Here is a 57,103-nt window from a genome sequence, read left to right on the forward strand (position 1 = left end):
TGGGGGAGTGCGGCCATTGCACCGTATACCTGCCCCATCAGGTTAACATCGATGACGTGTTTAAATTCTTCTGGTGTAATATCATCGAAATTGGCAAACAGTCCAATCGCTGGGACGTGTACCCAAGTATCGAGTCTACCGTACACCTCTACAGTTTTATCAGCGATCGCCTTAACTTGCTCAAATTTTTCTACGTTGGCAACTACAGCAATTGCTTCACCACCACAGTCTGTAATCTCTTTCACCAATGACTCTAACCCTGATTGGCTACGGGCAGAAACAACAACCTTAGCCCCATGTTGAGCAAAGCGAATAGCAGCTTCTCGTCCAATCCCGCTAGCAGCTCCAACGACGGAAACAACCTGCTGATTAATTGGTTTCAGTTGCATACATATTACTCCTTTTAGTGAGTCTAAAGTTAGTTGTTATTGAGTAGTTAAAAACCAATTTTTCAGCATATACTAGGGAGCGCATCAATACTGCTGTTACAAATTTCATTCAGCAGTTAGCTTGAATATAAAAAAGTTCACAAATTCAATCTAAAGGTAATATTTTGTTAATTAATCTATCAAAAGAGGGGGATAAATCTAATTCTTACTTTACTTTAGAAGTAAGTTCAAAAATTAAAATTTATTCCCACAATTTGTGATTTATAACATATAAAATAATCGAGCATTTGCGTTGATTTGTCGAGGCTGGAGGCTTTATACGTAATTTTTTCTTCATACTACGTAGCGGCTTTAAACTCTCGCTAATTCTTCCTTATTTTTAGAACATAATCGCCAAGCATGGGGAGGTAAGCCGTGATGTTGGCGAAATTGCCGGGAGAAATGACAAACGTGTTGATAACCTAATAATCTGGAAATTTGCTCTACTGTTTCATCGCTATTTTGAAGTAAACGACGAGCTTCCGCCATCCGACGTTTGACAATCCAGTTATTGATAGTATCCCCTGTCTGTTTGGCTACGCGGTTAGTCAAATAAGCAGGGGAATAACCCACCGCAGCAGCTACATCACACAGAGTAATTCCTTGGTGAAAATAAGCTTCAATGAAGTCGAAAACTTCTTTTAACTGAGGAACGGCCGGAAAAATAGATGGAGAATCAGGAGGAGTTTTTTGTACAGCAGTGGGTGTAGAGGCTGGTTTTGCAGTTTTCTGAAGGAGATGATTACACCAGTTCTGCACAGAGGCTTGCTTGCGTAAACGGGTGGCGATCGCTTTGAGTAATTCGTCTAGAGTAGATGGTTTGGTAATATAATCATCAGCACCCAATTCCATACCCTTACGAACGTCTCCCCTCCTATCGCTAGCAGTCAGAAAAATGAAGGGAATACCTGCTGTTAAAGAGTCTTGGCGTAATATGCTGAGAACACCATAACCATCCATCTGAGGCATCATGATATCGCAAATAATTATATCTGGCAGATGTTTTTGTGCCTTTTGAACGCCCACCGCACCATTTTCAGCACCTATGACATCAAACCCTTCAATTTTCAGTCCCTTTAAGTAGAGATTGCGGGTAACTGTATCATCTTCAATGACCAGAATTGTATTTAATGATTCCTGCATTGTTTTTCCATAAATATAAGTTTGGTTCTTACCAATCTCTGCGTTCATAATTCAGCAGAGTCTATTTATTCCAACTGATAAACGTTAAGTTACAGAAATTTAACATTTATAACTTGGAGCAAATGAGGTTCTATATCTTGTGTGGCAGCACTACAGTAAATGTCGTACCTACGCCAACTTTACTTTCTACTGTAACCTGACCACCGTGTAAATCTACCAGAGTTTTCACAATCGATAACCCCAGTCCAGTCCCAGGAATATTATCAACATTATTGCCTCGGTAAAACGGTTCAAAAAGTCGTTTTTGGTCTAATGTGGAAATTCCAATTCCATCATCTTTAACCTGAAAAATTATTTTATCATTATTACCTAAAAGCCTCAGTTCTACCATACTCCCAAAGGGAGAATACTTAATTGCATTATCAAGCAAATTCTTGAGAATCGAATCTAATATATTTTTATCCATCCAAACTGTTAGATATTCAGTCTGGCTAATAAAATTAATATAATTAGGAAAATTTGCCATCTGCATTTGTGAAATTACATCTTTGCAAAACTCCACTAGTTCAAATCGACTAGGCTCAAATTTAAGTTTAGCTGCTTCTGTTTTAGCAAAGAGCAACATATCATCCAACATCTGGTTGAGTTGTTGAATAGATAATTGCACTTGATCGAGTAATGGTTGTATCGTCTCTTCTGTCTGTGCATTAAGATATCGCTTGAGCAAGCTATTGGAAAAAGAGACGATATTTAACGGATTACGGAATTGATGACACACCATAGAAAGGAAACTTGCTCTTAATTCACCGAGATGTTTTGCTTGGTCTAAAGCCTGAGTAAGCTCTGATTCTGCTTGTTTATAATCGGTAATATCAATAGCCGTAATCATTTCTACAGATTTACCTTGAAAATCTATCGTGCTATCCAGTATTGTGACTGCACAAGATAACCAACGCTCTGCACCATTTTTGGTTAAAATACTGATTTCTTGATACTCAAAGTTAGTGGAGGGAGCCGAATTACGTATCTGTCTACCTTTTCTATATTTGATGAGTCGCCGTATATCGAACCCATTGAGAAGTTCGGTTCTCGTGTAGCCTGTAAGTACCTCTACAGCAGGATTCACATAACAAAACTGTGTATCTTGAACTAGAAAAGTGCTAGCATCGCTAGTTTCCGCTAAAGCTCGAAACCTAGCTTCATTTAGTCTTAATGCTTCCTCTGTTTGCTTAGATTCAGTAATGTCCCAAATGCTCCAGACTCTACCAATTATTTTTTTTCCCAGCCACTGCGGTTGAGAATAGTGAGCAAAAACCCTACCGTCTTTCAATTCCAAAACATCATAACTCTCAGTATTAGACGTACTAGAAACTGCCCAAATAAGTCGATTAAATGTCTCAGGGTCTTTCATCTGGCTCTCAAAAAAAGCTTTACAGCGAGGGCATTTCTTAGACAATATTAGTTGCTGGGGTATCTTCCACATCTCAGCAAACTTTTGATTATAATTGAGAATATCGCCTTCAAAATTAATCGCCACAATGCCGATCGCAGTAGATTCGAGAGTCGAGCTAAGTAAAGATAGAGAAGTTTCTAAATAAACTTCTTTCTTCTTGAGTTCATAAACTTCTTGCTGCAATTTATTATTGGCATCCCTTAATTCATTAATCCACTTCTGCACGCTTAATTCTACGATTTCATGACTTTTTTCTCGCACAAAAACACAGCAAAATCGCCTCCCTTGCTCTTCTAAAAATGTCAAGGACATTTCTACTAAAAATATCCTTCCACTCTGAGAACGATATCTAGTTTTAAATGTACAGTTATCCTTGCATCTGATTTCATCCCAATCATGTAACGTAAAATCTATATCTATACTGTGCAGATTCATCGCTAATAACTGTTCACGAGAATATTCAGTCATACGACAAGTTGCATCATTGACATATAGAAACTGCCAATTGTCTCCCAAACAAAAGGATGCTTCTACGGCATTGTTGATCAGGTAATGGGCAAATTTAAACTCTAATTCTGACTGTATATTCATTACTTGCTGTAACTCCCAAAAAATCTCCTATTTTTACTTATTTCCATAAAAAAAATAAATTTTTGATTGAATTTGTCGTGAAATTAGCTATCTTTTATAGGATTTATACTTGACTTTTAATTTAAATATAGAATTCCTCTATAATGTGGTGATTTACACCTAGAAATGTACCAATAGTTTCTTTATATAATCAAAGTCTAATATATAACTTTTGTAGCCATAAAAACTTAATGATTTCTGTATTATTCATTTCTTTATAACCTATCAACCACGATCTGCTTATATGAGTAAATAAATTACTAAACTTACATATTCTTGTTTTTCCTCAACTTATAAGTCTTTACTCCTTAATTAATTCTCTTAATTATTCTTAAACTACTCACTCAGGAATCTAATATGGATGTATCAGTTCCTTCATCTGTCGTTAGAGATACATTAATGACCAGTATTTCTCAGCCTGTTTAAAAACCATCTATCAGAAGATATAGATTTGATTTTTATAGTGCTTACAAGCATTACTTACTCCGCAAGAGAGATGAACTCAATGGTCAGAATGACTTTGCCCATCAACAAAAGTTAGCTTTTCTTGTGGAGTTGTACGAACAACGAGTTCGATTTATATCAAAATAGACTGGCAATACTACGGTGAGTTCACAACAAACATTTGCGCTTGATGTTGATAAGTAATTAATTGTTTCATTAAAGTTAATGTGACATAACTTAACAAATAGCGCAAGATATCCACAATACTTGCTGGATTTTTGGAGCAAAGGATGGTTATTTACAGGAGTGCGAAAGAATTGGTAACTGTAATCAAAAGATTTTTCATTGCAAACAGTTATTGATTTCCCGTACTCTAGTCTCCATAAGTACCGATTTGTGTTTTAAAAAGTTTTTCTGCTGGGCAATTCAAGCTGCACTATAACCTCTACTACTGATTTGTCCCAACTTTGTCAACATTATATGCAACAAGTTTCTTAAGGTTAGATAGCTAAGTGTAGTCTAGAGAGCCTTGTGCAAGTTCTGGAATTAAGTGAAAGCAATGAGTCAAAAACATACTGATTCCGACTCCCAGATTATGACTGGTGATCTTTACCAAGAATTACCTACCAACGGCAGCCAATATGTAGAATCTTTGTCTCACGATTCCCGTGAGTTGAACGATATAGAAATTCAGCCGTTTTTCCCTAACCATTCCCACTCCGCACTGTCAGTGGCAGAGGCTATTGTTCTCATGCTGACTAAGTTGGGAGTGTCTAGCGCCTTTGGTGTCGCTGGGGGCGCTATGGCTAGCCTATGGAATGCCCTATCAAACAGCTCCATGCAAGTGCTAAACTTTCGCCATGAAGCGGGAGCCGCCTTTGCTGCGATTGAAGCACATTTTGCTAGTAATCACCCTACTGTAGTATTTACTACAGCCGGGCCAGGGATGACCAACGCTCTCACAGGCTTATTTGCTGCCCGTGGTGAAGGTGCCAAGGTGATTCTTTTGTCCGCTTGTACCTCAGCACCACAGCGTGGACGCTGGGCAATCCAAGAAACTAGCACTTACACCCTGCCTAGTGGGGGAATGTTTACCCCTGGTGCATTGTTCAACTACGCTATTACTATAGAGTCGGCAGCCCAATTGCCGCAGATTTTCCGCAAATTGGCTTTGGGTTTAGCTCAACCAGGTGGTTTTGTTGCTCACTTGAGTATTCCTACAGGTGTACAGACAAGTCTTGTTGAGGATATATCTTGGCCTCAGCTAGATGTAGCTGCTTATCGGGTGACTGCTCACAAAGATAAGATTGCCAAATCTGCAAAGTTATTATTCTCCGAACCTTTTGCCATCTGGGTGGGTTTTGGGGCGCGCAATGCTGCTAAAGAAATCCGCCTATTGGCAGAGAAAACAGGTGCAGCCGTTATCTGTTCACCCCGTGGTAAAGGGATATTTCCTGAAGACCATCCTCAGTTTGTGGGTGTCACAGGTTTGGGTGGTGACGCTTCTGTCATCACTTACATGGAAGAACAACCACCATCCCGTATCTTGGTGTTAGGAACCCGCTTAGGTGAACCGACTTCTTTCTGGAGTCCAACAATGGTTCCAGCAAAAGGTTTTGTCCATGTAGATATTGATCCGGAAGTTCCTGGTGTGGCTTATCCCTATGCCAATACCTTCTCGATTCAGTCTGACATTAAGACTTATTTACAGGAGCTTGGGCAACATTTCCCAGAAACTCCTCGTTTTAGTGTTGTGTCTTTACCTCGTCCCCAAATCGAAGCAATTGCTACCGGAGTGGGTGAGTCAGTACGTCCAGAAGTCCTGATGGCAGCAATTCAGAAGATTATTGTTGAAGGCAGTGATGCGATCGTTTTGGCGGAGTGTGGTAACTCATTTACTTGGTCAACTCATTATCTGCGATTCACTGAACCTAATCGTTACCGAGTCAGCACTGGAGTTGGCGCAATGGGTCATGCGGCGACAGGTGTTGTAGGCGCGGCCCAAGCGCGCAAGGGTACAGCTGTGGCGATTGTTGGCGATGGGGCAATGCTGATGAATAACGAAATCAACACAGCCGTAAAGTATAAAATTCCGGCAATTTGGATTGTCCTTAACGATGCTCGATACAATATGTGCTATCAAGGCATGAAAATATTGGGCTTAAAAGGTGCAGATGCAGAGATTCCCCCAACAAACTTTGTGATGGTTGCTCGTGGGATGGGTGCAGACGGTATTGTCGTGCAGAGAGAGTCTGATTTGGAGGCTGCTTTAAAAGAAGCGATCGCCTCACAAACTCCCTTTGTCGTCGATGTCATTATTGATGGCGATCGCCCCGCTCCTTCTGGCGCAAGAAATAAAAGCTTGGCAGCCCAAGGAGTGAAATTAAATGGTAATGGCAATGGTAAACCAACAACCACCAAACACGTGTCTTTTCCCTTGGTTTAATTGTATGTCTGGGATTATATCTGAGGCAATGACTTATGCTCTGTCGGAAACCATTGTTAAGAAATCTGGTATGAAAGGAAAGGTTTTCTCTTCATACCAATAACCAAAACAATGAAGTTAGAAATACAAAGCTTTATTGGACAAACATCTAAGCTTTTAATTTCTGAATAACTTAATTATACAGAGTAGCAAAATCGGACAAACTCTTCGTAAATATTCTTCACACTTCTCCAATTTTTCCAACTGATCAATTACCAGACTGTTGTTCTCCAGAAGAATAACATGAGCCAACTTTTATCTAGTTATAAATACCAATTCTCCAAAATTCAGCAATTCTGATTACGTTTGTTGCTTCTAATGTTGAATTGGTATTATTTCCCCTTCATCAATCCACAAACAAGATTGAGAAACCACAATGCAGCTATTTGAAACTGTTAGAGAAATGGGGCATGAGCAAGTACTCTACTGTCATGGAAAAAATCCAGACATCAGAGCAATTATTGCCATCCATGACACCACTTTAGGCCCAGCAATGGGAGCGACAAGGCTTTATCCTTATATCAATGAAGAAGCCGCTTTAAAAGATGCTCTGCGTTTGAGTCGTGGAATGACTTATAAAGCCGCCTGTGCTAACATCCCCGCCGGTGGAGGTAAGGCAGTTATTATTGCTAATCCCGCAGATAAAACCGACGAAATGTTGAGAGCTTATGGACGCTTTGTTGAAAGTCTCAAAGGACGTTTTATCACTGGACAAGATGTTAATATAACTCCCCACGATGTCCGCACAATTAAACAAGAAACTGACCATGTAGTTGGTGTGGAAGAAAAATCTGGTGGGCCTGCTCCCATCACAGCTTTAGGTGTATTTTTAGGTATTAAAGCTGCTGTAGAATTTCGTTGGCAAACCAAAAATCTTGCAGGCATGAAAGTAGCTGTTCAAGGCTTAGGCAATGTTGGCAAGAACCTTTGCAGACACTTGCATGAAAATGGAGTTGAACTGGTAATCACTGATATTAGCCCAGAAAAAACAGCAGAAATAAAACAGCTTTTTGGTGCTACAGTAGTAGAGCCGGAAGAAATTTATTCACAAAATGTAGATATATTCTCTCCCTGTGCTATGGGAGGAATTATCAACAGTCAAACAATTCCCCAAATACAAGCCAAAATTATTGCTGGTGCTGCCAATAACCAGTTAGATAATGAGCGTTTACATGGTCAAAGATTAGTAGAAAAAGATATTCTATACTGTCCTGATTATGTAATTAATGCTGGTGGCATCATCAACGTTTATAACGAAATGATTGGCTATGAAGAAGATAAAGCCTTTAAGCAAGTAAATAATATTTACGACACATTGCTAGCGATTTTTGATATTGCTCAACAGCAAAGCATTACTACTAATGATGCTTCAAAAAGGCTGGCGGATGAACGAATTATGAAGGTGAAAATCAGTAGAAATCAGCCAATTGCAGCTTAATACCGAACCATTAATTATTAATTTGAGGAGTGCATAGTGGAAAAAAATACATTTGCAACATCAGCGTATATTGCCACATCACCAGAAACAGCTTTCGAGTATCTTTGTAGTTTAAAAAACTTAGATGACTGGACATTATTTAGTCGAATGCAGGAAAAAATTGACGAAGATACTTGGCTAGGAACTGCATCTGGTTATCAAAGAAACCTATATTATCACGTTAAAAAACTCGAAAACCCTCTGTTTTATGGTATTGAGTGGCATTGCGGGTTTGAGTACAATAAATACTTCCAAGTTTATCCTGTACTACTATTTCCGCCCAACTATATCGAACCGGGAACAGACGAAGAAGGCGTTTACTTCCATTGGTTGAGCTTTGTTGACCCTGGGCGACAAACACCAATGATTATGCAAGGTATTCATACAGTACACACTTCTGAGTGTCGTTCTCTTAAAGCTAATTTAGAACGCAAAATTGGTCACACTACAGCAGCTAAGGGACGCTACTTTATTGATACCGATACTATCTATGTTGATGCTCCAGTTGAACTGGGCGTTGATTATTTAAACGAAGTTAAAAATATTGATGAATGGGCGCATTTAGTCAGACCTGTAGGTGAAGTTAGTGGTCAATCTGGTGAATTTGTAGACGAATATGATCAAAAAGTCAAAATTTCCGCACGGGTTCATAGTCTGAGCAAATATTACTTACTAGAACAAGAATATTTTTATCCAGAACACAACTTCTATCAGCGTTCTGTAGCTCTAATGATTCCCGCAGCTTATTCATTTGCAGACCCTGAAGCTTCAGGTTTTATCCTCCATCGGATTACCTTCTGGAAAAATGGTGAGCAATTTGCCCACGGCAAACTTCAGTTAGAAGATTTCGGTGCTGAGAGTATGAATATCAAACGTTTCTTGGAAGCTAAAGCTGGCAACTTCAAATCCTTTGACAGAGGTATGAGTTATGTACCAGTACATAAAACTCAACAGCAAGAATTGTCGTTAGTTAGGGGTGTAGGGGTATAGGGGTGTAAGGTGTGGATTATAAACTGAGTATTACTTTATTTACTTTTTGTGTTGCTGCTTTTTCAGGCATGAAAGCTGCGGAAGCTGCCTCTTTTTCTGTAGTGGCGGATGGTCTGAATAATGCCAGAGGTTTGAGCTTCGACCTTGATGGTGCGTTATATGTGACCGAAGCGGGAACGGGAGGTAATGGTGCTTGTATTCCTCCCATTACAGGTCAAGGTGGTTCTTTGTGCTATGGCGCAAGTGGAAATGTTTTGAAGATTGAGAATGGTGTGGCAACATCTGTACTCACTGGACTACCTTCCATCGCCCTAGCTGATGGTACGGGGGCGGGGGGAGTGCGAGATATCCAATTTGATGCAACAGGTAAACCTTATATTTTGCTGGGATATGGAGCTAATCCAAGCTTTCGTGACAATCTTGGCAATATAGATTTAGGGAAAATCATTGCTCCCAACTTTCAAACCAATTCATGGACGGCTGTTGCTGATTTAGCTAATTACGAGCTTGTCAATAACCCCGATGGGGGCGATATCAATAGTAATCCTTTGGGCTTTTTTATTGATGGTAATAACCTAATAGCTGTAGATGCAGGTGCAAACGACTTGCTAAGTGTGCAAACAGACGGCAGTAACTTGCAAGCGCTAGCTGTGTTTCCCCAAGAGATATTAACCAATCCAGTTTTCCCACCCTCCGGTACTCCATCCACCGAACCAGGACAAGTACCAACTCCGACAGAACCGCCGCCATCCCAATTACCTATTCAAGTAGTACCTTCTAGTGTGGTTAAAGGCCCCGATGGCGCTTACTACATCAGCCAATTTACTGGTTTTCCCTTTCCTGAAGCTGGAGCCAAAATCTATCGTGTTGATACTGATGGGACAACAACAATCTACGCAGATGGATTTACGCAGTTAACAGACTTGGAATTTGATAGTGCTGGTAATTTGTATGCCTTGCAGTACGCCAATCAATCAGCGTGGAAAGGTAACTTCGATGGTTCATTAATCAAGATAGCTACGGATGGGACTCGAACCACCATCCTGAGTGGTAATGGACTAGAGTCACCTAATGCTTTAGCGATCGCACCTAATGGAGAGATTTATATCACGAATCGGAGCGATCGCCCAGGACAAGGGCAAATTATTAGAGTTGAAAATTCCCAGTCGGTTCCTGAGCCTAACCCTACTTTAAGTTTGTTCCTACTCGGCGCTTTGGGCCTTGGTTGGCTGCGGAGGTCAAAAAGAGATGGACTTCTTGGCCAAAAGGTTTGAAATAGCGTTGTTTTTCTCCCATCTTCCCCTGGTTTTCTTTGTGCCATTCTCCTACTAGTCTGCCAAGAGAACTTTGCAAGGTTAATAGCAGCACAAACAATCTCTTTCTCCCCCTGCTTGCCCTAGCCTAGCAATTTTGAGTTGGTGAACTACTACACCAATCACCCAATCCAAACTATTAATTTTTCCGCCAATTACTAACTCTCATTCTTAATCAAGTATGAAACTCAAGTCATTTGCTGTTACATCTATTACATTGTGTTTTGCGGCAATTTGTGGAACATCCTCTGCACAAGCTGCTAGCCTAACGACTATTGTCGATGGGATCAGTAATCTACGAGGTATTAGCTTTGGCCCTGATGGAACTCTTTATGCAGCCGAGCCAGGTATTGGAGGTAACGGGAATTGCCAGCCATCTCCCAGTACACTTTTTCAGCCTATCTGTGCCGGTAATAGTGGTTCACTGGTTAAAGTCTCACCAGATGGTACCAAACAACGGATATTTACTAACTTTCAATCAATAGCAGAACAACCCAGTGGCAACCAAGGAGCTGGTATTCAAGACCTGCAATTTGACTCTTTGGGAAATGCTTATCTTCTAACTGGGTTTGCTGGTTATCCAGGAAACCGTGATGCAGAAACCCTTGAGCTTGGTTCACAATACCCCATTCCAGAACAGCAACTTATTACTTTCCCACCATCCACACCCGATAAAGTCTTAAATACTCCCCTCTTAGCACAACTATATAAAGTTGACCTGAACACCGGATCTCTAGAAAGTATTTTCGACTTTGCTGAGTATGAGATCATCAATAATCCAGATGGTGGTGATGTAGTAACTAATCCCTACGATCTAACCGTTAATGGTGACACTGCTTATGTCGTTGACGGTGGTGGAAATGCGGCTTACAAAATTAAACTTGATGGAAGTGAATTCCAAGCAATTGGTATTCCCAAGGCTGTCATTAGTGCTTCAGAGTTACCACCCTTACCACCAGGGGTAGAACTACCACCAGGGCTAGTGGAATTCCTGCCCGGAGGACAAATAGCAGTACAATCTGTACCTACCGGAGGTACAGTTGGCCCTGATGGAGCTTTATACGTTGGCGAATACACAGGGTTTCCTTATCCAGAAGGGAAATCGCGGATTTTCCGCATTGATGAAGATGGGAGTCCAGAGGTTTTCTTGGATGGATTTACCCATATTACTGACCTAACCTTTGATGAGAATGGCAATTTGCTGGTTTTACAGTTTAGCGACACCTCTCAGTTAGAAGGTGATTTACGCTTCCTTCCTGGTTCTCTCATCCAAGTAAATCCGAATGGCGATCGCACAACATTGGTTGCCGCAGGTGAAGGGTTAGAATCAGCTGATGGAATTACTATTGGCCCTGATGGCAAAATTTATATTAGTAGGCGTGGTGTCGGCCCAGGATTAGGATCGGTTGTTCGGGTGGATATTCAAAGTGTTCCCGAACCTACAACTGTATTAGGTACATTAACAGCAGCTGCTCTAGGTGCAGCTTCTATGCGGAAGCGTAAATATAGCAAAGAGTTGGCTGTTGCCAGAACAAAATAAGCCAGGAGCAGGGGGAATAAACAAGTAGAACGAACAACAAAGGAAAGTTGACTTTCCTCATCCCCCTCATTTCTATTGAACACCTTTGTAAGTTTAACCGATTCAAAGTAAACTCTGGAGCTTAACTGTGATGGTATTTTTAAGAAAATTTTCAATACCGCTTATGGGTGCTGGATTAATGACACTAGCAACTGTAAGTGAAGCCAAAGCTGTAACTTTAAAATACGAAAGTAGCATTGGTAGACCTGCCACCTTTGTGGATGGTGATTTCCCAGGTGTCCCAGGAACCCTTGCGGTTCCCCAAGGAATAGGGGTACAAGATTCAACCAAAAATATTTTTGTCAGTAATGGTCGGGGTATTGACCGTGTAGATGTATTTGATAGCCAAGGTAACTTTTTAAGATCAATTGGTAGCACCGGCAGTGGCCCTGGACAATTTGATGAGCCAGCAGACCTGAGATTTAATCCCATCACAGGCGATTTACACGTTGGTGATGTTTTCAACAGCCGGATTAACGTTTTCGATGCCCAAGGTAATTTTAAGACCTCCTATGGTTCATTTAGTGGGCCTGTAGAGGGTAGATTATTCTTTGGCCCTGGAGGCATGGATTTCGATGCGGCTGGTAATTTGTATGCCACTGACTTCAGTGCAGATATCATCAAAGTATATAATCCCGAAGGAGTGCAAATTAGAACTATTGGCAGTCCGGGAAGTGGCGATGGACAATTTTCTGGGCCTGGGGGGTTAATTATCTCAGAAAATACTGGCAGAATTTACGTCAATGACCAATACAATGGTCGCGTTCAAGTTTTAGACCCAGAGGGTAAGTTCTTATTTGCCTTCGGTTCTACAGGCTCCGCACCCGGTCAGTTTAGGGAACCAATCGGTATTGATGTAGATGAGTACGAAAATCTTTATGTCGCGGATTCTCAAAATAGCCGTGTGCAAGTATTTGATAAAGATGGTAACTTCCTCACATCATTTGGAGAACCAACCCGCAATACTGCTGGTGAAGTTGTGCCACCTCCTACACCTCCAGCGCTTGGTGGAACTACTCCCTATGGTAGCCCTATTGACCTGACACCAGGAAAGTTTAACTGGAGTGCTGGCTTACATTACGATGATGGCAAAGTATATGTAGGCGATTTCTTCCAAGGTCGTGTTCAAGTGTTAGCAGTAGAAGGCAGAACTCAAGTACCTGAGCCTACTTCAATATTGGGTTTAGGTTTACTAGGATTAGGTTTTACTGCTACCAAATTGCGGAAAAACAGACACCGTAAACCAAGCATTAGTTTAGATAAGCGATTGTAAAAATCTGCTATCTAGTTCTGCCAATTTGGACTGTACTTCTCTGTGGTTTAAAAATTATTTAACCACAGAGACAAGCAAATAAATTCAAACATAAATTATGTCTGCTTTAATTAGTATAAAAACAACAAGTATTAGTAGCCTATTACGTTACTGGATATCACAAATAGTAGATAAAGAAACCATTACTTGGCTTGATGAAAAACAGGAACAAATTAAAAGTAGTGTCACTGGTCGAGAGTTTTTCATTACCTTTAGTATGGTGTCTCGTTATGTAGTTAAAGACCAACTACAATTAACTCCAGAAGATTTGAAAGCAGCCTCGACACTGCATACAGACTGGTTTCCTGGTCATTGGAGTGTGGAGCAGTCCGCCCGTACAATTCTGGTACTAGCTTTACCAAAAGATGATATAGAAAAATATTTATCCACTTTAGAACAAGTATTCACATCTGCGGATGTTGGTGAATTAGTCGCACTTTATCAGGCTTTACCTCTATTACCTTTTCCAGAACGATGGCAAAAACGAGCGGCTGAAGGTGTTCGCAGCAACATGACGGCAGTATTTAACGCTATAGCTTTACGCAATCCCTATCCGGCAAAGTATTTTGATAGTTTGGCATGGAATCAGATGGTTTTGAAAGCGCTGTTTGTGGGTAGTCCTTTGAATTTGATTCAAGGTTTAGATGCGCGTATGAACCAAGAATTAGCAAGAATGTTAGTTGATTATGCCCAGGAACGCTTGAGTGCAAAACGTTCTGTATCTGCCGAACTCTGGCGACTAGTTGAGCTTATCAATTGTCAATAATTATTAGTACTTATCTAGTCACTAATCCGCAAAATTCTTTAATTTTAAATTGATATCTATCCCTAATTATGAATAACAGCGTTATTACTAAAGATATGATGTTTATTGACCCCCATATTCACATGAGTTCCCGCACTACTGATGATTATGAAATGATGCGTCAGTCGGGAATTGTTGCAGTCATTGAACCTGCATTTTGGTTTGGACAACCCCGGACTAATGTTGGTTCCTTTCAAGATTATTTCAACAGCTTAGTGGGTTGGGAAAGATTTCGGGCTTCACAGTTTGGTATTAAACATTACTGCACAATTGGGCTAAACTCCAAAGAAGCCAACAACGAAGCCTTAGCCGAGCAAGTCATGGAACTATTACCTTTATACGCTTGCAAAGAAGGTGTAGTTGCTATTGGTGAAATTGGCTACGACGATATGACACCAGCCGAGGATAAATATTTTCGTCTCCAACTAGAACTGGCGAGAGAATTAGATATGTTGGTGATGATTCATACGCCACACCGCGATAAAAAAGCAGGTACAAGCCGCAGTATGGATATCTGCATCGAACACGGGTTGAAACCATCACAGGTGATTGTAGACCACAATAACGAAGAAACAGTCAAAGAAGTTTTAGACAGAGGCTTTTGGGCAGCATTTACCATTTACCCAAATACAAAAATGGGCAATGCTCGTATGGTAGAAATTGTCCGTCAATACGGGAGCAGCCGCATCATTGTAGATAGTAGCGCCGATTGGGGAGTCAGCGACCCCCTAGCTGTACCCAAAACCGCCCTACTCATGCTAGAGCGTGGTATTTCTCAAGCAGATGTGCAGAAAGTTTGTTATCAAAACGCCCTTACAGCCTATAGCCAAAGCGGTCAAATGCAGGAATCCGACTGGCTCAACCTCCCACCAATCGACCAAAGACAAAAATTCAGCGATAACTCCGTCCTCCGAGGACAAGAACCATTAGTAGAATCGCGTCATGAATACGCACTGATTGAATAATTCGTAATTCGTAATACTCGCCAAGGGCGAGAAGCAAGCTACGTAATTCGTAATTCAGAAACAAAAAAGCGTCAGACCAAACTCTCTCTCTTTTCCCTCTCTGCGCCACCCTTCGGGAACGCTTTCAGCGAACCGCGTCTCTGCGTGAGTAAAATCATGAACACCACCACCCTAAACACCAACCCCTTATGGGCATATCTGCAATTAATGCGACCTGCCAATATTATCACCGCCTGGGCAGATATTATGGCTGGCTTCGCTGCTTCCGGTTACTTTATCCAAATAGACTTAGTACAACTACTATGGTTACTACTAGCCACCACCGGCTTATATGGGGGCGGTATTGTCTTTAACGATGTTTTTGATACCGAACTAGATGCTAAAGAACGACCAGAAAGACCGATTCCCAGTGGTCGCGCATCCCGCACAGGGGCGATTTTACTAGGAACTATATTATTAATTGTCGGTGTTTTGGCTGCGGTGCAGGTTTCCTGGGTGAGTGGAGTATTAGCTTTGGCGATCGCCACATCCGCATTATTGTATGATGCTTTTGGGAAACACCAGCCAATTTTCGGCCCCATCAATATGGGATTTTGTCGAGGCGGTAACTTGTTGTTGGGGGTGAGTGTCGTCCCTGGTTTAATAGGTGATTACTGGTTTTTAGCTTTGATTCCCATAGTTTACATTGCTGCTATCACCGCCTTGAGTCGTGGTGAAGTGCATGGCGGAAAATTGAGTACAGGTATCACAGCATTGTTGTTGATAGTAGCAGTAATTTTTGGGCTTTTGGGTTTAGGATTGCTCACAAATTATCAAGTTTTCACCGCTTTACCATTCTTGTTATTGTTGGCTATCCGAGTATTAATTCCTTTTATCAAAGCTGCACGCCAACCAACACCAGAACAAATCAGGATTGCAGTGAAAGCAGGTGTGTTATCTTTGATTATTTTAGATACTACTCTAGCTGCTGGTTTTGCTGGTTTATCCTATGGGTTACTCGTTTTAATTCTTCTGCCAATTTCCATGATATTGTCCCAAATTTTTGCGGTGACTTAACTGTAATTCATGCACATTTAATAGATAAAAATTGGAGATTGAAAAAATGTCTTTGCAATCCCAACTTAACCTAGAGTTTACATCAATAAATCAGATTAAATTCCGCCGCATCACTATCATTGGTGGACGCGGGAGAATGGGTAAGTTATTCGCTGAACAACTTGCGGCTATTGGTCATCAAGTTAATGCTCTAGGACAACAAGATTGGGATGATGCAGAACAACTGTTAAGTCAAGCAGAATTAGTGATAATTTCTGTCCCTATTGAATATACTGTCGATGTCATCAAACGTGCAGCTAAATATCTGACTCCTAGTACAGCTTTGTGTGACATTACCAGTATTAAAATTCAGCCAACTCAAGCCATGTTGACACACCATAATGGTGCTGTAATGGGCTTACATCCAATGTTTGGGCCAAGTGTATCATCTTTTTCTGAACAAAAAGTAGTGGTGTGTCCTGGTCGTAATGATGACGAATTTCAATGGTTATTAGATTTGATAGAAAATCAAGGTGGTGAATTAATTACTAGCACGCCGGAAGAACATGACGAGATGATGGTGTTTATTCAAGCAACGCAACATTTTTATAGATTTAGTCTTGGTGTTTTCTTTGCTCAAGCAAATGTTGATATTGAGCGGAGTTTATTGATGTCGTCACCTAGTTATCGCCAGGAAATTGAAATTATTAAACGCTTGTTTCGTCAGAATCCTAGTTTGTGTGTTGATATTATGTTAGCTACCGAGGAAAGATGTCAGGCGATTAATGATTTAGCTGATACTTATGGTCGTTTGGCTAAGTTGGTGGTGAATAAAGATAGGGAAGCTTTAATTAAGGAGTTTGAGAAAAACAAGGTTATTTTTTCTGGTTAAGGGATGAGTTTTTAACGCAGAGGGGCGCTGAGGTTTAATGAGGGTTTTTAGGTTGGATGGGATTATATAAGGGGTGAAAATATGATACTTGATATTAGACAAAAAACTAAGTTTAATTTGCAATCTATTAGTCAAAGTTTTGTGGTGAGTTTTAACTATGAAATTTATTTTACTGATAGTTTGTTTAGTTTGAAGAATCCTACTTTAGCACAGGTAATTGCCGCCGATGGCGAAAAGAAACCAAAGAAAATAGTAGCGGTGGTAGATGCGGGATTATTGGAGTTCTGGCCAGATTTACTCCAGCAAATTACGAATTATACAAACTTTTACGCTGAGGTATTAACCCTGGCTGTTGAACCGATGCTTATTCCTGGTGGAGAAGCAGCGAAAAATGACCCCGATTTGTTAGCGCAAATTCATCAATTGGTGGAAGCGGCTGGGATATGTCGTCACTCTTACTTGTTGGGAATTGGTGGTGGTGCTGTGTTGGATTTAATCGGATATGCAGCCGCTACAGCGCACCGGGGAGTGAGACTGATTCGGATTCCCACGACTGTGTTAGCGCAGAACGATTCCGGTATCGGGGTGAAAAACGGTATCAACGCCTTTGGGAAGAAGAACTTTCTGGGTACATTCGCCCCACCTTACGCCGTAATTAATGATTCTGCATTCTTGAGTACATTATGCGATCGCGATTGGCGTTCTGGTATCGCGGAAGCCATAAAAGTTGCATTAATTAAAGATGCTAGTTTCTTTGATTTTATCTATGAACACGCTACAGCATTAGCTCTGAGGGACATGGACACTATGCAACAACTAATCTATCGTTGCGCCCAACTACACTTACAGCATATTGCCAAAGCTGGCGACCCTTTTGAAAAAGGTTCATCTCGTCCCTTAGATTTTGGACATTGGGCGGCGCATAAACTAGAACAACTGACAAACTATAGTCTAAGACATGGTGAAGCGGTAGCTATTGGTATCGCTTTAGATAGCACCTATTCTTATCTCCTGGGATGGCTTTCTCATTCCGAATGGCAACAAATATTAAATACATTAACAGGTTTAGGTTTTCAACTGTATATACCAGAATTAGCTGAGACATCATCTCTATTCCAAGGTTTAAAGGAATTTCGAGAACACTTAGGTGGGGAATTAACCTTGACTTTGTTGCAAGACATCGGGAAAGGAGTTGAAGTCCATGAAGCAGATTTGCCTTTGTATAAGCAAGCAATTTCTCTTGTATATGAGTTTGGGAAATAGTTGTAGACATCGGTAAAAGTGAGTCAAATACCTGAACGTCTTTCCCTTACACCCTGACACCCCTAAACCCCTACACCCATCGTCAACAAAGATGAAAATAGGAACTGATAATAAATTCCATTTAACCTACTGTACTAATATTCACCCTGGTGAAGAGTGGGAAAAGGTCTTTGCTAACCTCAAGGAGTATATTCCACCTTTGAAAGCCAGATTAGCGCCTGATAAATCTTTTGGGATTGGCTTGCGTTTAGCAGAGGTAGCAGCTAGGGAATTACTGCAAGGGAATACCTTGACTGAGTTTAAGTCATGGTTGAGCGCACAAGATTTATATGTATTTACCTTAAATGGCTTTCCTTATGGACAATTCCATTGGCAAGTAGTCAAAGACCAAGTTTATGCTCCAGATTGGTCACAGCCGGAACGCTTGGACTACACGTTGCAACTAACGCAAATTCTAGCAGAGTTATTACCATCTGGTATGGAAGGTAGTATTTCCACACTGCCGTTATCTTATAAACCTTGGTTTAAAGGGAATCAACTGGCTCAAGCGTCTGTCATGCTGAGTGCGAGTCAGCAGATAGCAGAGGTGGTAGAACAGATGGTACGCATCCGGCTGGAACAAGGAAAAATCCTGCACTTGGATTTAGAGCCGGAACCTGATGGATTGTTGGAAAATGCTACTGAAGTAGTTGATTACTTCCAAATGTATTTATTACCTGTTGCTGGCAATTATTTAACCAAACATTTGGGCATCACACAAGAGGCGGCGGAGAATTACATATTAGACCATGTGCGTGTGTGTTACGACACCTGCCATTTTGCGGTGGAGTATGAAGACCCCATTTCTGTGTTGCTACAATTTAAAGCTGCGGGAATTAAAATTGGTAAGATTCAAATTAGTGCAGCTTTGCAGGTAAACATCCCCACAGAAATAGAAAAGCGTCGTCTGCTGATAGAGAGATTAAATCCTTTTGCTGAGTCTACATATTTACATCAAGTCATTGGACGCACAAGCCACGACAGACTAATTCACTATCAAGACTTAGAAACTGCTTTACCAAACCTAGAAAACACCACAGATGAAGAGTGGCGAATACACTTTCACGTCCCCATTTTCATCCATGACTATCAACTATTGCAGTCAACTCAACATGACATTGTGAATGTATTAGATTTGCTGCAAACTCATCACTTCTGCAACCATCTCGAAATAGAAACCTACACTTGGGAAGTCCTACCCGATGAAATGAAACTAGATTTACCCGCCTCAATCCAACGTGAATATGATTGGGTAATGAACAAATTATTACTCAAACAACTAGTGGCTTTCCCTTAGCGTTACTTCGCGCCTTCCAGCCTGCGGCAAGCCGCAAAAGCGTCTACAGCGTTACTTTGCGTTTCAGATTTAGAAATTTCCATGCAAAAAACCGTCCTTCTCAACGTCGTAGGATTAACACCCGACCTCATAGGTGAACATACACCCTTTCTTTCACGCTGGCAATCTACAGGAAAAACCGTCACAATTGAACCTGTATTACCTGCTGTTACTTGTACAGCACAAGCAACCTACCTCACAGGTAAAGCACCTGATGAGCATGGAATTGTCGCCAACGGTTGGTATTTTCGTGATGAGTGTGAAGTTAAATTTTGGCGACAGTCTAACAAATTAATTCAAGCGCCAAAAGTATGGGAAACAGCCAAGGCCATAGACCCCGACTTTACCTGTGCCAATTTATTTTGGTGGTATAATATGTACTCCTCGGTGGATTATTCGGTGACTCCACGGCCGATGTATCCGGCTGATGGCAGAAAATTACCGGATATATATACTCAACCAGAAAACCTGCGATCGCGTCTACAAATTGACTTAGGTCAGTTTCCTCTGTTCAATTTCTGGGGGCCGAATACCTCAATTCGTTCCACACAATGGATTGCAGACTCAGCAAAATTTCTTGATGGACGTTGCGACCCCACGTTGACACTAGTTTATCTACCCCATCTCGACTACTGTTTACAAAAATATGGGACTGATATCACCAAAATAGCCAAGGATTTACAGGAAATTGACGCAATTTGTAGCGATTTAATTCAATTCTATGAAAATCGTGGCGCTCAAGTCATTGTTTTATCTGAATATGGGATTACCTCCGTCTCCCAACCCATCCATATCAACCGTGTCTTACGAGAAAATGGCTTACTCACAATCAGGGAAGAATTGGGACGGGAACTGCTAGATGCCGGCGCTAGTAAAGCTTTTGCTGTAGCCGACCATCAACTAGCTCATGTGTATGTCAATGATCCCTATTATATTCCCCAGGTGCGATCGCTCCTCGAAAACACAGATGGGATTGCCTATGTTTTAGATGAGACGCAAAAATCTCACTATCATCTCAACCATTCTCGCGCCGGAGAGTTAATCGTAGTATCTCAACCAGATGCTTGGTTTACTTATTATTACTGGCTTGATGACCGTCGCGCTCCCGATTTTGCCAGAACTGTAGATATTCACCGCAAGCCAGGATATGACCCTGTAGAATTGTTCCTCGACCCCAAAATCAAATTACCGCAAGTTAAAATCGCTGCCAAGCTTCTAAAGAAAAAACTCGGTTTCCGTTACTTGATGGATGTGATTCCTTTAGATGCTTCCCTTGTCAAAGGTTCTCATGGTTGTCTTCCTCCTTCTCCATCCCAGGGGCCGTTATTGATTACTCAACAATCTCACTTGTTGAATAGTCAGGCGATTGCTGCTACTGATGTTTACGAGTTAATCCTCAAACATCTAATGGTAAATAGTAATATAGCGATTCCTATATAAAGAATTTATCTCACGCAGAGACGCAGAGACGATGAGGAGTTAGAGATTAGAAATTAGTGTTCTCTTCATGAATATATCTTGCTTTGGTTAGATGCAGAAGAGGAATAATAAGTTATTCAGTGAATATGCTAATGAAATTGTATAAAAGCTAATAAATTGCCACTCCAATCTAAAGATATTTCATTTAAATAATGCTTGATATTTAATAGGCTAGAGCAAGAAATCATAAAGTATTTCCGCATTGCTGAATCATAAAATCTCAAACTCTTTATTCTCTCTGCGCCTTTGCGCCTACCGCAAGCGGAACGCCAAGGGCGAATGCGTGAGGCAAAAATAATCCCATCAGCAACGCCTTAATTCCATAAACTGGAAAAATAATTAATATTCTAGAGAGATGATTTATGATTGCCGATTCCCACAGCTACACAACTAATGGTAACGTGCGTGTCTCTCGCTCCATAACACCAGTGAAAATGGAGACGGCTTTAGAAGAAATTCTTTTCTACTTAAACTCGCAGCGTGGCGGCTTGCTTAATAGTAGTTATGAATATCCAGGGAGATATAAAAGATGGGCGATTGGATTTGTTAACCCACCTGTGGAATTATCCACAAGAGGAAATATTTTCACGTTGACAGCGTTAAACGAACGTGGATATATACTCTTACCAGTCATATTTGAGCGTTTATCAAAATCAGCACAACTTCAGGAAGTTACTCAAAATAATCATCAAATTACGGGTTTAGTTAAATCTACACAAGAATTCTTTGCTGAGGAAGAACGCAGTAAACAACCTTCTACATTTACCGTCATTCGAGAAATTCTCCATATATTCTCTAGTCAAGAAGACGAACATTTAGGTTTATATGGTGCATTTGGTTATGACTTAGTGTTCCAGTTTGAGCAAATTAACCAGCGATTAGAACGTCCCGAAAACCAACGAGATTTAGTTCTATATTTACCCGATGAACTGATAATTGTAGACTACTATCAACAACAAGCGTTTCGGATAGAATACGACTTTATCACGGCACATGGTAGCACTTATAATTTGCCTCGTACTGGTGAATCTATTGATTATCTAGGTCAGCATTTAACCCCTACTCAAAATGCTGACCATAAAATAGGTGAATATGCCAAACTAGTAGAATTCGCCCTCGATTATTTCCGGCGGGGTGATTTATTTGAAGTAGTTCCCAGTCAAAACTTTTTCACAGCTTGTGAAGCACCACCAAGTATACTATTTGAAACCTTAAAACAGATAAATCCTAGTCCTTACGGTTTTATTTTCAATCTTGGTGGCGAATACATTATTGGTGCATCACCAGAGATGTTTGTGCGGGTGGAAGGTAGGCGTATTGAAACCTGTCCTATTAGTGGAACTATTAGCCGGGGACATGATGCTATAGACGACGCTGTGCAGATTCGTCAGTTACTCAACTCCCACAAAGACGAGGCGGAGTTGACTATGTGTACTGATGTAGACCGCAATGATAAGTCTCGCATCTGTGAACCCGGTTCAGTTAAGGTGATTGGTCGTCGGCAAATTGAATTATATAGCCACTTAATTCATACGGTAGACCATGTAGAAGGTATTCTCCGACCAGAGTTTGATGCTTTAGATGCCTTCCTCAGTCATACTTGGGCTGTCACAGTTACAGGCGCACCCAAAAAGGCAGCAATTCAATTCATCGAACAGAACGAACGTAGCGTCAGACGTTGGTATGGTGGCGCGGTTGGGTATTTGAATTTCAACGGAAATTTAAATACAGGGTTAATTTTGCGGACAATCAGATTGCAAGATGCGATCGCCGAAGTGCGAGTTGGTGCTACTCTACTATATGACTCCATACCGCAAGCAGAAGAGCAAGAAACCATCACCAAAGCGGCGGCTGCGTTTGAAACTATTCGACGCGCTAAACAAACAGACCCGAAAATTGAAGAGTCTAGTATTAAAAAACTCAGTAAATATGTACCCGATGGACAATCAGGGAAACGCATCTTACTCATTGACCATGAAGACTCATTTGTTCACACCCTAGCTAACTACATCCGTTCCACAGGTGCAACTGTCACCACACTCCGTTATGGCTTCTCCGAGTCCCTATTCGACACAGAACGCCCAGACTTAGTAGTGTTATCTCCCGGCCCTGGTAGACCAAGTGAATTTAAAGTACAGGAAACCGTCGCCGCCTGTGTCCGTCGTCAAATACCTCTGTTTGGTGTGTGTTTGGGATTGCAAGGTATTGTGGAAGCTTTCGGTGGAGAGTTGGGAGTATTGAATTATCCCCAGCATGGCAAATCCTCACGCATTTTCGTCACAGCAACGGATTCTGTGATGTTCCAAGGCTTACCCGAATCTTTTACAGTTGGTAGATATCATTCATTGTTTGCACTACCGCAACGTTTACCAAAAGAACTGAAGGTGACAGCGATTTCTGATGATGAGGTGATTATGGCGATTGAACATCAGACATTACCCATAGCCGCCGTCCAGTTTCATCCAGAATCAATCATGACTTTAGCTGGAGAAGTTGGTTTAGCGATTATTAAAAATGTCGTGGGAAAATATACGCACAGTCAACAGTTAACAGTCATCAGTCAACCGTCAACAGTTTCTCTCTATGACTAATCAAATTCCCCCTCCGCGCCATATTTTGGAAGAGATTGTACTGCATAAGCAGCAAGAAATTTTACAATTGCAGCAAGAACAGCCTTTATCTGCTTTGCAACAGCAGTTAACTAGTGCGCCGCCTGTGCGAGATTTCTTGAAGGCTTTGCAAGAAAATTCTCACCAGCCTAGCTTAATTGCCGAGGTAAAAAAAGCTTCACCCAGTAAGGGGATGATTCGGGTGGATTTTGATCCAGGAGCGATCGCACAATCATACCAAAAAGGTGGTGCAGCTTGTCTATCTATCCTCACTGATGAAAAGTTCTTTCAAGGTGGTTTTGATAACCTGCGTTTGGTACGTCAGCAAGTCTCGTTACCCCTATTATGCAAAGAGTTTATCATTGACCCTTACCAAATATATCTCGCACGAACTGCGGGTGCAGATGCAGTCTTGTTGATTGCAGCTATCCTTGCAGATGAAGAACTCCAGCAATTTTTACAACTGATTCATGAGTTGGGGATGACTGCACTAGTGGAAGTCCATACTTTGAGTGAGTTGGATAGAGTTTTAAAGCTAAAAGATTTACGATTGTTGGGAATTAACAACCGCAACCTGGAAGATTTTACAGTTGATTTAAAGGTAACGCAGCAACTTTTAAGCCAGCGACAGCAAGAGATACAAAGCTTAGATATCACCGTTGTCAGCGAGTCGGGGATTTATACGCCTGCTGATTTATCCTTTGTCGCTGAAGTTGGGGCGCGTGCGGTGTTGGTGGGGGAGTCTTTGGTTAAGCAAACTGATGTTGAAGTGGCGACGAGTGCTTTGTTGAAGTAGAGATTTTTAAACGCAGAGGGACGCGAAGGACGGCGCGGAGGTACGCAGAGTGTTTTAAAGAGTCATTAGTCATTAGTCAACAGTCATCAGTCAACAGTCATCAGTCAACAGTTATTCTTCTTTCCACCCCTACCTAAATGCCTACCATTTCTGACCATTTCCAACTTTTACGCCAACGTCAACAGTGTGCTTTGATTCCTTTCATCACTGCGGGCGACCCTGATTTAGCAACTACTGCCGAGGCTTTACGTATCTTAGATCGACATGGTGCTGATTTTATTGAATTGGGTGTTCCCTATTCTGACCCTTTGGCGGATGGGCCTGTGATTCAAGCAGCCGCAACTCGCGCTTTGCAACGAGGAACAAAATTAGAGCAAGTATTAGAGATGCTGGAAACTGTCAGCCCTAGTTTACAAGCACCGATAATTTTATTTACTTACTACAACCCAATTTTGCATCGCGGGATTAAGTTGTTTTTAGAAACAATCGCGGCGGCTGGGGTGCGAGGTTTAGTAGTACCAGATTTACCCTTAGAAGAAGCAGACGAATTAATTAAAACTGCTGCTAATTTTGGCATTGAGCTAATTTTGCTGGTTGCCCCTACTAGTTCTCAGGATAGGATTGAAGCGATCGCACGTCAATCACAAGGATTCATTTACCTAGTCAGCGTCACAGGCGTTACAGGTATTCGCGCACAAATCCAAGACCGCGTACAACACTTAATCACCGACTTACGCCACGTCACAGACAAACCCATCGGCGTAGGCTTTGGCATCTCCGCACCAGAACAAGCCCATCAAGTCAAAGAATGGGGCGCAGATGCTGTCATCGTCGGTAGCGCCTTCGTCAAACGCCTAGCAGAAGGTAGCTCAACCCAAGGACTACAAGCCATAGAACAACTCTGCCAAGAACTCAAAACAGCCATCACCACCCAATCCCTACAACCAGTCTAGACAAGATATAAGTACTTCTTACTCATCACCCTTTGCGCCTTTGCGCCTACCCTACGGGAACGGCTCCGCCGAATGCGCGAAACAAACACCCCCCAATTCCACAACACAAAAAAATAATGGTCAGCACCCCCGAAATCAAAAACCAACTTGCACGCCCAGACTCACTAGGCAGATTCGGTAAATTCGGCGGCAAATACGTCCCCGAAACCCTAATGCCAGCCCTAAGCGAATTAGAAACCGCTTATCAAAAATACCGCGACGATGCCAGCTATCAAACCGAGTTACAAAACTTACTCCGCGATTATGTAGGCAGACCAAGCCCCTTATACTTTGCCGAACGCCTGACAGAACACTACGCCAAACCCGATGGCACAGGAGCGCAAATTTACTTAAAGCGAGAAGACTTAAATCATACAGGCGCACACAAGATTAATAACGCCTTGGCTCAAGTCTTACTCGCCAAACGCATGGGTAAACAACGCATTATTGCGGAAACTGGCGCAGGACAACACGGTGTAGCAACTGCAACAGTCTGTGCGCGCTTTGGCTTAGACTGTGTGATTTACATGGGCATCCACGACATGGAACGACAAGCCCTAAATGTCTTCCGTATGAGGTTGATGGGGGCAGAAGTTCGCCCAGTGGAAGCTGGTACTGGAACCCTCAAAGATGCCACCTCAGAAGCCATTCGAGATTGGGTAACAAATGTAGAAACGACCCATTACATCCTTGGTTCCGTGGCTGGCCCCCATCCCTACCCGATGATTGTCCGCGACTTCCACGCCATTATCGGTCAAGAAACCCGCCGCCAGTGTCAAGAGAAATGGGGAGGACTCCCAGATATTCTTTTAGCTTGTGTGGGTGGTGGTTCCAATGCCATTGGCTTGTTCCACGAGTTTATTGATGAGGCTTCCATCCGTCTGATTGGTGTGGAAGCCGCAGGCGAAGGTGTAGACACAGATAAACACGCCGCCACCCTCACACTAGGCAGAGTTGGAGTTCTCCACGGTGCCATGAGCTACCTGCTACAAGATGATGATGGTCAAGTTATCGAAGCTCACTCAATTAGTGCTGGACTAGACTATCCAGGTGTTGGGCCTGAGCATAGCTATTTAAAGGATTTGAGACGCGCTGAATATTACAGTGTGACTGATAAACAAGCTTTAGATGGATTTCAACAACTTTCCAGACTAGAAGGAATTATACCCGCATTAGAAACATCTCATGCGATCGCCTATTTAGCAACCCTCTGTCCCCAACTAAATGGTAGTCCTCGCATTGTCATCAACTGTTCTGGTAGAGGTGACAAAGATGTGCAAACCGTGGCAAAAGTCCTGAATTATTGACTAGGGGTGTAAGGGTGTAGGGGAAAAAATCAGCCCTCATACAACCCAAGAAACCCAAACTAAATCCCAATTCCTTAATTACGAATTACGAATTACGAATTAGTAAATATGGTAGCTGTAACTCAAACCTCACTTGATAACATCTCAGTTACTCCTGATTCATCTGACTGGTCTGCTATCCTACAACAATTGCTCAAACGGCAATCCTTAACAGTTGCCCAAGCAACAGATTTAATGCACGGCTGGCTAACAGATACCATTCCCCCCGTCCTCTCAGGAGCCATCCTAGCCGCAATCCAAGCTAAAGGCGTATCCTCTGAAGAATTAGTTGGTATGGCTAGCGTCTTACAATCTCAATCTTCTTACCCAACACCCAACGCCCAACACCCCACTCCCCTAATTGACACCTGCGGAACTGGCGGTGATGGTGCTTCCACTTTCAATATCTCCACAGCCGTAGCTTTTGTGTCCGCCGCCGCCGGGGTGAAGGTTGCCAAACATGGGAATCGTTCTGCCTCTAGCAAGACTGGTTCTGCTGATGTGTTGGAAGCTTTGGGAATTAATCTCAATGCCAATCCAGATAAGGTACAAGCCGCAGTAAGTGAGGTGGGGATTACTTTCTTATTCGCCCCTGGTTGGCATCCAGCACTGAAGACAGTGGCGGCTTTACGCAAAACCTTGAAGGTGCGGACTATTTTTAACTTATTGGGGCCTCTAGTCAATCCCCTGCGTCCGACTGGACAAATTATTGGTGTGAATGACCCTTTATTAATCGAAGAGGTCGCCCAAGCATTATCTCATTTGGGATGTCGAAAAGCGATCGCTCTCCACGGACGAGAAAGGTTAGACGAGGCTGGACTAGCAGATGTGACTGATTTAGCCATACTCCAAGATGGAAAAGTTGGTTGTTTCGTACTCAATCCCCAAGAATTGGGGTTAAATCATGCCCCAACTGAAGCATTATGCGGTGGCGATGTCGCAGAAAATGCCGAAATTTTAAAAGCTGTTCTGCAAGGTAAAGGGACTCAAGCACAGCAAGATGTAGTTGCTTTAAATACAGCCTTAGCATTGCAAGTTGGTGAGGCTATCAGCACAACGGATTTTATAGAAGCTTCTGTCACAGGTATTGCTATCGCCAGGGAAGTGCTGCAAAGTGGCGCTGCTTGGAGAAAACTAGAACAACTTGCTGAATTTTTGCGCTAAATAAGGAAATCAAAATGATTGTCATACTCAAAAATGGTACTCCTGCTGAAGAAATTACTCGCATTAGTGAAGGTTTGAGTGAAGTTTGGGAAGTCAAAGTAGAAAAAAGTGTCGGCAAACATAAGGTTATTCTGGGAATCATTGGTGACACTGCTACCATCGACACATTGCAAATTCAAGAGTTCAGCCCTTGGATTCAACAAGTCATGCGAGTGCAGAAACCTTTCAAGCGGGTAAGTCGAGAATTCCGCTATGGAGAAGCCAGTGAGGTGATTGTTAATACACCAAACGAGCGTGTCTATTTCGGTGAACATCATCCCATAGTCGTGGTAGCTGGGCCTTGTTCTGTGGAGAATGAGGAGATGATCGTAGAGACAGCCAAGCGTGTGAAGGCAGCCGGAGCAAAGTTTTTACGCGGTGGAGCTTATAAACCCCGGACTTCTCCCTATGCTTTCCAAGGACATGGCGAAAGTGCTTTAGGTTTGTTGGCGGCGGCGCGTGATGCGACAGGCTTAGGTATTATCACTGAAGTGATGGATACTGCTGACTTAGCAGCCGTGGCGAGAGTGTCCGATGTGATTCAAGTAGGGGCGCGGAATATGCAGAACTTCGCCCTGTTGAAGAAAGTCGGCGCTCAAGATAAACCAGTGCTGCTCAAGCGGGGGATGGCTGCAACTATTGATGAGTGGTTGATGGCTGCTGAATATATCTTAGCATCGGGAAACCCTAACGTGATTTTGTGTGAGCGGGGGATTAGGACGTTTGATAGTAAATATGCGCGGAATACCTTGGATTTATCTGTGATTCCCGTATTGCGATCGCTCACCCATTTACCAATTATGATAGACCCTAGTCATGGTACTGGTAAATCTGAGTATGTACCATCAATGGCTTTTGCTGCGATCGCTGCCGGTACAGATGCTTTAATGATAGAAGTACATCCCAATCCAGCTAGAGCATTATCTGACGGGCCTCAATCTTTAACCCCTGAAAGATTTGACTGTTTAGCTCAGGAAATGTCAGTAATTGGCAAAGTTGTTGGACGTTGGCCTCAACAGGTTTTGGTTAATGCTATTTAGTTAATGGTTTAAATTAGTACTTTCAAGATTTCTGAAAATCCCAAAGTCATCATTTTTGTGCTTCTGCAATCAATGAATTAATTTTGGTCACAGACACACAAATAAGTAGGTCGGTGTAAATAATTATTGTTGGAATAAGGCAGGGGGCAGGGAGCAGGGAGCAGGGGGAGAAAGCGTTTGAGCCTTATTTACTTTTCTTTACATAGTTTGGTTTTATTGCATCGACTTACTTAAAACAACTCATTCTTATTAAAGAAATGGCGCATGACACAAATTAAACAATCATGCGTCAACTTCTTTTTAAAACCATTATTAACGGCTTTAAATTACTAAAAATAGTATATTTATAAACTCGTAAAACAAAGTATTTATCATTGTAAATTTTATAAGAGATCATTATCATTTGTAATGACATGAGAGTCTAACAAGCTTGATTGATTTAGTAGGAATTATTGATTGTCAAGCAACTGAATATAGCAATCAAAATTCAATATATCTAATTATCAATATCAAGCTTTTCCAAGAGAAAACAGAGAGTAAGTTTGTAATTTGGTTGAATTTTTTTCTCTTGAATTTCCAGTGCCAACGAAATTTTCATCACAACTCTAGGAGGATGTTTTTTAATGACTGACTCAAATAGTAGTAATACCTCTACTAACAATCTCGGTAGTTTACTTCGGCAATCACCTTTTGGTGTTTTGCTTGACATTGATGGTGTGACCGAGGAAACACTTATCCAGGCTTTTGGCAGAGCTGTAGGTAGTAATGGTAATAATCCCTTTGGTAATGGTGGCACACCAACTGGTGGTAGCGGAGGTAATCCCTTTACTAACTTTGGTAATCCAAATGCTCCTGCTAGTCCCTTAACTGGCGGTGTCAACCCCTGGGCTGCTATCAGTCAGAGTGGTAATAGTGATCCCCTAACTGGCGGTAGCAATCCCTTTGCAGGTGGTGAAAATCCTTTTGCAGGTGGTGAAAATCCCTTTGCAGGTGGTAGCAATCCTTTTGCAGGTGGTAGCAATCCTTTTGCAGGCGGTAGCAATCCCTTTGCAGGTGGTGAAAATCCTTTTGCAGGTGGTGAAAATCCTTTTGCAGGTGGTGAAAATCCTTTTGCAGGTGGTGAAAATCCCTTTGCAGGTGGTGAAAATCCTTTTGCAGGTGGTGAAAATCCCTTTGCAGGTGGTAGCAATCCTTTTGCAGGCGGTAGCAATCCCTTTGCAGGTGGTGAAAATCCTTTTGCAGGCGGTAGCAATCCTTTTGCAGGTGGTGAAAATCCTTTTGCAGGTGGTAGCAATCCCTTTGCAGGCGGTAGCAATCCCTTTGCTTAGTATTTAGCCGTATTAACTATTAGATTTATCCGAATAAGTAAGTCTGTGCAATAAGACAAAACTATGTGAAGAAAAGTCAATAAGGCTCAAACTATTTCTCCGACTGCTCCCTGCCTTATGCCAACAATAATTATTTGCGCTGACCTACTTAACTTAATTTTATAGATGAACATAGAATAGTAACTACTAATTATCCTTGTTCATCTGTATTTTTTCATAAATATTTAAATTCAGAAACAGGAGATTATTTCTGATGGAAGAGTCTGTTTTTAACTCAGATAACAGTGGTGTCAACAGCTTTATCACTGATAACTTATACCAGCAATTGTTTATAACCAATAATAGATCATTGCCCTTCGATAACCTATACCCATTCGTAGCAAATAATTTATCACCTGATACCAACAATCTTCCAGGTAATAATATTAATCCTTTTGCTGGAAATGCTGGCATTCATCTCCAGCAATTAATTTTTAATCGTCTGCAATTAGTTCTAGGTAATAATGCTAATAATCCATTTGTAGGGGGAGGCAATCCTTTTGTAATTGGTGCTTTACCTATTGGCAATGGCAACAGGGATTTTGGTAATAACAACGCGATTATTGGTAATTTTAATTCAAATTATGGCAGTAACAATGCAATAATCGGTAACGGTAACTGGAATTTTAACACTGATAACACAACTATTGGTAATGGTAACTGGTATTTTGGTAGTAGAAACACAACCATTGGTAATGGTAACTGGTATTGGGACTATGGAACTAACAACGCCACTTTAGGTAATGGTAATTGGCAATTTGGTAGTAATAATTTAACCATTGGTAATGGTAATTGGTACTTAGATAATGGTAATAATAATACAACTTTAGGTAATGGTAATTGGTACTTTGGGAATGATGGTACAACTATTGGTAATGGTAATTGGGATTTTGGCCAGAATAATACAATTATTGGTAACGGTAACTGGATTTTTACTAATAACAATACAGTTATAGGTAATGGCAACAGATTAATAGATGGTAATTATATCAATACAAACTCTAATCATAGCAATGACTTAGATTTTTTCGCCCAAGCTATGAGAACTAGAATTAATAATATAATTAGCTCTCTTACGGGAAGAATTGGTCAAGATTTTATTGGATTAACAGAAAATCTAAGTATAGAAGAAGCCCAAACATTTAACCGACTTATTCTGGCAAGAGATCATGGGATTAATAACAATAGTTTATCGAGTGATATTGAAGAATTTGTAAATTTACTTAGTAGTGTTCCTTTCAATCATTCACCTTATCAGCCTGCACCAAATTCTCAGACGATTCCGGAACCTACCTCTTCAGTATCACTAATAGTAGTTTGTATGGTGTGTTTGCTGTTGTCGAAGTTGAAAAAGAGATCAGAAATTAGAAATTAGTTGCTATAAGATTTTTAAATACTTGAAAACCTGGAGGTCGCATCTGGTTGATTAAGGTCAGCACACAGATAAGCTATAACTTTGCCTAACTCGTTGACATCAGTATTATTTTTTACTAAAGTGAGAGCGATCAGCTACGCTGGGCGGTTACGCCATCGCATGGATAATTTCCCATTGTGTATCTGTTAAAAATTCTGGGCTAGTTGCAGTTATAGACATTCTTAATACATATGGAACAATACATTATAGAAGCGATCGGTCTAGGTAGACCACAACTGCAACTAGAACTAGTCTTAAGTCCTGAATTAGAAACATTACTAAAAGTTACAATCTACGATTTTGCTGATTTGCTCTCAAAAAACGAACCAGAAAAAATATCGAAATCTGCGTTAATAATTGGTCATTAGTCAGTTGACGGGGTGAGTAGAAATTATTTCCTACCTTGTCTAGTAGTCCACCAAGACAATTTTGCTGGGTAATACCAATTTGAAAAAAGAATGCGACAGATATAAAGCCCCAAACGCTTGTTCTGCCTTGATTCTTGATTTTGAATTTTGAATTTTGAATTTTGAATTGGTATAAGCTCCTCTAATTGATAAACTAGTCAAAAAAGGGGTTGAGCATGGCAAAAAAGTATATTGTAGATTTAAGCGAAGAGGAAGTTTTACAACTGCTGTGCTGTGACTTGTACAGACATCAAAAATGGGAGGGCGATCGCAACAAAAAGTTGTAATACTACCAATACTATTGGTAGTGTAAAGATGTTCTGACTAAGTAAACTTCACGAAATATAGCTGTTGGTTGTTGAATGTTGATAGATTTGAAAACCTTTGATTATCAGTGTTTTACCTTAGAGTAAAAGAATACGGTAGTATCTGGGTGATTTGAAGTTTTTCCTGGACAAAGGTGGATTCATGTTCCAATACGTTACTGCTCAGATTAATAATTCTTCCTCTATTCCCTATTTAGTGACAGTCTTAAGCGTTACTACCATAACGGGAACATTTGCTTGGCGTTGGTGGAAACAAAAGAAAAAATACAAATCCCTACAATCACTCCCCTCTCCTCCTAAACACTGGCTGTTAGGAAATCTTCCGCAAGTTTTAGCAGCAGTGAAACAAAAAAAATTATTCCAATTATTTTTTGATTGGAGCCAGCAGCTAGGCCCGATGTATGTTGTCTGGAATGGTAGTTATCCAGTTGTCATTTTAAGTAAACCAAAAGTTATCGAAGATACCATCATCAATGGAATGAGAGATGGTAGCTTAATCAGATCCACACGATTGCGCCAAGCTTGGAACGATATCAGTGGCCCCATTCTTATAGGAGAAACAGGAAATGAGTGGCAATGGCGACGCAAAGTTTGGAACCCAGAATTCAGTTCTAGCAGTCTCGCCAAATATCTTAAAATTATTAACCAAGCCTGTGAACAAGTAATTGACACACTCAAGGAAACTGCACCACCAAAAGAAGTTGAGGTAGATCCCCTGTTTGTAGAACTAACAATGAGGGTGATTTCCTCGCTTGTACTAGGTATCCCTGTGGATAGAACGATTACTACTAATGAAGGGCCTCCCCTGGAAGTTCTCAAGGTGTACGAAGCAATGTGTGTTGTAGGCTATCGATTTCTACGACAAGCTACAGGTGAGAAGATATGGATGAAATATTTGCCCACCAAGAATTCACAAGATTATTGGGCATCAAGACGATATTTAGAGGAATTTTTAACTCCCCGTGTAGACTTAGCTTTACAGATGAGAGAACAAAGTACTGATTTTCCGCAAGTCAGTCCTTTGTTTCGGGAATCAATGTTAGTTAGAATTGCAGCTAAAGAACCAAAATATAATCGCCAAACATTAATAGCAGAATCTGTTGAATTCCTCATAGCTGGTACCGACACAACAGCTCACACTCTATCTTTTGCAGTAGGAGAGTTGAGCTTAAATCAAAGGGTTTTTCAGAAAGCACGGGAGATAGTTGACCAAGCTTGGCAAAGTCAAGACAATATTAATATAGACAGCTTTAAGGAATTGGCTTATATCAGCGCAATTCTCAAGGAGACGTTGCGCCTTTATTCAGTCGCCTCAGGCTCGACCTCCTTGGAGGCTCAACGCGACACGGTAATTGAGGGTAAAGTGATTCCTAGTGGTACAAGAATATCTTGGTCAATGCTTGCTGCTGGAAGAGATCCAGAAATCTATGCTCATCCTGAGGAATTTCTGCCCGAACGTTGGTTAGACAAGAGTAAAGAAACTAGTTCGCTGCCCATGATAGACTTTGGCTCAGGGCCTCATCGTTGCTTGGGAGAGCATCTATCAATGCTGGAAGGGACTATGATGCTAGCATTATTGCTCCGTCACTTCGACTGGGAGTTAGTCAACGGCCGTTCTTCTCTGGAACAGTTACAGCAAAACCTGTTAATTTATCCGTCCGATAAAATGCCAGTACGCTTTCGGTTGAGAAATTGAGTTAGGGACTTCCAGATAAAAAAATATCCAAAATTGTAGAATGCGTCAGTATGAATATTTTCTGAGTACAGTTAGGTTCTATGGCACTGACGCACCCTACCAAACCATCCATTTCGGATAATTTATTTTTTGTTGTTCCCTTAGTTGTGCTGAAGATAAGGGGCTTGAGACATAATTATAGTTTTAGTTTTGCCTACTTGTACTAGCCCCTAGTCTTGATTTCCTGGGATTACTTTCCGTAGTAAACCCTAGCATTACCAAATCCCATATTTCGCAGATAATTGTTCCATTGTTCTGCTTCCGTCCGTTGAACAAAAGGCCCGACTGCTACGTGTGGCCCTAGAGGTTGCCTTCTTTCTCTGACAAAACTATTTCGTCCCACAGCTAACCTAATGCGATTGGCAATTGAAGGAACCTCTTCTGGTTTTGCGGGGATAGTCACATAATACCTAGACCGTTCACTTCCATAATTTCCCCCGCCAGGAGAGTTGGGTATCCCCTGTCCATCGCCACTACCAGCAATTCTGGCACCATAAATACCAGATGACTCTAATTCTCTAACTCGTTGTTGGGCGTTTGATTCTCTATTGAAAACTCCCGACTGAATTACAGAACGACCATTGTACTGGCGGATGTAAGCGCTGGGTTCAATGCGCCGTACTCTTTGTAGAGTGTCGTAACTATTATTGTCAACATATACAAAATAACGTTGAAAGTTTTGTCCAGATTGATACTGTACTGGTTGATAGGGCTGATAATCCTGTTGATATTGGTTAAATTCCACTTCCTGTTCCTGGGTCGGGACATTAGGCGGTGGTGGTAAACTTTCAAAGACTCCCGATTGAGTTAGCAAAACTCTATCATTGTTTTTGATTTGTCCTGGCGCTGGACTAGGAACTAGTGTTAACCAACTGCCTAATAACAATGGCATTATCGGCAATGTAATATATTTACTCGTTATCTGAATAGACATGGTAGAAACAAAATTTATGGACTATTGCCTTGAGACACTAAATTAGTAGAACTTTATACTGCTAGCTTAAAGGGACTATGCTCAGGTGGCAACGGATACATAAAAAAATATGCAGTTGCTGTGAGTGATGCCAGAAATTTTCAACAAATTTAGTCAGGGTTTACGCGGTCATCAACTCCCTTAATTTTCAACGTGCCGAAAATTATATACTATGGGGAACGGAAGCGCTTTACTAATAAGGCTTTTAAGGGATATATGCTACAATTGAGCAGTTAAAAATTTATCAACCTACGATTAATTTAGTAGATAAAAACAGCCGAAATTATTACATAGCGTAGATTTTTAAATTTCAAATTCCGCAAAGCGCTATCTTGTGCAAAATTTAGAACTATGAAAAAAGTTGTCGTCGGTCTTTCTGGTGGCGTTGACAGTTCCACAGCCGCCGCTATCCTCCATAATCAGGGCTATGAAGTAATTGGTTTAACCCTTTGGCTGATGAAAGGCAAAGGTCAGTGTTGCTCTGAAGGGATGATCGACGCGGCTTATATTTGTGAACAGTTAGGTATTCCCCATGAAGTGGTGGATATGCGGGATGTGTTTCAAACTCATATTGTCGATTATCTAGTGAGTGGTTATGGCGCTGGGATTACGCCATTGCCTTGCTCTCAGTGCAACAAAACGGTTAAGTTCGGGCCAATGGTGCAGTATGCCAGTGAAAAATTGGGATGCGATCGCATCGCTACGGGTCATTATGCCCGTATTCACTACGACGAAGCAAGTGGACGTTACCAACTATTAAGGGCTGTTGACCGCAACAAAGACCAATCTTATTTCCTGTATGATTTGTCTCAAGATTTACTTGCAGCCTCACTATTTCCTTTAGGAGAAATGGAAAAAGCTGATACCCGTCGCATCGCCACCGAATATGGACTAAAAACCGCCGATAAGCCAGAAAGCCAAGACCTCTGTCTAGTTGAAAGTAACGGTTCTATGCGAGCTTTTCTGGATAAGTATATCGCACCCAAAAAAGGCGATATTGTGGATACCGCAGGCAAAATTTTAGGACAACATGATGGTGTCCATCATTACACAATTGGTCAACGCAAAGGCTTAGGGATTGCCGCAGCTGAACCACTGTATGTGGTGGAATTGGATGCAATTAATAATAAAGTAGTAGTAGGCGATCGCACTAAAGCTACTCAAGAAGAATGTACTGTTAGCCGAGTCAATTGGGTTTCCATCGCTGAACCATCTACCCCAATTCGTGCAGCCGTACAAATCCGCTATCGTTCTGCGCCTGAACCAGTGACAGTCATTCCTCTGGAGAATTCCCGCGTCCGCTTGGCATTTGATGAACCCCAGTTCAGCATTACCCCTGGACAAGCGGCGGTGTGGTATGATGGTGACCAGGTTTTAGGTGGTGGCATTATTGAACAATTTAGTAAATAAAAAAATCCACCATCAGGAGATGAATCAATTCAAAATTTACAATTCATAGTTAAATACAGCCACCCCTTATCGGTGGCTGTATTAATTGCAAATTGGTTTTATTGATATAGCTGTTGACGGACTTGAAAGCCCTGTGTTGCAAGGGTTTTACTTGAGATATTACCTATTACTAGATTCCTCATTTCCTTGTGGATAAAGAATTTTAATAGCTATTCACTAATTATCTTTTATTTTTACCTCTCATTAAATCTGACTTAAACTCATACCCTCAAGATAGTTTAGTTACAAATCATCGGGCAGCTATTTTCTGATTTTCAAAGGAATATCATCACTTCTTGTTATCACTGATTTTATCGGTGATTAGCTCCTATTTGTCAGTCAAAAGGAGTTAAAAACTACAAGAGAAAGATGGCAGTGTGCATAGTATTAAAAGTTTATGGTGAGGAAAACAGAGATGAAATTTGGTTCACGACTAGTCCTTGCTACTGCTAGTTTGGTTTTGGGGTTGGCGAGTGTGGAAGCAAAGCCAGCATCGGCCGCTATTGTTGATTATGCTTTTACCGTTAATAGTCCTACAAAAACAGGCAGTGGACTATTTAGATTTGATGACTCAACTTTGCTTAACGGCGAGGCCATAGTTCAGTCTCTTTCGTTTCAATTTGCAGGTGAATCTACTATTTACACCGAACAAGATGATCCTGACTACCCAAATTTTCCTATTGTTTTTCTTAACAATTTTTCTACAGGTCAAATATCTTTCGCCTTAGATTATCAATTTGATGATCAGACTAATCCTGGCAGTTTTATCAGATATGAAATCGCTGGTGAAGATTTTACGATTTACTCTGTAAATGATCCAAATTTTGAAGTAATATCAGGTACAGTTTCTTACACTCAAGTTCCCGAACCTGCCATGTTAGGAGGTCTTGTTTTAGCGGGTACTGTCACTTTCATGAAGAGGAAAAAACTCGTTGTGAGATAAAAGCATTAGTCACTGTCAGATAAAACTTCATTTTATAATAATGGAGAATGATTAATTGATTATTCATTCTTCATTTTTATGTATGCTTTTATGGGTCGTGATTTTAAATATTAATTAGAAAATATTTTTTAAGTTTATATTAACCTCATCTTTGTCAAGAATTAATCTACAATCAGTAACTTTATGACGTGAAAACACGACAACTAACACATTAATAACAGTTATGGTAGCTAAAACCTTAATTGGGTAAGTAAATAATACCAATTATCTTAAATTCAGTTATAGATTCAAGTCAACCCATGACTATAAAATCTGAATGACCGAATTTAAAAATCTCAAATGGTATGACAAGTAACGTGTTTTTTGTGTTAGCTGTCGCAATGCTACAAACTATTTGTTAGTCAGGAGTAGAGAATGGTAGATTACCATAATGTTCAGAAGTTCCTGCAAAGTCGGATCAAGCGACGCAACTTAATGATTGGTGCGGGAGCATTCACTGGTTTAGCTATTGCCAGCCAATTTTCTCATCAAAGAGCGATCGCTAGAAGCAGATTTCCCGATTATCCCTTTAAGCTGGGTGTGGCATCAGGCGAACCCTACGACACTAGCGTTGTCATTTGGACTCGTTTAGCTCCGGAACCTTTAAATGGCGGTGGAATGCCACCTGTGAATGTGCCGATTCGCTGGGAAGTAGCCACCGACTCTAACATGAAGCGCATTATCTCCAGGGGAACGGTACTTGCAACTCCTGAACTAGCTCACTCTGTACGAGTAGTGGTAGAAGGACTCTCACCTCATACTTGGTATTGGTATCGCTTTAACGTTGGTAACGAAGCTAGTCCCATTGGCCGGACTCGCACTGCACCCGCATCCGGTAGTTTCTCCAATCAATTGAAGTTTGCGTTAGCATCCTGCCAACATTATGAGCAAGGTTATTACACCGCTTATAAGTATATGGCAGAGGATGATCTGGATTTAGTTGTTCATGTTGGCGATTACATCTACGAAGGTGGGATCAATCTGACTCGACCAAGACAACACAATAGTTCCGAAATTTTCACCTTAGAAGATTATCGCAATCGTCACGCCTTATATAAAACTGATGCCAATCTGCAAGCCACCCATGCAGCCTTCCCTTGGATTACAACTTGGGATGACCATGAAGTGGAAAACAACTACGCCAACTTGATCTCAGAAATCGATACTGAAGCAGACCAAGACCCAGCTATTTTTGCACAACGGCGAGCCATTGCCTATCAGGCTTATTATGAACATATGCCTCTGCGTCCTTTCTCTCGACCAGTCGGCCCTGATATGCAGCTTTACCGCCGATTAAACTTTGGCAACCTAGCCACATTCCATGTTTTAGACACTCGCCAATATCGCACCGACCAACCCTGCGGCGATGGTACGAGAACAGGTTGTTTAGACGCGCTTAATCCTAATGCCACTATTACAGGTAAAGCTCAAGAAGATTGGCTATTTGATGGACTAGATAAATCTTCTGCGAGGTGGAATGTATTAGCACAGCAAGTTCCCATTGCTCAGAGAGACTTTACACCGGGAGAAGGTCAATCTTTCAGCATGGATAAATGGGATGGATACGTGGCTTCCCGCGATCGCTTGATGACTTTTATTGCACAGCGTCAACCATCTAACCCTATATCCTTAGCAGGTGATGTGCATTCTCACTGGGCAATGGATCTCAAAGCCAATTTCAATAACCCAGAATCTGCCACATTGGGTAGTGAGTTTGTCTGTACCTCCATTAGCTCCGGTGGAGATGGTGCAGATATTAATCCCACAGTGCAAGCGTACTTACCAGATAATCCCCACATTAAGTTCTACAACGGTCAACGGGGATATGTGCGTTGTACCGTCACTCCTACCACTTGGCGATCAGACTATCTGGTCATGTCAAATGTCTTAACTCCATCTGGGACAATTAGCAATCGAGCTTCATTTGTGGTTGACAACGGTCTTCCTGGAATACGACAAGTAGTTTAGGAATTTCTACATCACTTACGAGTTAAGCTAATGCGTGCCTAAATCGCATAACTATTAATAAGGGCTGTTGACTGTTGACTGTCAACGGTCAACAGCCCTCACTATGGATTATGCAACAAACTTGTAAAAACTTTTAAATGCTAAATATAGCCATAACCAGATAGATTAGGACACAAAGCCTAGATAAAACCTTAGGGTTTAACATCACATGAAGGTGATACTTGCCACGGAGTGAGAGGCGTTACCTTTGGAATGGATGCTAGTAGCTGTATTGAACCATCTGTACCAACAATTAATCCTTGAGCCTCAACAATTGGTTCTTGATTATTAGCAGTTTGATAGCTACTGTTTGCTGTTGAGTTAGCTACTTCATTGGATAAATCACGGACATCATGCCAAACTATCTCACCTCTGAGGGTATCGGTAGGATTGGCAGGTAAGCCGCCACGATTACTAACAACAAAACGATTTTGTCGTGTTGCACTACAACCACTGGCTATTTGCTGTGAGCGATCGCTAAAATTAGTTGGTAGCTTCACTAATCCGCTAGTAGGGTCAACATCTAGCGTATTCAATTCTACAGTACCATTAAACTCCGCACCCAAATCAGAAGAAGCCGTCAGGTCACTATCTGGAGTCGGTTGGGGACTGAATTGAATCCCAAAAACTCCTTTGGCATTGACAACCACCCTACCACCAAAACCTTTTTGGGCATTAGCGGTAATATCACTATTATCAAAAGCAACTAAAGTATTGGTAGTAATATTAATATTTCCCCCAACTGCACTATTACGGGCATTGGTGGTAATTTGACTACCACGCAGCATTGGCAATGTGTCCGATTGAATCCTAATATTGCCTTTATCTCCAGCATTAGTATCAGCAGTAATTGTCCCTTGATTTGCTAGTAGAATATAAGCAGAATTGACTGTAATATCTCCCGCCGCACCTTTACCAGCTAAACCCCGCCGATTCTCTGGATCTCGGCTCAGGAAATTACTAACATTGATAGTTGCACCATCACGCACAACTAAGCGATTAGCATTCACGTTCAAATCCCCACCGCTACCATTGCCAACAGTAGCATTAGCAAATAAACCACTACGACCAGATTGATTAGTACCTGTCAATTCTACTGAGTTAGCATTAATTGTCATGTTACCAGCCGAGCCATTTCCAGAGGTACTAACAGCAATTTGACCCCCATCAGCAACGCGTAAGTTATTGGTTTCAATCATTAAATTACCAGCATTACCAAAACCAGCACCTAAAAAAGTGGCTATTGGCTCTGGAATCGTTGGTATTTTTATGGTTGTAGCGGCAATAATACTAGGGCCAAATTCTGTCCCACCGATAACTTCCACATCTTCAGCAAAAACTTTCAAATCACCAGCTTTACCAAACCCAAAGGTAGTGGTAAATATCTGTCCGCCATCAGTAACTTGTAATTTATTAGTCTGAACTGTTAAATTACCCCCATTTCCTGTTGCACCTGGCGCAACAGGAACAAATAAACCACTCGGCCCGAAGGGAGAAATACCACTTACCTGCACATTCTCAGCTGTGACATTCAATTCTCCAGCATTTCCAGTCCCAAAAGTACCGCTCGAAATTTGACCCCCATTGCTCATTTGTAAAGTTTTCGTGGTAATAGTGATTTTACCTCCATCTCCACTTGCACCAGAGCCAACATCAGCTAGTACACCGCTAGACACCTGGTTATTAGGATTTAATATAAAGCCTTTGACAGTCAAAGCCTCAGATGTAGATATATTTAATATCCCTCCAGAACCATTACCTGTGGTATCTGTAACTATGACTGAGCCGTTTTCGAGAGTCACGTTTTGCCCTCGCACCTCGATAGAACCACCACTATTACCACTAGTATCTACAGAAGCAGCATTCAGAAGAGCAATATTACCGTAATTAATTCCTGGTGTGGGTTGTAGTTGTAGCTGTCCACTAGGATTGGTGATTGCCACCTCACCTTGATTCACAGACCATAATTCAACTCTTCCCTGGGGTACAGTTATATTTCCTCCATTGAGTTCTACCTTACCTGCAACTAGTGCTAAAGTTTGACCATTTGGGGTTGTGAAGCTTAATCCTGGTGGACGCTTACTGTTATCAATAGAAAAATCGGGATTGAGTCTTAAATTGTTGCCTGAACCTTGTACTTGAATGGTGCTGGTGGGATGAGAACCAAATTGCAAACCGAGAGGTACATTAACACTCAGAATCGGGTTAACTGTAGGGTTGGTAGCACTAAATTCTCTCCCATCAGCGAATTTGATGCTATCTGCTGTACTTCCAATAAATGAGCCACCTATATCTAATTTGGCATTAGCACCAAAGATAATTCCATGTGGATTAATTAGAAATAAATTGGCATTGCCTATATTGTTAGTACCATTGAGAAGTGTTTGAATAGTCCCGTTAATTTGGGAAGGCGAACCTCCCGTAATCCGTGTGATGATATTGTTAATTCCTGTATCGTAAATAAACCTGGCAGTATCACCTGATTGAATTGAAAAATATTGGAAGCTGTGGAACAGGTTAGCACCATTATTTGGTCTACTGCCACCAGTAATATCATGCACACCACTAATACTATTAACATTAGTAGGTACAGTATTATCAGGATTTAGTTGAGTCTGTGCTAATGCCTTTAAAGGTGTTTCTAGAACTAAACAGAAGGTAAAAAATAATAATATTTTTGTTTTTTTAGAGTTCAGCATCTTAGTTTTTGTATAGATTTTTTGCTAGATTATGTAATATGATGTGAGTTCGACAACTGGAAAAAACCCCTCTCCAAACCTCTCACGCCAGTTTGCTCAAGTCGGGAAACCCGCCCACGCAACTGGCTCCCCTGCAAGGAGAGAGGCTTTAAAACCTGGATTTTTAGTTGATATATCATGCTTTTTACTCCCCTCTCCGCGTCGGAGAGGGGTTGGGGGAGAGGTCAGAAAAGACTTGTCGAACTCACGTTAATATAAAATCCCCTTGCAAACATCAATTCGACTGTCAGCGAGTGGGATAAATGAGATTGATTAAAATCAACAGAGATGATGTTTGTGAATGGGATATTGTCTTTGTAACTAAGCTATAATTCCCCAAAAATTCACTAAACTAACAATAGAACTCTTCCAATTTGCTAATTTTCACAACGACGCTTGAGTCGTGCAGCAATGCCAAGTACAGCCATTCCTACCAATGCAGAGATAGTAGTGGGTTCTGGTACAGATTGCGCCTGAGAAGATCGACTCAAATGGTCATCGTCGCCATCACCAAATTCATCTAATGTTTCCCAAGCGAAATTTTGCCAAAAGCCATTGGTGGTTAAATTAGCGGTATTTTGCCAATAGCCATTCCAACCCCACCAATAGCCATTCCAACCCCACCAATAACCATTCCAACCCCAGTTATAAGTACCACTGCTATTGATCATTTTGTTTAAGGATTCACCGCGATCGTCATAGCCATTGTTATTGGCATCAATGTATTGTGGTGTCAGAAGTGAAGCGGCTTGAGTGGTATTGGCATCCATCCAACTGGTAGTGACTCCCATCTTGCTGGCGAGTCCAGATTTGGCACTATTGAAGATGGTGAGTAGGTCTTGATTATTTTGCTGTAGATTCCAACCCAGGACATCTACAACAGTCAAATCATTATTTGTTACGAACTTCCTTGTCCCACCTGCACCTACACTAGATTCCATGATGCCATCATAGGTAGCATCTTTTTTCCAGTGACTGCCTTGACTACCGTCTCCTCGAAATTTGGTACTTCCAGTAGACAAATCACCTAACTTGGTCATACCACCATCAATAGATAATATGGTATTTACACCAATGGATATATCAGGCCTATTCCAAAAGCGGCTATCCTGAGATAAACGAAACATATCCATAAGATAGCCATATTTAGACATATCATCACTGGTGAACCATAACTTTTTTGTCAATAAATCTGCGTATTCAGGTGAGTCAATACCACTGATAAAACCGAGGGTGTGAGTTAGTTCATGTACCGCCACACTAAAAAAGTCTAAAGTGAGAGTGGGAATATTATTACTGGTGTTGGTATCCGAAAAATAATTCCATGAGAGAGGCTTGTTAATATTGCCTAAGTTACTCACCAGTATATAGGCATCATAACCAGGATCATTACCACTAATAATTCCTAAAGCTTTGGCATTAGCACGGGTAAGATTGACGTTTTTGACATCGGACTGAATCTCTAAGTCAGCTAGTCCATATGTATAGGTATTGGTTAAAGATTGATATCCTGTGCATTGATTTTGCCATGATCCATTGCTAAAGGTCAGGCTGGTATGACATTGGTCATATACACTATTTAAAGCTGTGCGATCGCTAGATGAGGTAATATCTGTTTGTAGCTTTTGATAAACGGTGCTGAATTTTTGCGAAGTCACACCTGGTATTGCTCCACCAATGACGTTTTTAGGTAACATATTGGTCGGCTCAATAAAGATATTGAGGGTAACATCATCAGCTAGGTGATTTGACCAATATCTACCAGCCATCTCATAACCAAGCATTTGGTTGAGAGTTGTACCAGGTGCGTAGGTGAAATTAAACTGTAAGGCTTGAGCTGATGTACTACCAACCATGACAACAGAACCAGTCAGTATCAAAGGTGTCAGTAATTTTAGTAACCTAAGAGACTTGTTTTGCTTCTGATAGATCTTTGTCTTCATAGAATTAAACCTGCTGGACTAGTTAACGATGACGCTTGAGTTTTGTAGCAATACCCATTACAGCCATTCCTAATAATCCAAAGATAGTTGTAGGTTCTGGTACAGATTGCGCCTGAGAAGATCGACTCAAATGGTCAGAGTTGCTATATTCATACTCATCCAGTGTTTCCCAAGCAAAATTTTGCCAAAAGCCATCGGTGGTTAAATTGGCGGTATTTTGCCAATAGCCATTCCAACCCCACCAATAACCATTCCAACCCCACCAATAACCATTCCAACCCCAGTTATAAGTACCACTGGTATTAATCATCTTGTTTAAGGATTCACCGCGATCGTCATAGCCATTGTTATTGGCATCAATGTATTGTGGTGTTAGACGTAAAGCGGCTTGAGTAGTATTAGCATCCATCCAACTGGTAGTGACTCCCATTTTGCTGGCGAGTCTAGATTTGGCACTATTGAAGATGGTGAGTAAGTCTTGATTGTTCTGCTGTAGATTCCAACCTAGAGCGTCTAGGACGGTTAGGTCGTTATTTGTGACTAATTTTCTCGTACCACCTGCACTCAGACTAGCCTCCATAATGCCATCATAAGTAGCATCTTTTTTCCAGTGACTGCCTTGAGAACCGTCTCCTCCAAATATGGTGTTACCAGAAGACAAATCAGCTAATTTGCTTGTGCCACTATCAATAGATAACATGGTATTTACACCAGGAGATATATCAGGAATACCTAGATTATTCAAGCTATTTCCAGATAATCGAAACATATCCATCAAATAGCCATATCTAGACATATCTGCACCGCTCAGGCTGCTTGTCGTCTTCAATAAGTTTGTATATTCAGGTGAGTCCATACCACTAATAAAGCCAAGGGTGTGAGTCAGTTCGTGTACAGCCACACTGAAAAAGTCGAGGGTACTTGTGGGAATAGTGTTACTGCTATTAGTCGCAGAAAAATAATTCCATGAGAGAGACTGGGTGACATTACCTAAGTTACTCACCAAAATGTAAGCATCATAACCAGTATCTTGACCATCAATCAACCCCAACGCTTTAGCATTCGCACGGGTCAGATTAATATTGTTGACACCGTAAGTATAATTGGTGTTAAAAGAACCACCATTATAGTGTCTAGCGTAAGCATTATATCCTGTACAGTTATTCTGCACATATCCACCAGTACCTTGTTGCACAAAGGTTGATGTTGAATTACATCGGTTATATATACTAGCAACTGCTTTTTGATCGGTCAGTGAGGTAGCATCTGCTTGTAGTTTTTGAGAAACGGTAGTAAAGTTTTGTGAAGTCACACCTGGAATTGCGCCGCCAATAACGTTAGTAGGTAACATATTTGTTGGCTCAATAAAGATATTGACGGTGACATCATCAGATAGGTGATTTGACCAATACCTACCAGCCATCTCATAACCAAGCATTTGGTTGAGGGTTGTACCAGGTGCGTAGGTGAAATTAAACTGTAAGGCTTGAGCTGAAGTGTTACTTACAACCATTGAAGCAGCTAAGGTGAGGGGTGTAAGTAATTTCAATAAAGGCAGGGATTTCAAACGATTTGGAGACATATTGGTAATTCTTTAATGATCATTCTTATAGATAGGTTGTATGAATGTTAAATGAGGATTGCTTGATGTATGTTAGTAATTAGTTAAACCAGCAGCTTATTTTTTAGTGTCAGTACGAATACTGATTGGTAACTATGGAGCAGGATGAGCTGTTTGCCAATAACCATTCCAGCCCCAGTTATAGATGCCACTTTCTTGCATCATTTGCTGCACATCAGAAGAGCGATCGCGGATGGCATCATTATTTGTATTACCATCAAATTGGGAGTCCCAAATTTGTTGTGCTTTAGTTTGGGCATTTCTAGATAAAGCAGGCAAATTGATTGTTGGGGAATAATCAACCTGCCAACCAATGTAATCGAGAGCGGTGAGATCCAGTCTCGAAATTTTTCTAATTCCTCCCATACTGATGGTTGAGGACATAATCCCTAAATAGGGTTGGCTATTGCTTTTCCAGTGACTAGCCTGATCTCCATCACCTCCCAAGAGAGTGTTTTCGCCAGTGGAAAAGAGTGCTTGGTGTACAGTTGGAGTGTTTCCTTTCGATTGAGTAAAGTTAAATGGATTTTGCCCACCATTGATTGAGAAGTATTTAGTTCCACCAACTGTGTAGTCAATTGCTCTTTGGTTGGCACTCTCAGTAGAGTAGCGAAACATATCAAGAGCGGTAGGTAAAGCTAAACCACTCAAAGCATCAATACCACTAATAAAACCCAAGCTATGCCCAATTTCGTGGATAGCTACACTGACAAAATCATATTGGTTCTGATCAACTTTGCCCCCAGCATACCTGTAACTCCAATTAACCGATTTTTCCAGTTGAATATAGGCATCTAATCCAGAAGCATCACCACTCAAGTCATTACCGAGAGCTTTATTATTGGCTGTAGTTGTCAGAAGTTCATCATTACTACTATTAATGATGCCGCCTGCTAGTCTAGTTCTATATTTATCACTGCTGTGGGTAGAAGTTGGCAACTGATGGATATTAGCTGTACCATCTGCACCCAAACCTTCCTTGAACTTGTCATAGTTGATCTTTTGAATTGCTGGGGTTGCACCGCCCAATTTACCCTCAGCCAAAACACCTTCGGTCATTTCAACATGGATGTTGATAACAACATCTATATCTTGTAGGTAAACAGACCAAATATTTCCTGCTAACTCAACTGCTGCAATCTGTTCCTGTGTGATTCCTGGCTCATAGGTAAAGTTAAATGTGACAGCTTGGGCAGGAATAGCAGATCCTATTAATGCCGATAAAGCTAACAGTGGTTTTGCTGTATGCAGAGCTATTTGGGTGATTCGATGAGATAGGATTGTATGTATTTTTTTGTACTGTTTGCAGTTCATACCAGTAATTTATCAGGAATAAATATATCAACTGACAATATAGAAAATATTGTGATGTTCCGATATGAAACATTTGTAAAAATAATTTTTTTTTTCATATAGAAGTAGACAATCAATCTTTTTGAGTATGTTGTTTTTTTAAAGTCAACTATAAATAAGACTCGTGGTCAAAATTTTTATCTATCAATTTTAAGTATTTTCAAGTAAGTATTATAAATTGCACACATTGATTGATCGGAAAAGCCAAAATAATTATAAAAACTATAAACTCAGCTTTTTGATTTAATAATTACTAAATCTCTACTTGAAACTGTTATTTGACTTCATGAATTTCTTTTATATGAATAAATAATTTTTCATAAAATTCCCTGATAAGAATCTTAAGAGATTTGTGATTAACTCGTTACTTGTTAATAAAAACATGGCAATAGTAATTATACTGATGCAATAAAATAAATAATAACATTGAATAATAGTAAGTAATATAATCCTTAGAAATAAGGTATCCGCAGTAAATTACTTTTAGACAGTCTTCAAAATTTATGGCAAGAGAACATAAATATCTTTTCCAACCAAAGTTATTGGTAGTTTTGTGGTTAATTTCTTTATCCTCAATTCCCATTGGAATTACACCCAGTATGGGTCAGGTAACTTTTAGACCACCTAAAGCACAAGCTCCAAAAAACTCAATTGGAGGAGCATCCCGTGATGCTTCTACTTGCGGTGCTGATGTGAGCGCAACTATTCAAGCTTCAGTGACACCATTGTTACCAAAAACTAATATTGGCTTGACAGTGGCAGAGCGTCCGGCAATATTTGTTTATGTTCCGCAAACGAATGCTAAAACAGCACTTTTTGCTTTGCAGGATGAACGAGGAAAGCAATCTTACCAGAGAATATTAAACTTGTCTAAGAAACCTGGGGTGATAGAAATTAAGCTTCCTAGTTCAGTGTCAGCGCTAAAAATAGGACAGAATTATCAATGGTCTTTAGTGATGATTTGTACTGAAGAATTAGAGCCGGATAGTCCTTGGATAAGTGGATGGATTCGTCGAGTTGAATCTCATCGAAATTTAAATAATCAACCTACTGTACAATTAGCATCCAAGTTAGCTAATATGGGCATCTGGTATGATTCCCTGGCTACTCTTGCCGAATTAAAAAGAAAACAACCAAATAATCCAACTGTGATGACTTCTTGGCAAGAACTATTAAGGTCTGTTGATTTGAGTGCGATCGCTGAAGTGCCTCTTGCCAATTAAGCAAAACTAGACAAAATAAAAGCAAGAGGATAAGAAAGCATGAGAATAATTTTCACTCATGCTTCTTCTCTAGTAATTACTATTGATGTTTATCCAATTGCAAAACCTTCCATCTTGAATACAAATACCTAATGAGGTCATCTGTAAAAACAATTATTGGCTATATACACAGGGTATGTTTCCAGGATTGGCGCAGTATATTCATGACAGCACCAGTCGTGGCAATATGCGTCATGGCTGGAGGAATGGCGGGATTATTTCAACTGCTGGAATGGAATGCGATGGAGCAATATTACGCTCTACGCCCTGCTGAACCACTAGACAAACGGATTCTAATTGTTACTATTGATGAACAAGACATTACTCAAATTGGTAAATGGCCTATTCCTGACCTGATTTTAGCCCAGTTGATCATCAAACTCAAAGCACAAAAACCAGCAGCCATAGGCTTGGATATCTATCGAGATTTGCCAGTAGAACCAGGTCATCAAGAATTGGTGGAAGTGATCAAATCTACGCCTAACTTGATTGGAATCAAAAAATTAGTGGGGAATCAAGTTGCCCCATCACCTACTTTATCTGAATTAGGTCAAATTGCACTGGCTGATTTAGTCGTGGATACAGATGGTAAAGTCAGGCGCGGTTTATTATCTGCTGGTGATAGTCAGGAGAAAATCTTTTTAGGATTAGCACCTCACTTAAGTCTGATGTATCTTCAAAATAAAGGTATTGCTTTAGAGCAACTAGATCCAACTGGCAATTCTTTGCGGCTAGGGAAAGCAGTATTTACACCTTTGAATGGTGAAGAATTTAGTTATCAAGGTACAGATGTTGGAGGATATCAAATTCTATTGAATTACCGTGGTCTTCAAGATGATTTTGACACGGTAAAGATGCGGGATATTCTCAGTGATTCCATATCATCAGAATTAATACGCGATCGCATTGTTTTGATTGGGACTACAGCTAAAAGTATTAATGATTTTGTGAACGTTGGTTACAGTCGCAGTGTACAGAATGAAGAGAAACGCATGGCTGGGGTAGTAGTTCATGCCAATTTAGTCAGTCAGATTTTAAGTGCTGCTCTTGATGGTAGACCATTGTTGCGAGTTTGGTCTGAGCCAGCAGAGTGGCTATTGGTATTTTGTTGGTCTTTTGTCAGTAGCGGTGTCACTTGGCATGGGTTGCAAGTCAACTCTAAGCGCAAACAGTCTTTACCAGGATGGCCGATTCTGGTGATTTTAGTGAGTATAAGTATAATCTTCAGCAGTAGCTATGCTGCATTTATGATTGGTTGGTGGATTCCTGTAATTTCGCCACTGTTGACAATTTTTCTGTCTACGGTTTTTACTACTAATCTGTATAAACAATCACAATTAGAAAAAGCTAACCAGCAACTGCAAGATTATTCTCGCACCTTGGAAGAAAAAGTGCGCGATCGTACCCAAGAGTTAGAAACCGCCAAAATTGCTGCTGATGTTGCCAACCAAGCTAAAAGCGAATTTTTAGCAAGCATGAGTCATGAGTTGCGGACACCCCTTAATGGGATTTTAGGGTACGCACAAATCCTAGAACGGTCTGAAAACATAGCACCAGCAGCATTAGAAGGCATTAATATTATTCATCAGTGTGGTTCTCACCTGCTTACTCTCATCAACGATATTTTAGACTTGTCGAAAATCGAGGCGGGAAAACTGGAATTGCACAATACGGATTTTGATTTTTCTTACTTCCTGACAGGAGTAGTAGAAATGTGTCGTATCCGCGCCTTACAAAAAGGCATCTCTTTTCATTATCTACCAGACCCTAATCTCCCTCAAGCAATTAATGCCGATGAAAAACGGTTACGACAAATAATAATTAATTTACTTGGTAATGCGATTAAGTTTACTGAAACAGGTGGAGTTAATTTTACAATACAAGTCTTAGAAGCAGGAGCCGATTTCCACAAAATCAGATTTCAAGTGGAAGATACGGGGGTAGGAATGACTCCTGAACAATTGACAAAGATTTTTTTACCTTTTGAGCAAGTAGGAGATAAAAGTAAACAAGCAGAAGGTACGGGATTAGGACTAGCTATTAGCTGTAGAATTGCTGAATTAATGGGCAGTCAAATCCAAGTAGATAGCATTTTGGGAACTGGCAGCAAATTCTGGCTAGATTTAAATTTAAATATTATCAGTCACTGGTTACAAACATCTAGTGTGTTGCAGAAGAAAAAAATTATTGGCATTCAAGGCAAACAACCAAAAATTCTAATTGTAGATGACAAATGGGAAAACCGTTCTATAATTTGTAATTTTTTACGACCAATTGGTTTTGAATGCCTTGAAGCCAGTGATGGAAAAGAGGGATTAAATATAGCAGTCACAAATCAGCCTGACTTGATTATTACTGACTTAGCTATGCCAGTTATAGATGGCTTTGAAATGATCCAAACCTTAAGAAGTTTACTTGAAACATCCAAAGTTCCCATTTTCGTGTCTTCTGCCAGTGTGTTTGAAAGTGATAGAAATAAAAGTTTACAAATAGGAGGAAATGAATTTTTACCAAAACCTTTAGAAATCGATAAATTACTCCAATATTTGCAAAATTATTTACAAATTGAATGGATTTATGCAAAGGATGGCAAACAAACAAAAATTTCTAAAAATCAACCATCTCAACATAGTAACCATCAACTTATAGTTGCACCGCCAATATCAGAACTTGATAAGATATTAGATTTGTCTATGAGAGGAAACATCAAAGGAATACAAGTAATTTTGAATCAAATAGAAGAATTAGATTCTCATGGTGATTTTATTGGCTTTGTGACACAAGTTAGACAATTAAGTGATAACTTTCAAATTAAACAAATCCGCGAATTAATAAAATATTTAAAAGCTAGTACATCATGAAGATTTTTAATACTTTTGAAAAAGCCACAATATTAATTGTTGATGACAATCCCACAAATTTAAAAGTTTTATCAGATGCTATTTCTTCTTTAGGGTGGGAAGCGTTAATAGCAATTGATGGTGAAAATGCTATTGAAGAAGCTGAATATGCTCAACCAGATATAATTTTGTTAGATGTGATGATGCCGGGAATAGATGGGTTTCAAACCTGTGCAGAACTTAAGAAAAAATCTTCTACAAAAGATATACCAGTTATTTTTCTGACGGCTCTTACAGATCAATTTGATAAGGTATTAGGTCTCGTCACAGGTGGGGTAGACTATATAACTAAACCCTTTAATTTAGATGAGGTTTTAGCAAGAATTCAGGTGCATTTAAAATTGAGCTTATTAACTAAAGAACTAGAAATAAAAAACCAAGAACTTGATAGATTAGTAGAAGAACGTACACAAAAACTCTCTTTAACTTTGGATAAACTCCAGCAATCTCAATTACAGTTAGTCCAAAGTGAAAAATTATCCACACTGGGAGAGTTAGTTGCTGGAGTTGCTCATGAAATTAATAATCCTCTAAACTTTGTCATGGGCAATTTAGGATTTCTCCGTAATTATATAAATGCTTTAACTCAGCATTTAGAGCTTTATCATCAATATTACCCAAATCCAGTTATAAATATTACTAAAAATGCTAAGTTAATAGAACTAGATGAAATATTGATAGATATACCAAAAGTTATATCTTCAATCGATACAGGATTAGAGAGAATCCATAATATTAGTGATAGTTTACGCAATTTTTCCCGTTCAGACGTATCGAAAAAAGCTTTTTTTGATATCCATGAAGGTATCAACAGTACTTTAATAATTTTATCGTATCGCTTAAAAGGTAATAAACTACGTCCGGACATAGAAGTAATTAAGGACTATGGCAATTTACCACTAATTGAATGTTATCCTGAGCAGATAAATCAAGTTTTTATGAATATGATTGCTAATGCCATTGATGCCATTGATGAGTTATGTCAAAAAGTAGCAGATGTTCAAAATAATAAAAATTATCAAATTCTTATCAAAACCGTATGGAAGCAAGAAGAAGAATTACTAATAGTTACATTTAAAGATAATGGTTTGGGTATGTCAGTAGAAACTCAAAAACAGATATTTGAACAGTTTTTTACCACCAAACCACGGGGTAAAGGTACTGGTTTGGGTTTATCTATTAGCCGCCAAATTATTGAAGAGAAACATAATGGCAGGTTAAGATGTTTTTCTGTCTTGGGTGAGGGAACAGAATTTTTAATGGAAATTCCAGTCAGGTAACTTACTAAAAAATTTTCTACTCAAGCAAGATTACTAGTAAATGTCAAATTTATATAAAAAATTAGTATATGCCGAATTTCACTAAATATGGGGTCTCTTTGGGAGTGCTAACCTTCTTTTTAACAACAACGAGTCTGACAGTATCGGCACAGACTAATCAGAGACTAGACCAAATATCAAAATTAAATCTGCAAACAGACTCAAGTTTACGGCAATACTCTATTATTGACTCTTCAAATCCCAAAGAGCAACTGCATCAGGGTAGAAATCTGTTTGAATCTGGACGCTTTACTGAAGCTGTGAAATTTTGGGAAGCTGCATATATTGGCTTTAAAAACCAAGGTGATAGTATCCATGAAGCTTGGAGTTTAAGTTACCTGTCCTTGGCTCATCAGAAATTAGGTGATTGGCAAAATGCAGAAGTTACTATTACTAATAGCTTAAATATATTAAAACATCTCAACGCCCAAAAACAGGGAAACTCTGCTGTTTTAGCAATAGCTCTAAATACTCTAGGTAATCTCAAACTCTCAACAGGACAAGCACAAGCAGCTTTAAAAGCTTGGCAAGATGCGGAAAGTGCATATGCAGTAGCTGGTGATGATGTGGGAAAGCTAGGTAGCCAAATCAACCAAGCTCAAGCAATGCGAGCATTGGGACTATATCGCAGAGGACAGCAGTTGTTAGTTGACGTGCATCAAAAGTTACAAAATCAGCCAGACTCTATCATTAAAGCGAAAGCATTACAAAGCTTAGGAATTGCTTTTCAATTAGTAGGAAACATACAACAATCTCAAGAAATTTTACAGCAGAGCTTAAAGATTAGCAAAGAATTAAATCCCACTACAGACATTAGTAATATTCTGTTTAACTTGGGAAATACAGCTAGAGATTTACAACAAATAGAGGTAGCTTTTGATTATTATCAACAAGTTGCAGCTCAGACAACTAATTCTCAATTACGAGTAGATGCACAGTTGAATCAACTTAGTCTCTATTTACAAACTAGACAAAATAAACCCTCTGAGGCTTTATTATCAGAGATTAAGTGGCAATTAGAGAAACTGCCGCCAAGTCGGATGTCTATTTATGCAACAATTAATTTTGTCAGCAATTTTACTAAATTCTCAAAGCTCTATGGCAATGAGTCTATATCATATCAAGAATCAGCACAAATTTTAGCCCGTGCATTACGGCAGGCTCAAATGCTTGGTGATTTGCGCGCTCAAGCTTATGCTTTAAATGAGTTAGGAAAATTGTACTTTGAGAAGCAACAGTTAGCTGACGCTTTAAAACTGAGCCAACAAGCACTACAAATTACTCAAGAGATTAATGCTGGTGATATTAGTTATCAAGCGGCTTGGCAAGTTGGGCGTATTCTGAAAAAACAAGGTGACAATCAGGGTGCGATCGCAGCTTATGATATTGCTGTGAAAACCCTCAAATCTCTGCGTAGTGACTTAGTAGCGATTAATCGTGATGTTCAGTTTTCTTTTCAGGAGAGTGTCGAACCAATTTATCGGGAGTTAGTGGATATATTACTGGAATCCCCTCAACCCAGTCAACGAAACTTAAAATTAGCACGAGAGACAATCGAAGCATTGCAATTAGCAGAGTTAGATAATTTCTTTCGGGAAGCTTGTTTAAACGCTAAACCAGAGCAAATTGATCAGATCGACAAACAAGCAGCAGTGATCTATCCGATTATTTTAAGCGATCGCTTAGAAGTAATTTTATCTATTCCTGGCAAACCCCTCTCTAGTTATAAAACAGTCCTATCTTCAAGGGAAATAGAAGACATAATTAAACAAACACGCCAATCTCTCAACCCAATTTTCTCAAATGAAGAAAGGTTAAATGTTTCTCAAAAACTTTATGGTTGGCTAATAAATCCTCTGGAATCTGAGTTAAGCAAAAGTGAAGTGAAAACACTGGCTTTTGTGTTAGATGGTCCTTTACGCAATATCCCGATGGCAGTTTTACATGATGGCAAACAGTATTTGCTAGAGAAATACAGTTTAGCACTATCTCCAGGGATGCAGTTGATGCCAGCGCGATCGCTCAAACGTGAAAATCTCCAATTGATGACAGCCGCACTGAGCGAGTCACGCCAAGGCTTTAAAGCGTTACCAGCAGTTAAATCGGAAGTAACAGAAATTTCTGAAGAAGTTTCTTCAAAACTACTTTTAAATGAAAATTTTACCGACACCAACCTCAAAAAGGCTATAGAATCAACACCATTTTCGGTGTTACATCTAGCTACTCATGGTCAGTTTAGTAGCCAGTCTGATGACACTTTTATTCTCAGTTGGAATGAGAAGATTAATATTAAACAATTGAGTGAATTTCTGCAAACCAGAAACGAATCAGAATCTACACCTTTAGAATTAATGGTTCTCAGTGCCTGTCAAACAGCAAAAGGAGATAATCGAGCTATATTAGGCTTGGCTGGGGTAGCAGTACGCTCTGGCGCGCGCAGCACTCTAGCTACTCTCTGGTCAGTAAAAGATGAGTCTACGGCTAAATTTATGGTGGAATTTTATAAACACCTCAGACAACCGGGTATGAGCAAAGCAGAAGCATTACGACAAACTCAACTAACTTTTTTGCAAAATGCTGATTTTCAACATCCTTTTTATTGGTCAGCATTTGTCTTGGTAGGTAATTGGCTATAGGTGTAGAGCGACAAATTATTTGACCACTTCAACAAATTATATGTGACGGCATTATCTTGAATTGGTGCGTGAGTTTAATATGGTAGTGGCTACGAAAATTAATCCTTAATTTTAAGATGGCATTAGTTTTGTTAGCAGAGGTGTAAACTAATTCGACAAGACTAATCTGTTAACAGCGACATTAATTTGTTAACAGTGACACATAATTAGTTAATGTGCAAAAGCGGGCGATGGGACTCGAACCCACGACGTTCACCTTGGGAAGGTGACATTCTACCACTGAATTACGCCCGCATGAACCGCACAGGCATAATTGTAACACTATTTTTGCAGTGTAGATAATATCTGCATCCCCATCATGTGTTGGCACAATCTCTTATACAAAACGTGCAGGATCTCCCAGGGAAGAAAGAGATGACATTCTTCCTACCACAGGTCATGGTTCATACTTGCGTCACCATGTTACCGTATTCAGATCACCGTCATACAGTGAAAAGACGCGGAACATAGATAGTGATAAACTATTGTGCTTTTAAGTTGCACAATCCGTCGTGAGGGCTGTTGAGTGTCAACGGTCAACAGTTAACAGTCCTTATTAGTAGTTATGCAATTTAGACACGCATTAGCTTAATCTCTCTTTTGTTACTACGGGGAAAGTATAATTAGAAAGAAAACCGTAAACAGTAAGTAAGAGGGATTTTTACGCCGCGCAGACAGCCAGTAAGCACAGTGGCATTCATAGATACTAATGCCTCAGGAAAACGGCTAATTTCTCTCATATTATTAATCTCACTCGCCTATACCAGTGCAACTATATCTGGTCAAAAAATTAAACGTATGGGTGTTCAAAAATATGTCGGTAGAATTAAAGAATCGGGGCGGATAGTTCGCCGTCATAGCAGTTTTTATATCGGGTTATATGGACTTAACTGGGTCAATTTTATCGAAGAAACAAGCGAGTTAGTATCTGAATTATTGAGATTAAGTCCTAATAAGCGTCATTTTTACCAACACGGACAAAGAGCTATGAGGCTTATTATGTCTGTCTTCTAGACCTCTTTGTAGCCCCTTAAGATCAAAGATTTGTCACAAATCATACTCGCCCTTGTGGCCAAGCAATTGGGACAGAAACGTTTGGTAATTGTGAGTGATGGTGCTTTGCAGTACGTGCCGTTTGCAGCTTTGAATACACCAGGAAGCAGCAACTATCAACCATTACTGCTGAACCACGAAATTATTCATATACCCTCAGCCTCTACCGTAGCGATTCTCAGGCGGGAAAATCAACAACGTCAACCAGCGCCTCAGATATTAGCTGTGTTGGCAGACCCGGTTTTTAGCCGAGATGATGAGCGCCTGCGAGGTAAAACTAAACCCTCTCAGGTACCTGTAGCAGAAACTATCGCTTTAAGTAGATCTGCTAACACCTCAAATATCAATTTTGAGCGTCTACACTTCATCCGTACAGCTAGAAACATGGCGCAATCAAAAATATACTGCACCTTATTATTAGACCTATCTTTAAAATAAATTTTATAGGAAAATAAACAGAGGAGCTAGAAAAGCGAGTATTAATAATGACAAGCCCCTTAAAAAGAATAGAATCATACCCAGAGG

The 57,103-nt window shown here is 40.4% G+C and carries 39 protein-coding genes, 1 tRNA gene and 1 pseudogene (1 of these 41 running past the window's edge); 32 read left to right on the forward strand and 9 right to left on the reverse strand.

The annotated features are described in order from the left end of the window. The 3 genes from H6G14_RS15190 to H6G14_RS15200 all read right to left on the reverse strand — a co-directional run. Positions 1 to 389: the beginning of an SDR family oxidoreductase gene (locus H6G14_RS15190; protein WP_190568195.1), read on the reverse strand. It extends 622 nt beyond the left edge of the window; only the first 389 of its 1,011 coding nucleotides appear in the window; its start codon is at positions 387 to 389; its stop codon lies off the left edge, out of view. A 351-nt stretch (positions 390 to 740) separates the two neighbouring features. Continuing rightward, on the reverse strand, positions 741 to 1,619 hold the full coding sequence (locus H6G14_RS15195; protein ID WP_422394076.1) for a response regulator transcription factor: 879 nt from the start codon (positions 1,617 to 1,619) through the stop codon (positions 741 to 743). Between the two features lie 82 nt (positions 1,620 to 1,701). Then, a complete protein-coding gene (locus tag H6G14_RS15200; RefSeq protein ID WP_190568196.1) occupies positions 1,702 to 3,615 on the reverse strand; it encodes a scytonemin biosynthesis sensor histidine kinase in 1,914 nt (637 codons plus the stop codon). 1,042 nt (positions 3,616 to 4,657) lie between these two features. Between H6G14_RS15200 and scyA the strand changes: the two genes are divergently transcribed. From scyA to H6G14_RS15315, 23 genes are all read left to right on the forward strand, one after another. Further along, positions 4,658 to 6,544 carry a scytonemin biosynthesis protein ScyA gene (scyA, locus tag H6G14_RS15205; RefSeq protein ID WP_190568197.1) on the forward strand — a complete coding sequence of 629 codons (1,887 nt, stop codon included), beginning with the start codon at positions 4,658 to 4,660 and terminating at the stop codon, positions 6,542 to 6,544. Between the two features lie 415 nt (positions 6,545 to 6,959). Further along, on the forward strand, positions 6,960 to 8,021 hold the full coding sequence (gene scyB / locus H6G14_RS15210; RefSeq protein WP_190568198.1) for a tryptophan dehydrogenase ScyB: 1,062 nt from the start codon (positions 6,960 to 6,962) through the stop codon (positions 8,019 to 8,021). Between the two features lie 36 nt (positions 8,022 to 8,057). Then, positions 8,058 to 9,050: a scytonemin biosynthesis cyclase/decarboxylase ScyC gene (scyC, locus tag H6G14_RS15215; RefSeq protein WP_190568199.1), complete on the forward strand. Its 993-nt coding sequence runs from the start codon at positions 8,058 to 8,060 to the stop codon at positions 9,048 to 9,050. 11 nt (positions 9,051 to 9,061) lie between these two features. Next, on the forward strand, positions 9,062 to 10,324 hold the full coding sequence (locus H6G14_RS15220; protein ID WP_190568200.1) for a ScyD/ScyE family protein: 1,263 nt from the start codon (positions 9,062 to 9,064) through the stop codon (positions 10,322 to 10,324). Between the two features lie 220 nt (positions 10,325 to 10,544). Then, positions 10,545 to 11,903, forward strand: a complete 1,359-nt coding sequence (locus H6G14_RS15225; protein WP_190568201.1) for a ScyD/ScyE family protein — start codon at positions 10,545 to 10,547, stop codon at positions 11,901 to 11,903. A 130-nt stretch (positions 11,904 to 12,033) separates the two neighbouring features. After that, positions 12,034 to 13,215 (forward strand): scytonemin biosynthesis PEP-CTERM protein ScyF, encoded by a 1,182-nt coding sequence (scyF, locus tag H6G14_RS15230; RefSeq protein ID WP_190568235.1) that lies wholly within the window; start codon positions 12,034 to 12,036, stop codon positions 13,213 to 13,215. Positions 13,216 to 13,312: 97 nt separating this feature from the next. Beyond that, positions 13,313 to 14,020: an EboA family metabolite traffic protein gene (locus H6G14_RS15235; protein WP_190568202.1), complete on the forward strand. Its 708-nt coding sequence runs from the start codon at positions 13,313 to 13,315 to the stop codon at positions 14,018 to 14,020. Positions 14,021 to 14,088: 68 nt separating this feature from the next. Next, on the forward strand, positions 14,089 to 15,024 hold the full coding sequence (locus H6G14_RS15240; RefSeq protein ID WP_242053444.1) for a TatD family hydrolase: 936 nt from the start codon (positions 14,089 to 14,091) through the stop codon (positions 15,022 to 15,024). Between the two features lie 156 nt (positions 15,025 to 15,180). Then, on the forward strand, positions 15,181 to 16,080 hold the full coding sequence (eboC, locus tag H6G14_RS15245) for a UbiA-like protein EboC (RefSeq protein ID WP_190568203.1): 900 nt from the start codon (positions 15,181 to 15,183) through the stop codon (positions 16,078 to 16,080). Positions 16,081 to 16,126: 46 nt separating this feature from the next. After that, positions 16,127 to 16,951 carry a bifunctional chorismate mutase/prephenate dehydrogenase gene (gene tyrA / locus H6G14_RS15250; RefSeq protein ID WP_190568204.1) on the forward strand — a complete coding sequence of 275 codons (825 nt, stop codon included), beginning with the start codon at positions 16,127 to 16,129 and terminating at the stop codon, positions 16,949 to 16,951. An 81-nt stretch (positions 16,952 to 17,032) separates the two neighbouring features. Next, positions 17,033 to 18,214 (forward strand): 3-dehydroquinate synthase, encoded by a 1,182-nt coding sequence (locus tag H6G14_RS15255; protein WP_190568205.1) that lies wholly within the window; start codon positions 17,033 to 17,035, stop codon positions 18,212 to 18,214. 91 nt (positions 18,215 to 18,305) lie between these two features. Beyond that, positions 18,306 to 19,550, forward strand: coding sequence for a metabolite traffic protein EboE (eboE, locus tag H6G14_RS15260; RefSeq protein WP_190568206.1), 1,245 nt, complete (start codon positions 18,306 to 18,308; stop codon positions 19,548 to 19,550). Between the two features lie 81 nt (positions 19,551 to 19,631). After that, complete coding sequence (locus H6G14_RS15265; RefSeq protein WP_190568207.1) at positions 19,632 to 21,029, forward strand: alkaline phosphatase family protein; 1,398 nt, start codon at positions 19,632 to 19,634, stop codon at positions 21,027 to 21,029. A 401-nt stretch (positions 21,030 to 21,430) separates the two neighbouring features. Further along, complete coding sequence (locus tag H6G14_RS15270; RefSeq protein WP_190568208.1) at positions 21,431 to 23,659, forward strand: anthranilate synthase; 2,229 nt, start codon at positions 21,431 to 21,433, stop codon at positions 23,657 to 23,659. Continuing rightward, the gene (gene trpC, locus H6G14_RS15275) at positions 23,652 to 24,473 is read left to right on the forward strand and encodes an indole-3-glycerol phosphate synthase TrpC (RefSeq protein ID WP_190568209.1); all 822 of its coding nucleotides are present in this window, start codon (positions 23,652 to 23,654) and stop codon (positions 24,471 to 24,473) included. Before H6G14_RS15270 ends, trpC begins: the two co-directional genes overlap by 8 nt. 137 nt (positions 24,474 to 24,610) lie before the next feature. Continuing rightward, positions 24,611 to 25,426: a tryptophan synthase subunit alpha gene (trpA, locus tag H6G14_RS15280; protein WP_190568210.1), complete on the forward strand. Its 816-nt coding sequence runs from the start codon at positions 24,611 to 24,613 to the stop codon at positions 25,424 to 25,426. Positions 25,427 to 25,542: 116 nt separating this feature from the next. After that, a complete protein-coding gene (trpB, locus tag H6G14_RS15285; protein ID WP_190568211.1) occupies positions 25,543 to 26,772 on the forward strand; it encodes a tryptophan synthase subunit beta in 1,230 nt (409 codons plus the stop codon). Positions 26,773 to 26,880: 108 nt separating this feature from the next. After that, entirely contained in the window at positions 26,881 to 27,975 is a 1,095-nt protein-coding gene (trpD, locus tag H6G14_RS15290) for an anthranilate phosphoribosyltransferase (protein ID WP_190568212.1), read from the forward strand. Between the two features lie 14 nt (positions 27,976 to 27,989). Further along, positions 27,990 to 29,054: a 3-deoxy-7-phosphoheptulonate synthase gene (aroF, locus tag H6G14_RS15295; RefSeq protein ID WP_190568213.1), complete on the forward strand. Its 1,065-nt coding sequence runs from the start codon at positions 27,990 to 27,992 to the stop codon at positions 29,052 to 29,054. A 623-nt stretch (positions 29,055 to 29,677) separates the two neighbouring features. Beyond that, positions 29,678 to 30,382, forward strand: a complete 705-nt coding sequence (locus tag H6G14_RS15300) for a hypothetical protein (RefSeq protein ID WP_190568214.1) — start codon at positions 29,678 to 29,680, stop codon at positions 30,380 to 30,382. A 253-nt stretch (positions 30,383 to 30,635) separates the two neighbouring features. Next, on the forward strand, positions 30,636 to 31,796 hold the full coding sequence (locus H6G14_RS15305; RefSeq protein ID WP_190568215.1) for an autotransporter outer membrane beta-barrel domain-containing protein: 1,161 nt from the start codon (positions 30,636 to 30,638) through the stop codon (positions 31,794 to 31,796). A 230-nt stretch (positions 31,797 to 32,026) separates the two neighbouring features. Continuing rightward, positions 32,027 to 32,203, forward strand: a complete 177-nt coding sequence (locus H6G14_RS15310; RefSeq protein WP_190568216.1) for a hypothetical protein — start codon at positions 32,027 to 32,029, stop codon at positions 32,201 to 32,203. A gap of 507 nt (positions 32,204 to 32,710) precedes the next feature. After that, positions 32,711 to 34,264 carry a cytochrome P450 gene (locus tag H6G14_RS15315; RefSeq protein ID WP_190568217.1) on the forward strand — a complete coding sequence of 518 codons (1,554 nt, stop codon included), beginning with the start codon at positions 32,711 to 32,713 and terminating at the stop codon, positions 34,262 to 34,264. Between the two features lie 229 nt (positions 34,265 to 34,493). Here H6G14_RS15315 and H6G14_RS15320 read toward each other — a convergent pair whose 3' ends face one another. Then, a complete protein-coding gene (locus tag H6G14_RS15320) occupies positions 34,494 to 35,237 on the reverse strand; it encodes a hypothetical protein (protein ID WP_190568218.1) in 744 nt (247 codons plus the stop codon). A 390-nt stretch (positions 35,238 to 35,627) separates the two neighbouring features. Here H6G14_RS15320 and mnmA point away from each other — a divergent pair, with 390 nt between their 5' ends. From mnmA to H6G14_RS15335, 3 genes are all read left to right on the forward strand, one after another. Further along, positions 35,628 to 36,686, forward strand: a complete 1,059-nt coding sequence (mnmA, locus tag H6G14_RS15325) for a tRNA 2-thiouridine(34) synthase MnmA (RefSeq protein WP_190568219.1) — start codon at positions 35,628 to 35,630, stop codon at positions 36,684 to 36,686. 454 nt (positions 36,687 to 37,140) lie between these two features. Then, positions 37,141 to 37,668, forward strand: a complete 528-nt coding sequence (locus H6G14_RS15330; RefSeq protein ID WP_190568220.1) for a PEP-CTERM sorting domain-containing protein — start codon at positions 37,141 to 37,143, stop codon at positions 37,666 to 37,668. Between the two features lie 414 nt (positions 37,669 to 38,082). Further along, positions 38,083 to 39,675: an alkaline phosphatase D family protein gene (locus H6G14_RS15335; RefSeq protein WP_190568221.1), complete on the forward strand. Its 1,593-nt coding sequence runs from the start codon at positions 38,083 to 38,085 to the stop codon at positions 39,673 to 39,675. Between the two features lie 191 nt (positions 39,676 to 39,866). Here H6G14_RS15335 and H6G14_RS15340 read toward each other — a convergent pair whose 3' ends face one another. From H6G14_RS15340 to H6G14_RS15355, 4 genes are all read right to left on the reverse strand, one after another. After that, positions 39,867 to 42,413 carry a two-partner secretion domain-containing protein gene (locus tag H6G14_RS15340; protein ID WP_190568222.1) on the reverse strand — a complete coding sequence of 849 codons (2,547 nt, stop codon included), beginning with the start codon at positions 42,411 to 42,413 and terminating at the stop codon, positions 39,867 to 39,869. Positions 42,414 to 42,829: 416 nt separating this feature from the next. Then, positions 42,830 to 44,395 carry an NF038122 family metalloprotease gene (locus H6G14_RS15345; RefSeq protein ID WP_190568223.1) on the reverse strand — a complete coding sequence of 522 codons (1,566 nt, stop codon included), beginning with the start codon at positions 44,393 to 44,395 and terminating at the stop codon, positions 42,830 to 42,832. Between the two features lie 22 nt (positions 44,396 to 44,417). Then, positions 44,418 to 45,977, reverse strand: a complete 1,560-nt coding sequence (locus H6G14_RS15350; RefSeq protein WP_190568224.1) for an NF038122 family metalloprotease — start codon at positions 45,975 to 45,977, stop codon at positions 44,418 to 44,420. A 132-nt stretch (positions 45,978 to 46,109) separates the two neighbouring features. Further along, on the reverse strand, positions 46,110 to 47,330 hold the full coding sequence (locus H6G14_RS15355) for an NF038122 family metalloprotease (RefSeq protein WP_190568225.1): 1,221 nt from the start codon (positions 47,328 to 47,330) through the stop codon (positions 46,110 to 46,112). Positions 47,331 to 47,872: 542 nt separating this feature from the next. On the opposite strand from H6G14_RS15355, the gene H6G14_RS15360 reads away from it, so the two are divergent. The 4 genes from H6G14_RS15360 to H6G14_RS15375 all read left to right on the forward strand — a co-directional run bounded on the left by H6G14_RS15360 (position 47,873) and on the right by H6G14_RS15375 (position 55,486). After that, positions 47,873 to 48,592: a DUF928 domain-containing protein gene (locus H6G14_RS15360; RefSeq protein WP_190568226.1), complete on the forward strand. Its 720-nt coding sequence runs from the start codon at positions 47,873 to 47,875 to the stop codon at positions 48,590 to 48,592. 131 nt (positions 48,593 to 48,723) lie between these two features. Then, positions 48,724 to 51,492 carry a CHASE2 domain-containing protein gene (locus H6G14_RS15365; protein WP_190568227.1) on the forward strand — a complete coding sequence of 923 codons (2,769 nt, stop codon included), beginning with the start codon at positions 48,724 to 48,726 and terminating at the stop codon, positions 51,490 to 51,492. Next, positions 51,489 to 52,811, forward strand: a complete 1,323-nt coding sequence (locus tag H6G14_RS15370) for a sensor histidine kinase (protein ID WP_190568228.1) — start codon at positions 51,489 to 51,491, stop codon at positions 52,809 to 52,811. Before H6G14_RS15365 ends, H6G14_RS15370 begins: the two co-directional genes overlap by 4 nt. A gap of 68 nt (positions 52,812 to 52,879) precedes the next feature. Next, positions 52,880 to 55,486, forward strand: coding sequence for a CHAT domain-containing protein (locus H6G14_RS15375; protein WP_190568229.1), 2,607 nt, complete (start codon positions 52,880 to 52,882; stop codon positions 55,484 to 55,486). A 222-nt stretch (positions 55,487 to 55,708) separates the two neighbouring features. On the opposite strand, the gene H6G14_RS15380 is transcribed toward H6G14_RS15375, so the two are convergent. Further along, positions 55,709 to 55,780, reverse strand: a tRNA-Gly gene (locus tag H6G14_RS15380). Positions 55,781 to 56,245: 465 nt separating this feature from the next. Here H6G14_RS15380 and H6G14_RS15385 point away from each other — a divergent pair. Beyond that, a pseudogene (locus H6G14_RS15385) lies at positions 56,246 to 56,539 on the forward strand (IS4 family transposase); the annotation flags it as partial. A 30-nt stretch (positions 56,540 to 56,569) separates the two neighbouring features. Beyond that, a complete protein-coding gene (locus H6G14_RS15390) occupies positions 56,570 to 57,016 on the forward strand; it encodes a CHAT domain-containing protein (RefSeq protein ID WP_199326174.1) in 447 nt (148 codons plus the stop codon). Positions 57,017 to 57,103 lie beyond the last annotated feature (87 nt).

The sequence above is a fragment of the Nostoc parmelioides FACHB-3921 genome, assembly GCF_014696625.1.
In the GTDB taxonomy this organism is placed as follows: domain Bacteria; phylum Cyanobacteriota; class Cyanobacteriia; order Cyanobacteriales; family Nostocaceae; genus Trichormus; species Trichormus parmelioides.

Bases quoted from the DNA above. Each gene is read 5' to 3' on its own strand.
- H6G14_RS15195 (WP_422394076.1), bottom strand. From the start codon at position 1,619: ATGAACGCAGAGATTGGTAAGAACCAAACTTATATTTATGGAAAAACA.
- H6G14_RS15200 (WP_190568196.1), bottom strand. From the start codon at position 3,615: ATGAATATACAGTCAGAATTAGAGTTTAAATTTGCCCATTACCTGATC.
- scyA (WP_190568197.1), top strand. From the start codon at position 4,658: ATGAGTCAAAAACATACTGATTCCGACTCCCAGATTATGACTGGTGAT.
- scyB (WP_190568198.1), top strand. From the start codon at position 6,960: ATGCAGCTATTTGAAACTGTTAGAGAAATGGGGCATGAGCAAGTACTC.
- H6G14_RS15225 (WP_190568201.1), top strand. From the start codon at position 10,545: ATGAAACTCAAGTCATTTGCTGTTACATCTATTACATTGTGTTTTGCG.
- scyF (WP_190568235.1), top strand. From the start codon at position 12,034: ATGGTATTTTTAAGAAAATTTTCAATACCGCTTATGGGTGCTGGATTA.
- H6G14_RS15235 (WP_190568202.1), top strand. From the start codon at position 13,313: ATGTCTGCTTTAATTAGTATAAAAACAACAAGTATTAGTAGCCTATTA.
- H6G14_RS15240 (WP_242053444.1), top strand. From the start codon at position 14,089: ATGAATAACAGCGTTATTACTAAAGATATGATGTTTATTGACCCCCAT.
- eboC (WP_190568203.1), top strand. From the start codon at position 15,181: ATGAACACCACCACCCTAAACACCAACCCCTTATGGGCATATCTGCAA.
- tyrA (WP_190568204.1), top strand. From the start codon at position 16,127: ATGTCTTTGCAATCCCAACTTAACCTAGAGTTTACATCAATAAATCAG.
- H6G14_RS15255 (WP_190568205.1), top strand. From the start codon at position 17,033: ATGATACTTGATATTAGACAAAAAACTAAGTTTAATTTGCAATCTATT.
- eboE (WP_190568206.1), top strand. From the start codon at position 18,306: ATGAAAATAGGAACTGATAATAAATTCCATTTAACCTACTGTACTAAT.
- H6G14_RS15265 (WP_190568207.1), top strand. From the start codon at position 19,632: ATGCAAAAAACCGTCCTTCTCAACGTCGTAGGATTAACACCCGACCTC.
- H6G14_RS15270 (WP_190568208.1), top strand. From the start codon at position 21,431: ATGATTGCCGATTCCCACAGCTACACAACTAATGGTAACGTGCGTGTC.
- trpC (WP_190568209.1), top strand. From the start codon at position 23,652: ATGACTAATCAAATTCCCCCTCCGCGCCATATTTTGGAAGAGATTGTA.
- trpA (WP_190568210.1), top strand. From the start codon at position 24,611: ATGCCTACCATTTCTGACCATTTCCAACTTTTACGCCAACGTCAACAG.
- trpB (WP_190568211.1), top strand. From the start codon at position 25,543: ATGGTCAGCACCCCCGAAATCAAAAACCAACTTGCACGCCCAGACTCA.
- trpD (WP_190568212.1), top strand. From the start codon at position 26,881: ATGGTAGCTGTAACTCAAACCTCACTTGATAACATCTCAGTTACTCCT.
- aroF (WP_190568213.1), top strand. From the start codon at position 27,990: ATGATTGTCATACTCAAAAATGGTACTCCTGCTGAAGAAATTACTCGC.
- H6G14_RS15300 (WP_190568214.1), top strand. From the start codon at position 29,678: ATGACTGACTCAAATAGTAGTAATACCTCTACTAACAATCTCGGTAGT.
- H6G14_RS15305 (WP_190568215.1), top strand. From the start codon at position 30,636: ATGGAAGAGTCTGTTTTTAACTCAGATAACAGTGGTGTCAACAGCTTT.
- H6G14_RS15310 (WP_190568216.1), top strand. From the start codon at position 32,027: ATGGAACAATACATTATAGAAGCGATCGGTCTAGGTAGACCACAACTG.
- H6G14_RS15315 (WP_190568217.1), top strand. From the start codon at position 32,711: ATGTTCCAATACGTTACTGCTCAGATTAATAATTCTTCCTCTATTCCC.
- H6G14_RS15320 (WP_190568218.1), bottom strand. From the start codon at position 35,237: ATGTCTATTCAGATAACGAGTAAATATATTACATTGCCGATAATGCCA.
- mnmA (WP_190568219.1), top strand. From the start codon at position 35,628: ATGAAAAAAGTTGTCGTCGGTCTTTCTGGTGGCGTTGACAGTTCCACA.
- H6G14_RS15330 (WP_190568220.1), top strand. From the start codon at position 37,141: ATGAAATTTGGTTCACGACTAGTCCTTGCTACTGCTAGTTTGGTTTTG.
- H6G14_RS15335 (WP_190568221.1), top strand. From the start codon at position 38,083: ATGGTAGATTACCATAATGTTCAGAAGTTCCTGCAAAGTCGGATCAAG.
- H6G14_RS15340 (WP_190568222.1), bottom strand. From the start codon at position 42,413: ATGCTGAACTCTAAAAAAACAAAAATATTATTATTTTTTACCTTCTGT.
- H6G14_RS15345 (WP_190568223.1), bottom strand. From the start codon at position 44,395: ATGAAGACAAAGATCTATCAGAAGCAAAACAAGTCTCTTAGGTTACTA.
- H6G14_RS15350 (WP_190568224.1), bottom strand. From the start codon at position 45,977: ATGTCTCCAAATCGTTTGAAATCCCTGCCTTTATTGAAATTACTTACA.
- H6G14_RS15355 (WP_190568225.1), bottom strand. From the start codon at position 47,330: ATGAACTGCAAACAGTACAAAAAAATACATACAATCCTATCTCATCGA.
- H6G14_RS15360 (WP_190568226.1), top strand. From the start codon at position 47,873: ATGGCAAGAGAACATAAATATCTTTTCCAACCAAAGTTATTGGTAGTT.
- H6G14_RS15365 (WP_190568227.1), top strand. From the start codon at position 48,724: ATGAGGTCATCTGTAAAAACAATTATTGGCTATATACACAGGGTATGT.
- H6G14_RS15370 (WP_190568228.1), top strand. From the start codon at position 51,489: ATGAAGATTTTTAATACTTTTGAAAAAGCCACAATATTAATTGTTGAT.
- H6G14_RS15375 (WP_190568229.1), top strand. From the start codon at position 52,880: ATGCCGAATTTCACTAAATATGGGGTCTCTTTGGGAGTGCTAACCTTC.